This is a genomic window from Pseudomonas sp. MEJ086, assembly GCF_030209025.1.
Classification (GTDB): Bacteria; Pseudomonadota; Gammaproteobacteria; order Pseudomonadales; family Pseudomonadaceae; genus Aquipseudomonas; species Aquipseudomonas fulva_A.
Window position 1 is genome coordinate 1 of record NZ_JARVSV010000063.1, and the last position, 42,574, is coordinate 42,574.

Consider the following 42,574-nt stretch of genomic DNA (forward strand, 5'->3'; position numbering starts at 1 on the left):
CAGGTCCTGCAAATATCTGCAGATCCATGTCTGTAGGAGCCCGCTTGCGGGCGATGCGGTGGTGGCCTTGCCGCTGAATCCGCGTTGACCCGGTGATTCGCCCGCAAGCGGGCTCCTACGGCATTGGCCACTCGGTGCGACCTGAGTTCGCGGTTTGCGTAGAGCGTCAGCTCACGGCCTGTCTCGGCACTGCCGATTTAAAGTTTGCACTTTCCGTTTCCTTGCCAAGTCGTAAAAGGTGTAGGGCATGGCGCTGCGACGAGCGCTCTGCCAGACGCTGGCTTCGCCGCAGCGCCATGCCCTGCATCCGAACGGATGCCTGCACAGGCTTCTGATGCCAGGCGACCCACTTCGAGTGGCTCGCCGACAGATACGCAAGGAGATAGCCATGGGCTTGGGAACCATACTGCTGATCATTCTGATCCTGATGCTGATTGGTGCCATCCCGGCATGGCCGCACAGCCGCAGCTGGGGCTACGGTCCCACGGGTGGGCTTGGGCTGGTGCTGGTGATCGTGCTGGTGCTGCTGCTACTCGGCTACATATGAGCCAGCGCCTGCGTCACTGACGCAGGCATCGCCGTCGGCGGCGTCAGCCGCTGATGGCTCTGGCCACTCGCAGTTGCCCACTCCGTTTCATTCCCGTCTTTTCATTTCCGGAGGTCGCCTGCTTGGATCTGGTGATTGCACGGCCCGAAGGCCTGTATTGTCCTCCCGGAGATTTCTACATCGACCCCTGGCGCCCGGTAGAGCGCGCCGTCATCACCCACGGGCACGGCGACCATGCCCGCGGAGGCAGCGCCCATTATCTGGCGGCCGCCCCGGGTGAGGGGATTCTGCGTACCCGTCTGGGTCGCGATATCAATCTGCAGACCCTGGCCTATGGCGAGACTATCGACCACCATGGCGTTAGCCTCAGCTTTCATCCTGCCGGCCATGTGCTGGGTTCAGCCCAGGTACGTCTCGAGTACCGTGGTGAAGTCTGGGTAGCCTCTGGCGACTACAAGGTCGAACCGGATGGCACCTGCGACCCCTTCGAGCCGGTGCGCTGTCACACCTTCATCACCGAATCCACCTTCGGCCTGCCGATCTACCGCTGGCAGCCTCAGGCGCAGATATTCGCCGGTATCAATGAGTGGTGGCGGCAGAATCGAGAAGCTGGCCGAGCCAGCGTGCTGTTCTGCTATGCCTTCGGCAAGGCCCAGCGCATCCTGCACGGTATCGACGCGAGCATCGGGCCGATCCTTGGCCATGGTTCCATGGAGCCCTTGCATCAGGTCTATCGCGAGGCCGGCGTCCATCTGCCGCAAACGCGCTACGCCGGTGAGGTCCCCAAGGGTGATCCGCTGCTGCGCCAGGCACTGATCCTGGCGCCACCGTCGGCGGGCGGCAGCACCTGGATACGGCGCTTCGGTGACTACAGCGATGCGTTCGCCAGCGGCTGGATGCTGTTGCGTGGCACCCGTCGGCGGCGCGGTGTCGATCGTGGTTTCGTGCTCTCCGATCATGCCGACTGGCCTGGCCTGCTGTGGGCCATCGAGCAGACCGGTGCCGAGCGGGTCATGGTCACCCATGGTTCGGTGAACATCCTGGTTCGGCACTTGCGTGAGCAGGGCCTGGATGCCCAGGCGTTCGATACCGAATACGGCGAGGAAGACGACGCGGCTGCGGAGCCCTCCACATGATCGCCTTTGCGCAGCTTTATGCGCGCCTCGACGCCACCACCTCGAGCAACGCCAAACTGGCGGCGCTGCAGGACTACCTGCGCGACGCCGAACCTGCGGACGCCGCCTGGGCTGTGTACTTTCTTGCCGGTGGCAGGCCACGGCAACTGGTGCCATCACGGCAGTTGCGGGAACTGGCCATGCAGCGGGCCGGACTGTCGGCATGGCTATTCGAGGAAAGCTATTCGGCGGTCGGTGATCTGGCGGAAACCATCGCGTTGTTGCTGCCTGAAGCGACCTCGACCTCCCGGGACGGGCTGGCCGTCTGGGTGGAAGAAAAACTGCTGCCGCTGCGCGGACTGCCTGCGGACGAATTGGCGATGCGCCTCGACGCATTGTGGGCGCAGCTCGATGCGCCATCGCTGATGGTCAGTATCAAGCTCATCACCGGCGCCTTTCGTGTCGGTGTCTCCAAGCTTCTGGTCACCCGCGCACTGGCTGCCATTGCCGATGTCGATGCCAAGCGCGTCGCTCAGCGTCTGGTCGGCTATACCGACTTGTCGCACCGGCCCACGGCCGCCTCTTACCAACGGCTGATCGCTGCCGAATCGGATGACGAGCACGCTCAGCGTGGTGGCCAGCCGTATCCATTCTTTCTCGCTCATCCGTTGCAGCGGCCACTGCAGGAATTCGACGCCAGCCTGGGTTCGCCCGCTGACTGGCTGATCGAGTGGAAGTGGGACGGCATTCGCGCGCAACTGGTCAAGCGTGACGGCGAGTTATGGGTCTGGTCACGGGGGGAAGAGCTGATCAGCGAGCGCTTCCCCGAACTTCAGGAGCTTGCCGCATCACTGCCGGATGGCACTGTCGTCGATGGCGAACTGGTGGTCTGGCGCCACGCCCCTGAGGCCACCGCTCGGCAGGGCGAGTTGATGGCCCAGGCTGCCGGGCAATCCGCCGAGCGGCTCAACGATCAGGTCGAGGAACAGCTCGAACAATACGGCATTCAGCCTTTCGCGCTGTTGCAGCAACGCATCGGCCGCAAGACCCTGAGCCGCAAGCTGCTCGAAGAGGTGCCGGTCGCCGTGCTGGCCTACGACCTGCTGGAGTGGCAAGGCGATGACTGGCGCAGCCGGCCGCAACACGCGCGACGTGCGCAGCTGGAACGGGTGGTCGCCAATTGCGCGAGCCCGCGGCTGATGCCTTCGCCACTGCTGCACGGCGAGAGCTGGCAGGCCCTGGCCGAACAGCGCGAGGCGTCGCGGGCGCTGGGCGTGGAAGGCATGATGCTCAAGGCGCGTGAGTCCGCTTACGGCGTGGGGCGCAGCAAGGACGTTGGTGTCTGGTGGAAGTGGAAGATCGATCCCCTGAGCGTCGATGCCGTGCTGATCTACGCCCAGCGGGGTCATGGTCGGCGAGCCAGCCTGTACAGCGACTACACCTTCGCCGTGTGGGACGGCGCGCCGGGTGATCCCGAACGCCGGCTGGTGCCGTTCGCCAAGGCCTACTCCGGGTTGACCGACGAGGAGATGCGCAAGGTCGACGCCATCGTGCGCAAGACCACCGTGGAGAAGTTCGGCCCGGTGCGCAGTGTCACGCCAAGCCTGGTGTTCGAACTGGGTTTCGAAGGCATCGCTCGCTCCCCCCGTCACAAGAGCGGCATCGCCGTGCGTTTTCCGCGCATGTTGCGCTGGCGCCATGACAAGACGGTGGAGGAGGCCGATACCCTGGCGCTGCTGCAGGAATTGCTGCCATGAGTCTGGCCGTCACCTGGCTGCGTCGCAATGGCTGGAAAGCGTTCGATTTTCAGAAAGAGGTTTGGCAGGCGGTTGCCGAAGGGCATAGCGGCCTGCTGCATGCGTCGACCGGTGCCGGCAAGACCTACGCCGTCTGGCTGGCCGCGCTCAATCGCTTCGCGGGCAAGAGCGTGCCGAAGAAAGCGCTGAGCGGCAAACGCGCGCCACCGGCTGCGCCACTCACGGTGTTATGGATCACGCCCATGCGTGCCTTGGCCGCTGATACGCAGCGTGCCCTGCAGGCGCCGCTCGATGGCCTGGAAATACCCTGGACGCTGGGCATGCGCACCGGCGATACCGGCAGCGCCGAACGGCAGCGTCAGGCACGCCGCCTGCCGACCGCGCTGGTGACCACGCCCGAGAGCCTGACGCTGTTGCTCACCGGTGCTGACGCGAAGGCGCAGTTCGCCCATGTCGGCATGCTGGTGGTGGATGAGTGGCATGAGTTGCTCGGCAACAAGCGCGGTGTGCAGTTGCAATTGGCGCTGGCGCGGCTGCGCCAGTGGAACCCGCAACTTGTCGTCTGGGGGTTGTCGGCCACCCTCGGCAACCAGCCCCATGCCATGGAGGTGCTGCTGCCTGACGGTGGTGGTCGGCTGGTTCGCGGTGAGCAGGGCGCCAGACCGCAGATCGATACGCTGCTGCCTGCGGCGATGGAACGTTTTCCCTGGGCCGGCCATCTGGGGTTGCGGCTGTTGCCGCAGGTGGTCGAGGAGTTGGAAGGCAGCAGCGTGACCCTGGTGTTCACCAACACCCGCTCGCAGTCCGAACTCTGGTATCAGGCATTGCTCGACGCGCGCCCGGATTGGGCCGGATTGATCGCCCTGCACCACGGCTCGCTGGCCCGCGAAGTCCGTGACTGGGTCGAGGCAGGGCTCAAGCAGGGCAAGCTGAAAGCCGTTGTTTGTACCTCCAGCCTGGATCTGGGGGTCGACTTCCTGCCTGTGGAGCGGGTTCTGCAGATTGGCTCGGCCAAGGGTGTTGCCCGCCTGCTGCAACGCGCCGGGCGTTCCGGTCATGCGCCGGGGCGTACCTCGCGCATCACCCTAGTGCCCACTCACGGCCTCGAACTGATCGAAGCCATCGCCGTGCAGGACGCCGTTGCGGCCGGGCGCATCGAGGCCCGAGAATCGCCTCATCAGCCGCTGGATGTACTGGTTCAGCATCTGGTCAGTATGGCTCTGGGCGGCGGCTTCAGGCCTGAAGAGCTGCTGCCGGAGATACGCAGCACCTGGGCGTACCGCGATCTGGACGATGCCCAGTGGCGCTGGGCCCTGGCGTTCGTGCGACAGGGCGGGGAGTCGCTCAGCGCCTATCCCGATTATCAGCGCGTGGAACCGGACGAAGAGGGCATCTGGCGCGTGCCCAGCCAGCGTCTCGCGCGCCGCCACCGGATGAGCGTGGGCACCATCGTCAGCGACGCCAGCGTCAGCGTGAAATGGTGGAGCAAAGGCGGCGGCGGTGGCTCGCTCGGCAGCGTCGAGGAAGGCTTCATTGCCCGCCTGCACCCGGGCGATGTGTTTCTGTTCGGTGGGCGACCGCTCGAGCTGGTCCGGGTGGAGAACATGACGGCCTACGTGCGGCGCAGCAATTCCAGCAAGGCCAGCGTGCCGCGCTGGAATGGCGGGCGCATGCCGCTCTCCAGTGCGTTGGCCGAAGCCGTGGTGGCGCGTTTTGGCGAGGCAGCGCAGGGTCACTTCGATGGCCCGGAAATGCGCATGCTGCGACCGCTGCTGGAGGTGCAGGCGCACTGGTCCGCGTTACCAGCACCAGGGACGTTGCTGGCTGAAACCCTGCACTCGCGTGAAGGCTGGCACCTGTTCCTGTATCCCTTCGCAGGGCGCAACGTGCACCTGGGGCTGGCCAGTCTGCTGGCTTGGCGCCTGGGGCAGCGGCAGCCCTTGAGTTTCTCGATTGCCGTCAACGACTATGGCCTGGAGTTGCTGTGTGCCAGCGAGGTGGACTGGGCGGGGCTGCTCGACGGTGATCTGTTCGACGATCACGACCTGCTGCATGACGTGCTCGCCAGTCTCAACGCCAGCGAATTGGCCCAACGGCGTTTTCGCGAGATCGCCCGTATCGCCGGCCTGGTGTTCGGTGGCTACCCTGGCGCAGGCAAGAGCCTGCGCCAGGTGCAGGCCTCCAGCGGGCTGTTCTTCGACGTGTTTCGCCAGTACGACCCGGATAATCTGCTGCTGACCCAGGCTCATGACGAAGTGCTCAGCCAGGAGCTGGATGTCAGGCAGTTGCAGCACACCCTGGCTGATATGCGCGCGGCGCGTCTGCATCTGCATGAGCTGCGGCGTGCCACGCCGCTGGCCTTTCCGCTGATGGTCGAGCGCTTTCGCGAGCGCCTCAGTTCGGAGAAGCTCGCCGACCGCATCGCCCGCATGCTCGGCGAACTCGAGCGTGCTGCGGGGCCGGGCGGGCAGATGGCCGGCAAGCCGCTGATCGAGGTCGAACCCACCTTGCGCAGTGGCGAACGCAAGCGCAAGGACGGCCGCTCACGCCGCAAGGCCAAGGGTAGCGGGGCATGAGTGGAGCGCCGCACCTGGCCGTGCAGGTCGCCGGTGAAACCCTCTGGTTGCTGGCCGACAGGGCCATTTACTGGCCTTCCGAGCAGACCCTGCTGATCGCCGACGCGCATCTTGGCAAAGCCGCCACCTACCGCACCCTGGGGCAGCCGGTTCCGCACGGCACCACGGCTCGCAACCTGCAGCGGCTCGATGAGCTACTGGCGAGCTACCCGGTTCGCCGTCTGGTGTTTCTGGGGGACCTGCTGCATGCGCGCCCGGCGCGAATCGGCACTACCCTGGCGGCCCTGCAGGCGTGGCGCGAGCGGCATACCGAGCTGCAGATCGTTCTGATACGCGGCAACCATGACCGCAGCGCCGGTGATCCACCGGCCGAGCTGGCCATCGAGGTGGTCAGCGAACCCTGGCGCATGGGGCCGTTCGCGCTGTGCCACGAACCTCTGGATTGCCCTGGTCTGCATGTGCTGGCCGGGCACCTGCACCCGGTATTCGTGCTGCGCGGCCGGGGGCGTGACCGCGTGCGCATGCCGTGCTTCTGCATCGAGCACAGCACCACCCTGTTACCGGCTTTCGGTGAGTTCACCGGCGGGATGGCTGTCGATGCAGCGCCAGGGCGGGCTATTTACGGTGCGCTCGATGGCGCGTTATGGAGCTTGAATCAGGGGTGATCTGCGGCCTGATGTCACGGATAAAAAACTGACTAACCAGCAAATAACCGACCTATCTATCTGATAAGCATCACTTTATAGGCCAATAACCTAGCGTGAAGCTGGGTTTCTATCCTGTTGAAGTGGCTATCTGCATTCTGCCGCTCTAGTTATTTATTTCGCCGCCGATAGAATGCGTGCCGCTTTAAATTTCAGACTGGTCCAAGAATAAAACTCCAGCTGCTTAACCCCTTAAAAAAGGTCGGAGAACACTATGAACAGCTGGTTCGCGAACATCAGCGTTACCTTGAAACTTGCCTTGGGCTTTGGCCTCGTGCTTGCCCTTACCTGCGTACTTGCTCTTGCTGGATGGACCAGTCTGGGCAGCTTGATCCAGCGCAGCAACTGGACTTCGGATATTGCCCGTCTCAACGACACGCTGACCGAGCTGCGTGTAACCCGCCTGCAATACATGCTGGCCAACGGTGACGAAACGGTCGCCGAAACCGTGCAGAAATCCCTCGATGGCTTCAAGGCCCAGCATGGCCAGGTACTCTCGAGCTTCAAGAGCCCGGACAACGTCCGCCTGCTGCAAGCGCAGGGTGCCCAGATCGACGCCTACCAACTGTCGCTGAACAAGATGCGCAGTGGCTACCGGGCGAGCAATGACGCGCGCCAGGAAATGACCCGCAACGCGGTGACGGCCGGCCAGGCGATCGACGAAATCAACACCGCAGTCTTGAACCTGCCACCCTACGATGAAAGCCGCAACGCACAATTCCAGGCGATCACCAAGGCCAAGGAAGACTGGCAACTGGTGCGTTATCAGGTACGTGGTTACACCGGCACGCCCAACGCCGACGCAGAGCGCGCGGCCATCACCCAGATCGAGACCACCATCAAGGATCTCGATCAGTTTCGTCAGGCGTTCTCTGCCGAGCACCCTCAGCGTGTCAGCCTGGTCGACACCGCGCTGGGCAATTACCGTACGGCGGTCATGGCGTTCAAGGCCGCGACCGAGACCATCGCCGTGGCACGTAAGGAACTGACCGAGGAAGGCTACGAAATCGTCAGGATCAGCAAGGAGCTTACCGCGATCCAGCTGGAACGCCGCGACAGCGAGACTGCGTCTGCGCGCACTCTGCAATTGAGCACGACCGTGCTGGCGTTGTTGGTCGGTATTCTCGCCGCCTGGCTGATCACCCGGCAGATCACCCGTCCGCTGCAGGAAACCCTGGTTGCGGTCGAGCGTATCGCCGGTGGCGACCTGAGTCAGACCCTGCACGTGACCCGCCGTGACGAAATCGGCGTGTTGCAGCAGGGCATCCAGCGCATGGGCACCACCTTGCGTGACCTGATTGGTGGCATTCGTGACGGCGTCACCCAGATCGCCAGCGCTGCCGAGGAGTTGTCGGCAGTCACCGAGCAGACCAGCGCCGGGGTCAATAGCCAAAAGGTCGAGACCGACCAGGTCGCTACCGCGATGCACGAGATGTCCGCCACCGTTCAGGAAGTCGCACGCAATGCCGCCGACGCATCCCGTGCCGCTTCGGATGCCGACCGTGAAGCCACCCAGGGCGACCGCGTGGTGGCCGAAGCCATCGCCCAGATCGAGCGCCTGGCTGCCGAAGTGACCCGTTCCACCGAGGCGATGAGCCATCTGCAGAAGGAAAGCAACAAGATCGGCAGTGTGATGGACGTGATCAAGGCAGTGGCCGAGCAGACCAACCTGCTGGCGCTCAACGCCGCCATCGAAGCCGCTCGTGCTGGCGAAGCCGGCCGCGGTTTCGCGGTGGTCGCCGATGAGGTGCGTGGTCTGGCACAACGTACCCAGAAGTCCACCGAAGAGATCGAGGGCCTGGTTGCCGGGCTGCAGCAGGGCACCCAGCAGGTGGCCAGCATCATGCAGAGCAGCCGCGACCTGACCGACAGCACCGTGGAGCTGACGCGCAAGGCCGGTGGTTCGCTGGAAAGCATCACCCGCACGGTGTCCAATATCCAGTCGATGAACCAGCAGATCGCCGCCGCTGCCGAGCAGCAGAGTGCGGTGGCCGAGGAAATCAGCCGCAGTGTGATCAACGTACGCGATATCTCCGAGCAGACCGCCGCCGCCAGTGAGGAAACCGCTGCGTCCAGTGTCGAATTGGCTCGCCTGGGTAGTCAGCTGCAGCAGATGGTCAGCCACTTCCGGGTCTGAGCATTACGTTCAGCTGAAATAAGAAAGGCCGTTACCCTTCGGGGTAACGGCCTTTTTTGTGGCCTTCCATGACTGGCAGGCGGCGCTTTCAGTGAGTCGCGATCCAGATGAGCAGGCCTGCCTGGAACAGGGCGAAGGCTACCAGGCAGGCGATGGTGAAACGCAGGCCGCCGTCCTCGCGTTTGAGTTGCTCCAGGCGCTCATGCTGCTTGCGCAGCTGCACATCCTGCTCGTGCAGATTCTGATCCGCCTGCTGCAGCATCTGCGCGGCGTCCAGCTGTTCGATGAACCTGACCTTTTCACCATTCCAGTCGCTGTGCAGGGCGCTGAGGCGCGATGCGCTGTAATTCGCCTTGAGCTGACCGTCCTGGTAGTCGACGGCGAAACCCTGGGCCTTCAGGCAATGGTCACGGCGCGCACGGGCCTCTTCGCTCATCGCGTCGCGGCTCGGCAGCGGGCCGCTCTCGAGGGTGTAATGAGCACAGTGCTGTTTGGCCCAGGCGGCTGCCTGGGCCAGCAGAAAGCGGCCAAGGCCGCGATTCTGCGGCTCCAGGCTCAGGCCGCTGTCGGGGCCGAAACGGGCTTCCTTGGCGCGGTGGTCGAGCCACAGCTCCAGTACGTTCTGTTCCTTGCGCACCTTCTGCCCCGGCAATTGCAGGGTAAGGCGCAGCAGGCTCTGTTCCTTGCTGTGCCGCTCGACGCGGCCAAGCTGGACGAAACGCAGCGGCCGCGCTCCGGTGTGGCGGTCGATGGGCAGAGGCGCCAGGCGCAGCAGGCGAAAGTGCTCGGGACCGAGCTTGGCCCACGGATGCGACGGCTCGACCTGTTCGTCTTCAGGTGCGGCGACGGCTGGCGTTTCGCTGTCGGTCATGGGGGCATTCCTCGAAAAGCCGCCGCGAAGTTGAGCGTCGGCTTAATGAGTATCGGCAGCGACGCTGGTTTCTGCAGGCGGCAATGCCTGAATGAAACGGACGATACGGGTGGTCAGGGCGCGGGCCAGTGGCAGGTCGGGGTTGTCGTAGGACGCCAGTTGCGCGTCGAAATCCATCGGCACGATGCGCAGCACATGATTCATGCCGGTAATGATCTGCAATTGCGCGTCCGGGTTGGCGGCATGCAGCGCTTCGGCATCCTGCACGCGGACCTGAATGTCGTGATCCCCCTGGATGATCAGTGCCGGAACGCGCACCTTGGCAAAGGCGGCAGCCGGATCCTGGCGGAACAGCGAAATCAGGTAGGGCTGTACGCTGGTGCGGTACAGCACGGTCAGTTCGTCCGACACCTCGGGAACCTGGCGACCCTCGCGCAGGGCGACCAGCAAGGCATCGCTCTCGGCGCGCAGGCGCGGCGGCAGGCGGTCGCGCAGTTGCTCCTGAAGCAGCTGGTCGATGGGGCGCGCGCTGCCGGCGATGGACACCAGGGCATCGGCAGCGGATTCGGGGGCTGCCAGGCTGGCGATCAGCGCGCCTTCGCTGTGACCGACCAGAATCACCTGACTGAAGCGCTTGTCTTCATGCAGTTTGTGGCTCCAGGCAACCACGTCGGCGACGTAACGCTCCACGCTCAGGTCGCGTTCGTGCGGCGTCGCGGCAAAACTGGCGGCGATGCCGCGCTTGTCGTAACGGACGCTGGCGATGCCTTGTTGAGCCAGCGCCTGGGCCAGTTTGCGATGCGCATCGTTATGCCCGCCGCCAGGGTTGTTGCCATTACGGTCGGTCGGTCCCGAGCCGGCCACCAGTAGCACCACCGGTACGGCCTCGGTGCGTTGTGGCAGCACCAGCGAGCCATGCAGCACGCCCTGGCCGGTATCCAGGCTGACCTGTTCACGCAGGATGGGGGCAGCCTGAACCAGGCCGGTGAAGAGGGAGAGGGTCAAAAGCAGGGCTCGCAGCATGATGGGAACGTGTCTGTGTTGGGATCTGTTGGACGCTGGCAAATGGCCAAAGGTTCGCTCGCGGGTGATCTCCGCAGTTGCGACGGAGTATACTCAGCGGCTTTCCTCTTGGGCCTGCCTTTTCGCCGCAGGCTGCTGATCGAACTGATGTGGAGCCTCGCGCAATGTCCGGCAATACCTTCGGCAAGCTGTTCACCGTCACCACGGCAGGCGAGAGCCACGGCCCTGCGCTGGTCGCCATCGTCGACGGCTGCCCGCCCGGGCTGGACATTTCCCTGGATGACCTGCAGCGCGACCTCGACCGCCGCAAGCCGGGCACCAGCCGCCACACGACCCAGCGCCAGGAAGCCGACGAGGTGGAAATCCTCTCCGGTGTGTTCGAAGGCAAGACCACGGGGTGCTCCATCGGCCTGCTGATCCGCAACACCGACCAGAAGTCCAAGGACTACTCGGCCATCAAGGATCTGTTTCGCCCGGCCCATGCCGACTACACCTACCACCACAAGTACGGCGTTCGCGACTACCGCGGTGGCGGCCGCAGCTCGGCCCGGGAAACCGCGATGCGCGTGGCTGCCGGTGCCATCGCCAAGAAGTACCTGGCCAGCCAGGGCATCGTCATTCGCGGCTACATGAGCCAGCTGGGGCCCATCGAAATTCCGTTCAAGAGCTGGGACTCGGTCGAGGAAAACGCCTTCTTCAGCCCCGACCCGGACAGGGTGCCGGAGCTCGAGGCCTACATGGATCAGCTGCGCCGCGACCAGGATTCGGTCGGCGCGAAGATCACCGTGGTCGCGGAGGGCGTGATGCCGGGGCTGGGCGAGCCGATCTTCGACCGCCTGGATGCCGAACTGGCCCATGCGCTGATGAGCATCAACGCGGTCAAGGGCGTAGAGATCGGCGCCGGGTTCGCCTCGGTGGCGCAGCGCGGTACCGAGCACCGCGACGAGCTGACCCCCGAGGGCTTCCTGTCCAACAACGCCGGCGGCATCCTCGGTGGCATTTCCAGCGGCCAGCCGATCGTCGCTCATCTGGCCCTCAAGCCGACGTCCAGCATCACCACACCGGGGCGCTCCATCGACATCGACGGCAACCCGGCGGACGTGATCACCAAGGGCCGTCACGATCCGTGCGTCGGCATCCGCGCCACGCCGATCGCCGAAGCGATGATGGCCATCGTGCTGATGGATCACCTGCTGCGCCACCGCGGGCAGAATGCCGATGTGCGGGTGAATACGCCGGTGCTGCCGCAGCTGTGAGCGAGCGTTCTGGCATCCTGCCGGCGAGGGCGGCATGAACGAATTTCCCGAGGTGCTACGCAGCGTTACCGGCAAGCGCATCTCGGCGGTTCGTGATGCGCTGTTCGCGCTGGAGCCAGCCCATATCGGCGAGCAGGGCGCTGGGTACCTCGTTGCGCTTTACACCAGCAGCAAACAGCTCGATGTGCGCAAGCAGATACTCAGGCTGTTATATGACTTCGATTTTCCGGCGCTCGATGACTTTTTCGCCCTGGCCTATCGAAAGGAGCGCTACCTGGACATGAAGGTCTATGCCCTTCGTGGCCTGGCGCGCCGCTCCGAAGAGGGCCAGTTGCAGCGATTGCTCGAAGGCTTTCGCCAGACCTTGACTAAAAGACAGCAGTCCACGCCCTACAACTATCAGGAGTACGAACTACTCAGGGGACGCAACGCGTTGCCGTATCTGGTCGAGCGTTATGGCTACGCCTGCTTGCGCGATACCCTCGAGCAGGTCAACCGGCAGTACGAAGCGATGCCGGAGGCCTTCAAGGGGCATTTCACCGTGGATGACAACGGTACGGTGGTCACGCTGCGGGAACCGGGTGCAGGCAATGCACTGATTCGGCAATTCTTCGATAGCAAGGGTGTTCGGGATTGACTCCGGCAGTCCCATACTGGCGCTTGTCCGGCTTCTACCTGTTCTACTTCGCGCTGCTGGGCGCCACGGCGCCGTTCCTTGGGCTGTATTTCGCCCATCTGGGCTTCTCGCCAGCGCGTATCGGCGAGTTGGTGGCCATCCCCATGCTGATGCGTTGTATCGCGCCGAACCTGTGGGGCTGGCTGGGCGATTACAGTGGCAGGCGCTTGTTGATCGTGCGTCTTGGTGCGCTGTGTACGCTGCTCAGCCTGAGCCTGATCTTCGTCAGCCAGAGTTACGCCTGGCTGGCCATGGTGATGGCCTTGCATGCGTTCTTCTGGCATGCGGTGCTGCCGCAGTTCGAGGTCATCACCCTGGCCCATCTGCGCGAGCAGTCGGCCCGTTATGCGCAGATCCGTCTGTGGGGCTCGATCGGTTTCATCCTCAGCGTGGTGGGGTTGGGCAAGGCCTTCGACTGGTTCAGCCTGGACGTCTATCCCTGGGCGCTGCTGCTGATCATCACCGGCATCGCCCTGAGCAGCTTCTGGGTGCCAGACGCCCAGCCACTGGTGTCATCGCAATCGACGAGCCGCGGCGGCTTCCTGCAGCAACTCAGGCAGCCCGGTGTGCTGGCCTTCTATCTGTGCGTGGCGCTGATGCAGCTGTCCCACGGGCCGTACTACACCTTCCTCAGCATCCACCTGGAGCAGCTCGGCTACAGCCGCGGGCTGATCGGAATGCTCTGGGCGCTGGGGGTGGTCGCCGAGGTGCTGGTGTTCATGGCCATGGCGCGACTGCTCCGGCATTTCAGCCTGCGTCAGGTTCTGGTCGCCAGCTTCGCCATCGCCGCGCTGCGCTGGGTATTGATGGGCTTTTTCGCCGATCACCTGCTGGTGCTGCTGTTCGCGCAGGTGCTGCACGCCGCCACCTTCGGCAGCTTCCACGCGGCGTCCATCGCTTTCGTGCAGCGCAGTTTCGGCGCGCGCCAGCAAGGCCAGGGCCAGGCGCTGTACGCCTCGCTGGCTGGCATTGGCGGCGCCTTGGGCGCCCTGTATGCCGGTTACAGCTGGAATGGCCTGGGCCCGCAGTGGACATTCGCCCTGGCGGGGCTGGCCGCACTGGCCGCAGCCGTTATCATGGTCAGACGCACGACCGATCCGGCGCGTCCCTGATCACTGGTCAAATCAAGCTGCCCGCAGGGTGGCGAGCACTTACTGAAGGATTTTCTCCATGAGCCGCCTGAGCGTCCACCATCAGTCCAGCCCCCATATTCCCAACAAGATACTGGGCCATGCTGAGGATATCGCCAGCACGCTGGCAGCGGCCGGTATCGATTACAGCGTTGTCGATGTTGACGCCAAACTGCAGGCCGGGGCCGCGCCGGACGCTATCCTCGCCGCGCTTGCCGGATCGCTGGAGCAACTCAAACGTGATCACGATCTGGGCCACGTGGAGGTCATCAGTGTCGACCAGCGCCGCTGGCCGAAGGAGGGCGAAAAGCCCGCCGAGCCGCCGCAGGAAATCATCTCCGGCGGCGCGCAGCTTTACCTGTTCCTGGCCGGGCAGGGGCTGCTGAATCTGCATGTCGACGACTACGTGTATGCGCTGTTGGGTGAGCGCAATGCGCTGGTCTCGGTACCTGCCGGTACGCCTCACTGGTTCGATCTGGGCGAGTTTCCCCATTGCGCGTTGCTGCGCCTTTCGTCCGGCAGCGATGTTGCGGGCAAGCCCAGCGGTGATCCCATCGCCGCCTCTTTTCCGCGCCTGGAAGACTGAGCAGGCCTAGTCGAACAGCGAGGCCTGTGGCCGCGGCACCGCGCCTTCCAGTTCCAGCAGCAATTGCTTGCGTGGCAGGCCGCCAGCAAAGCCGGTCAGGCTGCCATCGCGGCCTATGACGCGATGGCAGGGGATGATGATGCAGATCGGGTTGGCGCCATTGGCGGCCCCGACGGCACGTACAGCCTTGGGTCTGTCGATGCGTTGGGCCAGTGCGCTGTAGCTGTCGATGCGACCGAAGGGGATGTCCTGCAAGGCGCGCCACACCGACTGCTGAAACGCTGTGCCCTGGGGGTTGAGCCGTAGGCCGAAGCGCTGGCGACGGCCGCTGAAGTATTCGTCGAGTTGGCGGCTGACGTCATCCAGTTGCGAGCCTGCCGCGCGCCAGTCATCGCCGATGCGCCAGGGCGTGCGCTCCACGTCCATGAGTAATTGCTGCAGGCCGGCGTCGTCACCAACCATGAACAGGCGCCCAATGGGGCTGTCCTGATAGCGGTAGAACATCTTCAGCCTCCTGAATAGTCTTGCCAGAGGTGGGCTGCCGCATAGGCCCTCCAGGGGCGCCAGGCCTCTGCATGGGCCTGCAGCTGTCGAGCGCTGATGCCTCCCGCTCCCCAGATTGGCGCCTTCAGCAGGCCCAGGTCACTGGCGGGAAAGGCGTCCGCGTCGCCGAATGCGCGCAGGGCGATGTATTCGGCGGTCCAGGGGCCGATGCCGGGCAGGGCGCACAGCCGCGCGATCAGCTCGCTCGCGCCCTGGCTGATATCCAGATGCAACGCGCCGCTGGCGACTTGAGCGGCGAAATGCTGCAGGGTCTGCACGCGTTTGCCGGGCATGCCGATGGCGTCGAGACTGGCTGCAGCGATGGCCGCGGGTGTCGGGAACAGGCGGTCGATGCCGGTGGGGGCGTCTGCCAGCGACTCGCCAAGTCGGCTGACCAGGCGCCCGGTGATGGTCACAGCCGCCTTGACCGTGACCTGCTGGCCGACGATGGCCCGCACGGCCTGTTCGAAGGCATCGAACGCAGTGGGCAGGCGCAGGCCCGGGTTGCGAGCGAGCATCGGTGCGAGGTGCCGGTCGGCCGCGAAGTGGGCGGCGATGATGGCCGGGTCGGCATCCAGATCGAACATGCGGCGTACCCGTTGGGCCAGCTGCGGCAGGCAGGCTTCGGCCGAGGTGCTGTAAGCCAGCTCGAGCGCGTTCTGGTCGGGCAGGGCGCTGACGCGGAACCAGCCGGTAACGTCGGCCAGGCGAAAACTGCGGCAGTAGTCGCGATCGCCCAGAAGCTCTTGTCCGGGGATCGCCCGTAGCTTGAAGTGCTCATGGAACTGCTGCCAGTTCCATGGCGTGAGGTACGGAAGGCTGATGGTTCGGCTCTGTGTCATGGCGCTGAAGATAACCCCGGGGGCGATATCTTGTCAGTGTGCAAATGACTTTCAAACAGCGCGCCCGGTGTGGCCAGACTTCAGTGGAGCCACTGCGCGACGCTGAGAATCCTTATCGACAAAATTTTCACATCCACACGAACACACTCGCGCGGCACCAGTTGCCGTTATTCGCGGCGAGCTGGGCGGAATAAGTCTTTTGTGGATGATCGAACATGACCCCTACAGCAGTTCAGGGCACCCCTCCCAGCGCCTCGCATTCCTTTCAGCCGTTACGCAGCCAGTTGCTCTTCACCCTGTTCAGCGCCCTGGCGCTGCTGGTGATGTACACCGGATTGCGCGCCGCGTTGCTGGTCTACAACCGTGAGTTGATCGGCGATACGCCGCCTGCGGTGTTCGCCGAGGCGTTTTACAACGGTTTGCGGTTCGACCTGCGCGTGGTGGTCTATGCCTGCGCGCCGCTGCTGATCGCCTTGCTGAGCACCCGCGCCATGCTTGCGCGTGTGTGGCAGCGCGTCTGGCTGACGATCTTCTCCAGCCTCACGCTGTTTCTCGGCCTGGCCGAACTGGACTTCTACAAGGAGTTTCACCAGCGCCTGAACAGCCTGGTGTTCCAGTACCTGCAGGAAGATCAGGCTACCGTGATGAGCATGCTGTGGAACGGTTTCCCGGTTGCCCGCTACCTGATCGCCTGGTTCGTCATCACCGGCCTGCTGTGGTGGATGTTCACGCTGTTCGACCGCGCCAGCCGCACCAGGACGCGCAGTGGCGCTGCCGGTGTACGGCCCAAGGTTGCCTGGTACTGGCGCGCTTCGGTGTTCTTCCTGTGCCTGCTGATCGCGGTGATCGCCGCCCGTGGCCACCTGCGCCAGGGCCCGCCGCTGCGTTGGGGCGATGCCTATACCACCGAATCGATGTTCGCCAACCAGTTGGGGTTGAACGGCACCCTGACTCTGTTCACCGCTGCTCAGGCTACCTTCGGCCCGCACCGCGACAACACCTGGCAGCCGACCATGGAAGACGACCAGGCCCGGCAGATCACCCGCGACATGTTGCTGACCCCGGACGACAAGCTGGTCGACGCCGATAGCGCCGCCATGCGCCGCGTCTACACGCCGCCAGCCGATGGCACGCTGCCGATCCGCAACGTGGTGGTCATCCTGATGGAGAGTTTCGCCGGCCATTCCGTCGGTGCGCTCGGCGCGCCAGGCAACATCACCCCTTATTTCGACAAGCTGAGCAAGGAGGGGCTGCTGTTCGACCGCTTCTTCTCCAATGGCACCCATACCCATCAGGGCATGTTCGCCACCATGGCCTGCTTCCCCAATCTGCCGGGCTTCGAGTACCTGATGCGTACGCCGGAAGGCGCCCACAAGTTCTCCGGTTTGCCGCAACTGCTGGGTGGCCGCGGTTTCGACAACCTGTATGTCTATAACGGCAATTTTCAATGGGACAACCAGTCCGGCTTCTTCAGCAACCAGGGCATGACCGACTTCATTGGCCGCGAGGATTTCGTCGACCCGGTGTTCATGGATCCGACCTGGGGCGTATCCGATCAGGACATGTTCGACCGCGGCGCCCAGGAGCTGAAGAGCAACTACGGCGACAAGCCGTTCTATGCATTGCTGCAGACCCTGTCCAACCACACGCCTTACGCCTTGCCCAAGGATCTGCCGGTGGAGCCGGTGCTGATCGATGGCAAGGAGAACCTGCACCGTACGGCGATGCGCTATTCGGATTGGGCCCTTGGGCAATTCTTCGAGAAGGCGCGCAAGGAGCCGTACTTCAAGGAAACCCTGTTCGTGGTCGTGGGTGACCATGGCTTCGGTGGCTTCGATCAGGTTACCGAGATGGACCTGCAGCGTTTCAACGTGCCCTTGCTGCTGATCGCGCCGGGCATTCAGGAGAAGTTCGGCAAGGTCAGCCATACCGTGGGCACCCAGGTCGACATCGTGCCGACCATCATGGGGCGCCTGGGTGGCGAAGTGCGTCACCAGTGCTGGGGGCGTGACCTGCTCAATCTGCCGGAAGGCGATGGAGGCATCGGCGTGATCAAGCCATCGGGCGGCGACCAGACGGTGGCCATCGTCACCTCCGACAAAGTGCTGGTCCAGCCCAAGGGCTTCGAGCCGCGCCTGTATCGCTACAGCCTGGGCGCCAAACCGACAGCCGAGCGCATCGAAGGGCCGGTCGACGAGCTGCTGCAGAAGCGCCTCGAGGGTTTCCTGCAGACCGCCACCAAGAGCCTTTTGGATAATACCGCTGGCGTAGTGGATGGCATGCCCGACAAGCCGTAGCCTGAGGTGCTGCACGGTGGGCGTTTGAGGCGAGTCGCGCTGGCGCAGGTGCTGGGGCGGCCATGCTCATCGGTTCTGCTGAGCCCCCACCATCGCATCGCCCGCAAGCGGGCTCCTACGGGGCGGGCGATTCACGCAAGCGTGTAGGAGCCAGCTTGCTGGCGAATGTCAGCCATGGCGACGATGTCGCTGAGCACTCACCATCGTATCGCCCGCAAGCGGGCTCCTACGGCGTAGTGGATTCGCGTAGTCGTGTAGGCGCCAGGTTGCTGGCGAATGTCAGCCATGGCGACGATGTCGCTGAGCACTCACCATCGCATCGCCCGCAAGCGGGCTCCTACGGGGCTGGGGATTGACGCGGTCATGTAGGAGCCAGCTTGCTGGCGAATGTCAGCCATGGCGACGATGTCGCTGAGCACTTACCATCGCATCGCCCGCAAGCGGGCTCCTACGGGGCTGGGGATTGACGCAATTGTGTAGGAGCCAGCTTGCTGGCGAATGTCAGCCATGTCATCGGTTTCGCTGAGCACCCGCCATCGTATCGCCCGCGAGCGGGCTCCTACGGGGCGGGGATTGACGCGGTCATGTAGGAGCCAGCTTGCTGGCGAATGTCAGGCATGGCGACGATGTCGCTGAGCACCCACCATCGTATCGCCCGCAAGCGGGCTCCTACGGGGCGGGGGCGAGATCAGTGTCTCGCCCTTGGGGTCGCTCAGCTGCAGCCTTCCACGTAGAAGACGGCCGGTGGCATGCCGATGCGCCAGCGGGTTACCAAACCGTTGGGGTCGGTCTCGAAAACCAGTCGGGCTTCACTGTCGATGAACGGCTTGACGATAAAGTCGCTGGCACCTTTCACGTACTTGTGCGGCTGCTCCTCGAAGTGCCCGGGGAAGGTGGCGCGAATCTGCTGGGCACTGCTGCCGACCTGCAGACCACGAGGCGCCTTGCGCTCGCGGGTATCGATGTCATAGCGCACGAACAGCCCGTTCTCGAGCATGAATGAGGTACCGAAGCCTTTTGCGGGCCGTGGGTCCTGGACCAATTGGCGGCAGGTGTCAGAGGTGCCTCCGCCCTCGCGCAGAGAACCCTTCCAGGCTGCACGTACCGCCGCCTCGTCACTGCCGAAGCGCGCACTGGCGAACCCGGCGAATGGGCTGAGATCCGCTTTTTCCTGCAGCTTGGGCGGGCTGCTCTGGGCGGCGGAGGCGGTCTTGGCGGGGATCTTGTCGGCGTCGCTGCAGGCAGTCAGCGCCAGGATGCTGGTCATCAAAACTGTGGAAATGAAAAGCGTGTGTTTCGCCATGAAATCCAACCTTCGTCTCGAATGGGAGCGACCGCATCGGTGTGCGGCCAGGATCTATCTGGGCATGAGACCGGCTGGAATGGGCGCTTGCGCGCTTTAGCTGGGAAATGGAATGGCCCGCTGCGTATGCGGGCCACTCGATACGGCCTCATGCTGCGTGATGTTTGGCCGCGCTATCGGGAAAAAGATCCCGCTGTTTATCAAGATACTGATCGACCAGCCATTTACCGTGTGCGATGGAGGCGTGCTGGGCCTTGTTCAGGTCGTCGAGGAAGGCTCCATTCAACGGCAGCGCCATGCGCCGGGTGGTGCGTCCGTCCGGCGCGGTGATCCGGCAGCCCCCAGCCCAGGGGGTTGGGATGCCTGGATGCTCCATGACTTCGGCGCTGATGTGATGATCGCGGTGGGTGCACTGTAGCGTACTCATGGGTGATACCTCGTGTCTGGCCCGCGCCGGCAGCACGACGATCCCTGTTCGAAACGCACCTGCAAAACGGGCGTGGGTGTCATTAATGGGTATAGCATGGGGCTGCGACAGAACGACGCGAGCCGCTGAGCGGTCTACTCTCAATGACAGGGCCTATTTCTACGGTCCGCGTCGACCAATCAGACCAGGCACATGGGAGCCGTTGGTTCGGCGATCCAACCTTTCACCTGATGGAGATCAACGTTATGAGCACAGCCTTGCACGATGATGTCAGTGGTGGCGTTCTAGGTCGGATGAAGCAAGGGGGGTTCGATTTTGCCAGTGTCCATCCCATCGAGTTCTACGCAATTTTTCCCGATGAAAACAATGCACTGAAGGCGACACGAAATTTTCGTGGCGAGTCGCTGCACGCTCTGGTGACCGAGCGTGACGAGGGCGGTTGGCACCTGCAGGTGAGCAAGGTGATGCATGTCACCTATGCGGGTATCGATGATTTCGAGCAGGACATGCAAGCGGTGGTGGCACCACTGGGTGGCAAGCTGGATGGCTGGGGCGTGACCCAGGAGCCCAGGCCCGCCAGCCTCAGGAGCTGAAACCAGCCTTATCGATCCATGCGGCAAACCCTGGCAGCGTTCCGCTGCCAGGGGCTCAGGCCCCTTTCTCCCACAGTCTTATCAGCTCCCGAGGAGCCTGCTCTTCGGGAATCTGCAGCACCAGCTCACCTTGCTCTTGCTGGCGTGGCACCTGCAGCTCTATGCGATAGAAGCGCTGGTCGCCCTTGCCGACCTCGGGTCTGGCCACCGACAGACAGTTCTCCAGAACGGAGCACACCTGCCCGCGCTGGGTAGGGTCGCATTGAGCAAAATCGATTTCTCGCGGGCGACTCAATGCGCTGATCGCAGCGAAGCCTCCCTGCCGGGAAATCCGCACGACAGCGTTGGTACCCAGTTCCGGCAGTTCTTTCATGATGCGGCCTCTACGCCAACGTCTTGCCACGCCTTGCTGACGGCAAGTGCTTCCCGAGAACCCTGACCATAACGCTGTTCGGCGTTGTTCACGCACAGGCTGGCAAAGTCGACGAACGAGGCGTCGTTGCTCAAGCGTCCGTCGCAGAGCGTGTCGTACCAGATGAGCCCAGCCTTTTCCCAGGCAAAGCCACCAAGGGCGATGGCTGCCAAGTGGAAGGCACGGTTGGGTATCCCGGAATTGATATGGACGCCGCCATTGTCTTCCCGCGTGTCGACGAAGTCGCGCATGTGCCCAGGCTGCGGATCCTTGCCGAGCAGCGGATCGTCATAGGCGCTACCCGGAGCCGACATGGAGCGCAGGCCGTTGCCGTTGACCGCGTCGGTCAGCAGGCCGGCACCGATGATCCAGTCCGACTGTTCAGCGGTCTGCTGCAGGGTGTACTGCTTGGTGAGAATGCCGAATACGTCGGATAGCGATTCGTTCAGCGCGCCGGACTGGTTGACGTAGGCGAGGGCGGCTTCGGTATCGATGACGCCGTGGGTCAGCTCGTGTGCGACCACGTCCAGGGCGATGGTGAAGCGGTTGAAAATCTCGCCGTCGCCATCACCGAAGACCATTTGTTCGCCGTTCCAGAAGGCGTTTTCGTAAGCCTGTCCATAATGCACGGTACCCACCAGCGCAAACCCCTGGCCGTCGATGGAGTGGCGACCCAGAACCTCCCAGAAGAAGGCATAGGTCGCGCCCAGTGCCTCGTACGCTTCGTCTACCGCCACGTCGCCGGTTGCGGCCTGCCCTTCGCTACGACTCAGCTCACCGGGCAGGCGCATGTCCTGCCCGGCATCGTGGATGCTGCGCTGCGGCTGTCCCGCCTGTACGGCACTGCGGCCAGCCTGCTGCGTAGCAAGCCGAGGCGCGCCATTATTGTGCCGCAATGAATTGACATGATTGAGCGTGCTGCGTGCGCAATCGCGTTGACGCTCGGTTCCGTGACCGATGATACGGTCGAGGATGTAGGGAGGTACGAGGCAGCTGTTCATCGGGCGTTCCTTGTTCAGGGACGTTAGTTGTCAGCCGCGTAAAAACACGGCACCTGAAGCTGGGATCGCGTTGCGTCGCGGATGTTTCTATCGCAATGCTTTTTCTGGACGGAAGGACGTGAGAGAAAAGTGCAATGCTTTGCCGTCTCGCCTGTCTACGCTTTCATGAGGCGCGGCTGTAAAAACAAGATGCACGGGCGCCGGTCGTAGCCGCGCAGTGCAACGCGATGGAGCACGTCCGACAGCCAGTGAGCATCAGCGTGCGTCAAAGTGGTGCGACAGGGCTTGGTTGTAAATTTATATCATTGATTTTAAAGGAATAAATACGCTGGCTCGACGTTTGCAGCGTATGGGTTGACACGGGTGGCAAGGAGTACGGCATGGCCCGCACCTTTTATGATGAGATGCACCTGGCGGATGGCGCATGTCGTCCGCATTACCAAGCTTTTGCCCGCTGGTTGGCGGACACCCCTCAGGAGTTGCTGGCTCAAAGGCGCCGCGAGGCGGATCTGCTCTTCCATCGCGCCGGTATCACCTTCACGCTTTATGGTGACGATCAGGGCACCGAGCGGTTGATTCCCTTCGACATCATTCCGCGCAGTATCCCGGCCAGCGAATGGCGCATCGTCGAGCGTGGCTGCATCCAGCGGGTGCAAGCGCTGAACATGTTCCTCGCCGACCTGTACCATGACCAGCGCATCATCAAGGCCGGGCTGATTCCTGCCGAACAGGTGCTGGCCAACGAGGGGTATCAGATGGCGATGCAGGGGTTGAACCTGCACCGTGATCTGTATGCGCACATTGCTGGCGTCGATCTGGTACGTGATGGCGACGGCACCTACTACGTGCTCGAGGACAACCTGCGCACCCCTAGTGGTGTCAGCTACATGCTCGAAGACCGCAAGATGATGATGCGCCTGTTCCCCGAGCTGTTCGCCAATCAGCGCATCGCGCCCATCGACCATTACCCGAGCCTGCTGCTCGACACCCTGAAGACCTCCAGCCCGCTGGATAACCCCACGGTGGTGGTACTCACGCCGGGACGCTTCAACAGTGCCTACTTCGAGCACGCCTTTCTGGCCCGGGAAATGGGCGTGGAGCTGGTGGAGGGCGCCGACCTGTTCGTACGCGACGACAAGCTGTTCATGCGTACGACCTCAGGCGCCAGGCAGGTCGACGTGGTGTACCGCCGCCTCGACGACGCCTATCTGGATCCGCTGGCCTTCAACCCCGACTCGATGCTCGGTGTACCCGGCCTGCTGTCCACCTACCGGTCCGGCAACGTGGTGCTGGCCAACGCCATCGGTACCGGCGTGGCCGATGACAAATCGATCTACCCCTACGTGGGCGAGATGATCCGCTTCTACCTCGACGAGGAACCCATCCTCAAGAACGTACCGACCTGGCAATGCCGCAAGCCCAGCGAGCTGTCCCATGTACTGGCCAACCTCAAGGACCTGGTGGTCAAGGAAACCCAGGGCTCCGGTGGTTACGGCATGCTCGTCGGTCCGGCTGCCAGCAAGGCGGAGATCGAAGCGTTTCGCCTGCGCCTGATCGCCCGGCCGGAGGCATACATCGCGCAGCCGACCCTGTGTCTGTCGACCTGCCCGACCTTCGTCGAGAACGGCATCGCGCCGCGGCACATCGATTTGCGCCCCTTCGTCCTGTCCGGCAAGGAGACCCGCCTGGTGCCCGGTGGGCTGACCCGTGTGGCCCTGCGTGAGGGGTCGCTGGTGGTGAATTCGTCGCAGGGCGGCGGTACCAAGGACACCTGGATAGTGGAGGACTGAGCATGCTATCGAGAACTGCCTCCGATCTGTACTGGATGTCCCGCTATCTGGAGCGTGCGGAAAACCTCGCGCGGATGCTCGACGGCAGCTATTCGCTGTCGCTGATGCCGCAGGACGGCCGCCGCGACGGCCTCGACGAACTGGCGATGCCGCTGTTGATCACCGGCACCCTGGAGGAGTATCAGGAGCGCCACGGTGCCCTGCATGCCGAGCGCATGCTGCATTTCTTCGCACTGGATGCGCAGAACCCGGCGAGCATCTACAGCTGCCTCGGCGCTGCGCGCAGCAACGCCCATGCGGTACGCGGGCGCATCACCGCGGACATGTGGGAGAACATCAACGCAACCTGGCTGGAGATTCGCGGTATCGCCGATCAGGGCCTCGGCCGCTACGGCATCAATCGCTTCTGCGAGTGGGTCAAGGAGCGTTCGCACCTGTTCCGCGGGGCCACCTTTGGCACCATCGTGCGTGGTGAAGCCTATCGCTTCATCCGTCTTGGCACCTTCATCGAGCGGGCCGACAACACCCTGCGTCTGCTCGACTCACGCTACGAGCTGCTGGGCGAGGACATCGACGAGATCGATGGCCGGCCGGCACACAGTTACTACCAGTGGAGTGCCTTGCTGCGCGCGCTGTCGTCGTTCGAGGCGTTCGCCGAGGTCTATCGAGGCTCGCCAAGCGCCCGCAAGGTTTCCGAACTGCTGTTGCTGCGTCCCGAAGTGCCGCGTTCGCTGCGTGCCTGCATGGACGAGTTGTACCTGATGCTCGCCAACCTGCCTGGAGAGAACGGCCGACCGGCACAGCGCCTGGCCGCCGAGCTCGACGCACGGTTGCGCTACACCAGCATCGACGAGGTGCTGGAAGAGGGCCTGCATGCCTGGCTGACCGATTTCATCGGCCAGGTGCACGAGCTCGGTCGCGTCATTCACACGTCCTATCTGGAGGTCGCATGAGACTGTCCATTCGTCATAACACCACCTATCACTACGAAGACCAGGTACGTGCCAGCATCCAGTACCTGCGCCTCACGCCCCATGACAGCGAACGCCAGCAGGTACTCAGCTGGCAGCTGGATCTGCCGCGCCCGGTGCGTGCGCAGCGAGACCCGTATGGCAACATCCTCCACGTGCTGACGCTGGACGAGCCTCATGAGTCGATCGTCATCGGCGCCCGCGGTCAGGTGGAGATCGACGAGTCCAGCGACGCTGAACACGAAAGCCAATCGGCACTGCCGTTTCTGCGCTTCACACGGCTCACCGAGGCGGACGAAGCGCTACGCGATTTTGCCGCCGTGCAGTGCGCGCGTCGGCGTGATCGCAATGCCCTGATCGATCTGATGCATGGCCTCAACGGCCATATCAGCTACCGGCCGGGTGTCACCGAGGTGGAAACCAGCGCGGCGCAGGCCTTTGCCGGCCGTCAGGGCGTTTGCCAGGACCACGCCCACGCCTTCATCGCCTGTGCCCGCAGCCTGGCAATCCCGGCGCGCTATGTGTCCGGTTATCTGTTCACCGACAGCCGCGATCACCTGGCCAGCCACGCCTGGGCCGAAGCCTGGCTGGATGGTGCCTGGTACAGCTTCGACGTGACCAACTGCCTGGCACGACCAGAACGCCACCTCAAACTGGCGGTCGGGCTGGATTACCTCGATGCCTGCCCGGTACGCGGCATGCGCCGTGGCGGCGGTGGCGAGCGGATGATGGCGCGCGTCGACGTGGAGCCGCTGATCCTCGCTCAGGAGCAGTGATGCCGTGAGGGCAGGGGCCTGATCGCCTGCCTGTCCCTTCGATGCTCCACTCCCGCGGCATCCATGCTTGCCAGTACTTGTACGACTTGCGATGAGTTGCTCATCGCTTCTAGGATGCACCCTTTGCCGAAGGGGAATGGCCATGTTGGCCGAGTTGTTCGCTGTACTGGCCCCGGTGGTCATCGTCTCCGGCATTGGTTATGCCTGGGCCCGCAGTGGCCAGAGCTACCCGATGGAGTTCATCGCCCGGCTGGTGCTGACCATCGGCACGCCAAGCCTGGTGCTGGCTACATTGAGCCGTGCCGACCTCCATCCAGCGGCGTTCACCAGCATGGCCCTGGGCTGCGTGCTGGTGACTGGCTGCATGGGGCTGTTCGGCTGGTTGTGTAGCCGGCTGTTCCGGCAGGAGTGGAAGGTGCTGGTGCCTGCCTTCCTGTTTCCCAATACCGGCAACATGGGGCTGCCGATCAGCCTCTATGCCTTTGGCGAGCATGGTCTGGCCCTGGCCGTGGCCTTCTTTCTGACCCTGTCGATCTTCCAGTTCAGCGTGGGTATCGCGCTGTCGGGCAATGCGGCATCGCTCCGCGATCTGCTGCGCAACCCGATCATGATCAGCCTGCTGCTGGCGCTGCCGATGATTTTCTTCGATCTGCAATTGCCACGCTGGCTGGACAACACCGTCAGCCTTCTGGGCGGCATGTCGATTCCGTTGATGCTGCTGACCCTGGGCGTTTCGCTGGCGAGCATTCGCCTGCATCACCTCGGTTCGGGGCTCGTGCTGGGTGCGTTGCGCATTCTGCTGGGGGCAGGGGTCGGCTGGGGAATTGGTGCAGCGCTGGGGCTCGAGCCGCTGACTCATGCCGTACTGGTGGTGCAATCGGCGATGCCGGTCGCGGTATTCAATTATCTGTTCGCGGTGCGTGCCAATCGTTCGCCCGAACAGGTCGCCAGTCTGGTGATGTGCTCGACCGTGCTGGCATTGGGCTTGCTGCCGCTGATTCTGGCCTGGTGGATACCGCAGGTTAACTGACCGCGTATCAGCCGATCATCCTGCTCATGTTGGGCAGGATCAACAACACTGCAGTCGCAAAGAGGATAAGTCCCGCCTGACGGAATTTGGGCGTCTTGAACATGGCCGTTACCTTTTTGATTGTTGTCGTGTGGGCCGGTGAATGCCGCGTCCCCAGTGTCACCCCGGCAAGACCCGGCGGTGCATGTATTCACTGTAGAGCGGATGTCCTGTTTTTTTATATCAGTTGGTTCCTAACATAGTGCCGGAGAATGCCGCACAGTTATGGAACCCCTCGTGTCTTTCGCACACCCCTGCGCCAGAGGCCGCGCGGGCGAATGCTTCTCTGAAAATCCCTGTTTACCGTTCGTCCGGATGCCCGATATCAAAGGACGAACCTACGAAAAACCGGCCCTAAGGCCGGCTTTCCACACGGTGGCAGCTTAGTTGTCCAGCTGCTCGCGAATGACCTTGCCCGATTTGCCGTCGATGCGGAATTCGTACAGGCGATTGTCCTGCTTGGTGCCTTCGCCTTCCCAGTAACCGGCGTCGTCGGCTTCGATCTTGTGAACCTGGGTAAAGCCAGCCTGTTTGGCGCTGCTCAGGGCTTGCTCGATGCTGATCCAGTCAGCGCCAGGGCGATCGGCCATGGCGAAGCCGGCACTCAGGGCAGCGGCGGCGGTGAGGGCAGTCAGGGTCTTCTTGAGCATCGTAAAACTCCTTTTTTCTTCGGGGGAGGTTACGTCCGTTTTCGGACGTTGATGCTTGGAGTGCGCCGCTGCGCCTGTGGTTCAGAAAACCGTTGCGCTCAGTGATTCGTCTGCATGGCCGTCGAAGTGACCGGCAACGTGTCGTGGGCGTTGCTGGGCATTGGCGAGTCGCTACGAGCACCGGGAGTGCCGTGCATGCTCATGCCGAGCAGCGCAGTGGCAATCACCAGGTAGAGACCGATGGCGGCGAGGGCTCCGTTGCGAGCATATCTGACGGTTTGCCTGTGCATGGTGCAGCACTCCGTGAATGGGGATGAGCAGAATCATCTTCTGCATGAACAGCGAGCAGAAGCAAATGATCTTCATGGTCACTATCGAAACGACTGATCGTGCCTTTGGCGCTTGGCCTCTTGCCTTGGTCGGCGCGCGCAGGCACGCTTTAGCGGCGTCATCATTCTTTTCAGGTACCGCTCATGTCGTTGCAGATCTGCATTCTGGAAACCGACATCCTGCGCCCCGAGCTGGTCGATCAGTATCAGGGCTACGGCAAGATGTTCGAACGTCTTTTCGCTGGTCAGGCGATCGCTGCCACCTTCAGCGTATTCAACGTGATGAACGGCGACTATCCGCCGGCCGGTTCGCGTTTCGACGCCTATCTGGTGACCGGTAGCAAGGCTGATTCATTCGCCACCGATCCTTGGATCGAGAGCCTCAAGGCTTACCTGCTGGAGCGCTATCGGGCCGGTGACAAGCTCCTTGGCATCTGTTTCGGTCATCAGTTGCTGGCGCTGCTGCTCGGTGGCAAGGCGGAGCGCGCCAGTGGCGGTTGGGGCGTGGGGATTCATCGCTATCAACTGGCCGAGCAGCCGGAGTGGATGACGCCCTCGCTGGATGAAGTGACCTTGCTGATCAGTCATCAGGACCAGGTCACCCGGCTGCCGGAAAACGCCACCTTGCTGGCGTCCAGCCCATTCTGCGCCCATGCCGCCTACCGCATCGGCGATCAGGTGCTGTGCTTCCAGGGGCATCCGGAGTTCGTGCCCGAGTACTCGCGTGCCTTGCTCGATATTCGTCAGCAACACATAGGCGAGTCGGTGTATCGCGTGGCCGTGGACAGCCTGCACGAAGATCACCACGGGCGCACGGTGGGTGAGTGGATGCTGCGTTTCATCGCCAGCGGGCGTAGTGCCGAGCCAGCGAGAGCCTGAAGCCCTCGCTGGCGCGCCGAGCGTCAAATCGCAGAAACGAAAACGGCCCTTCAAGGGCCGTTTTCGTTTCTGCAGGGCGCCTTGCGTGGAGGCGCCCGTTCGGAAATGTTACTGGGCTTCGGCTGGCGCCTCGACCTCGGCTGGCTCTTCGGCCTGTTGCTGCTCTGGTTTGACCTCGACATAGGTCAGTTGCAGGCGCTCGCTGCTCCAGGCACGGGTCTTGTTGGTCAGCTCCAGGTTGTTGTTCAGGGTCTGGCCGTAGGAGGGGATGATCTGCTTCAGCTTGGCCTGCCACTCCGGCGTCTTGATCTTGTCCTTGAAGGTCTTTTCCATCAGGTGAAGCATGATCGGCGCAGCAGTGGAGGCACCTGGCGATGCACCGAGCAGCGCAGCGATGGAACCGTCTTCGGAGCTGACCACTTCGGTACCGAATTGCAGGACACCGCCCAGCTCAGGATCTTTCTTGATGATCTGTACGCGCTGACCGGCCTGTACCAGCTCCCAGTCCTTGTCCTGAGCTTCCGGGAAGTACTCGCGCAGCGAGTGCATGCGGTCTTCCTGGCTGAGCATCAATTGACCGATCAGGTAGGTGCTGAGCGAGAAGTTGTCGATGCCCGCATTGACCATCGGCGAGATGTTGTGGGTGGTGATGGTGCCGAACATGTCCAGCAGCGAACCGTTTTTCAGGTACTTGGTGGAGAAGGTCGCGAATGGCCCGAACAGGATGACTTTCTCGCCATCGATGACACGGGTATCCAGGTGCGGGACCGACATGGGCGGCGAACCGACGGAGGCCAGGCCGTAGACCTTGGCCTGGTGACGAGCTGCCACTTCTGGATTGCGGGTCACCAGGAAGGAACCACCAACCGGGAAACCGGCATAGCCGTCAGCTTCCGGAATGCCGGACTTCTGCAGCAGCTTGAGGGCGCCACCACCGGCACCGATGAACACGAACTTGGCGTTGACGGTGCTCAGCTTCTCGTCGTTGGCCAGGTCGGCCACGGTGACGTTCCAGGTGCCGTCGTCGGCGCGGGTGATATCGCGAACTTCATGCTGCACGTGGACGTTGAACACGTCGTTCTTCTGCGACAGCGAATCGAGCAACTGATTGGTGATCTCGCCGAAGTTCACGTCGGTGCCGGTCTGCACGCGGGTAGCGGCAATTTTCTCGCCCGGCTGACGGCCTTCCATCACCAGCGGAATCCACTGCTCGATCTGCGCAGGGTCGTTGGAGAACTCCATGTTGCGGAACAGCGAGCTGTGCTGCAGTGCGTCATAGCGCTTCTTCAGGAACTCGGTGTTCTTGTCGCCCCATACGAAGCTCATGTGCGCGACGTTGTTGATGAACGACTTCGGATTGTTCAGAACGCCCTGGTCGACCTGGTAGGCCCAGAACTGCTTGGAGATCTCGAACGACTCGTTGATCGCTACGGCCTTGCTGATGTCGATGCTGCCATCGGCCTTTTCCGGCGTGTAATTCAGCTCGGCGAGGGCCGAGTGGCCAGTACCGGCGTTGTTCCACGGATTGGAGCTTTCGCTGGCGACCTGAGGCAGGCGCTCGTAAAGGTCGATCTTCCAGGTCGGCTCCAGCTCGTTGAGGTAGGTGCCGAGGCTTGCGCTCATGATGCCCCCGCCGATCAGCAGGACGTCCACGGATTTTTCCGGTTCGGGCTGCTTGGCGCAGCCGAGCGCGCTCAAGCACAGTAGGGACAGCAGGAGTTTTTTCATTAGACAGACCATTTCATTAATGTGATTGCATGACGGCACGACCGACTCTGTACAGCCTTGGGTAGCGAAGCTGCATCGCCTGTTGCGTGCTGCCAGGTTCCGTTCTGCGAAACCGGTCAGTCCCGGTGATTTTTTGAAACGCCGGGCGATTTACCTTTGAAGTGCGCGCTTTCGTCGCAGGCGGCCGGCTGTAAGCAAAAGCGATGCCGGAAAAGGTACAGGTCAATGAACTAGTGATCTGTATCAATATGTTTGTCACATTTCTGTGAGTCAGGTGGCGATTTTCCGCCCCTGATCCGCCAGAAATGCGCTCGGTTTGGCGGAATCTCGCCTAATTGGTGGAGTTGCTTGTTGCTGGGCCACCGGTGTTGCCGGAGCTGGGGGAGCTCGGCGCTGCAGGTGAGCGTGTCGAGCCGCCCTGAATCGGTGGGGAATTCTGTCCCTCGCTTGCCGGCACGCCTGGGGTCTGGTTCGGCGGCTGCCGCTCGCTGGACGTATTGCCGGTCGGTTCGGCCGAGCGGTTCTGTCTGGCTGGCGAGTTGAGCGTACTGCGCGGTGCCTGCTGGTCAGGTACCTGATTGGGCTGTTGCTGCTGATTCTGATTGGTGGCCGGCTGATTGATGCTGTCTGCACTGGTGGGAGGTGTGCCGGTACGATCACGAACCATGTCATCGCCGATCTGCTGGCGCTGTTCCTGCAGTGACGGGGCGCCATCGTCGGCCTGCGCGCCGGTGACGAACAGGGCAGCGAGCAGAACTGCCGATCCAGTGAGCGTTTTCATCGTCGTCTCCTCGACTTCATACTGTGAGCAGGTGACCGGCTGGCTTGGCGCAATGTTCACTGAATCTGCCCAAAGGCACGCCGCCACGAGGCTGGCGATGGCAGGCTCGACACCAGCGGCGAAAGCCGCGGGGAGCGTCTACCCTGATAGCTGCCACGCAGTTGCGTGCTCTGTCGCTCCTCGCTGCGGCACCGCTCGATGACCGGCGATCGCGTAGAGGCGCGCTGCGGCGCCTCAAGCGCCATTCGAATCGAACCAAGACCTGTCTCTCGCCTCAGAGGACAGGCTTCCATAAAAAGTAGAGGTCACTCACATGATTTATGCCAAACCCGGTACCGCAGGCGCTGTCGTCACCCTCAAGCCGCGCTACGGCAACTACATCGGCGGTGAATTCGTCGCCCCGGTCGGTGGCCAGTACTTCACCAACACCAGCCCGGTGGATGCCTCGGTGATCGGTGAATTCCCCCGTTCCGACGCCAAGGACATCGACAAGGCCCTCGACGCCGCCCATGCCGCCGCCGATGCCTGGGGCAAGACCTCGGTGCAGGATCGTGCACTGATTCTGCTGAAGATCGCCGACCGCATCGAAGCCAACCTCGAACTGCTCGCCGTCGCCGAAACCTGGGACAACGGCAAGGCCGTGCGCGAAACCCTCAACGCCGACGTGCCACTGGCCGCTGACCACTTCCGCTACTTCGCCGGCTGCATCCGCGCCCAGGAAGGCACCGCGGCGGAAATCAACGAACACACCGCCTCCTATCACTTTCACGAACCGCTGGGCGTTGTCGGACAAATCATCCCCTGGAATTTCCCGCTGCTGATGGCCGCCTGGAAACTGGCCCCGGCCCTGGCGGCCGGCAACTGCGTGGTGCTCAAGCCCGCCGAGCAGACGCCGCTGTCGATCAGCGTGTTCGCCGAACTGGTGGGCGATCTGCTGCCGCCGGGCGTACTCAACATCGTCCAGGGCTACGGCCGTGAAGCCGGCGAAGCGCTGGCCACCAGCACGCGCATCGCCAAGATCGCCTTTACCGGCTCCACTCCGGTCGGCTCGCACATCATGAAATGCGCGGCCGCCAACATCATCCCGAGTACCGTGGAGCTGGGCGGCAAGTCGCCGAACGTGTTCTTCGAAGACATCATGCAGGCCGAGCCGGCGTTCATCGAGAAGGCCGCCGAAGGCCTGGTGCTGGCGTTCTTCAACCAGGGCGAGGTGTGTACTTGCCCGTCTCGCGCGCTGGTGCAGGAGTCGATCTTCGAGCCGTTCATGGTCGAGGTGATGAAGAAGATCAAGGTCATCAAGCGCGGTAACCCGCTGGATACCGAAACCATGGTCGGCGCCCAGGCCTCCCAGCAGCAGTACGACAAGATCCTCAGCTACCTGGAGATCGCCCAGCAGGAAGGTGCCGAGCTGCTTGCCGGCGGTGCCACCGAGAAGCTCGAGGGCGACCTGGCGGGTGGTTATTACATCCAGCCGACCCTGCTCAAGGGCACCAACAAGATGCGCGTGTTCCAGGAAGAAATCTTCGGCCCGGTGGTCGGTGTGACCACCTTCAAGGACGAAGCCGAAGCTCTGGCCATCGCCAACGACACCGAGTTCGGCCTGGGCGCCGGTGTTTGGACGCGCGACATCAACCGTGCCTACCGCATGGGCCGTGGCATCAAGGCCGGCCGCGTATGGACCAACTGCTACCACCTGTACCCGGCGCACGCTGCCTTTGGCGGCTACAAAAAGTCCGGGGTCGGGCGTGAAACCCACAAGATGATGCTCGACCACTACCAGCAGACCAAGAACCTGCTGATCAGCTACGACATCAATCCGCTGGGCTTCTTCTGACCTAACATCCATTGGCTGGTGCAGTGTCCGCGGCGCTGGCCGCTGGACGTACGTGAAAACGCGGCTTCGGCCGCGTTTTTCGTTTCAGCTGCCAGCGCCGCGCTGCAAGCCGCTTTGCAAGGGAATGTCCCAGGGAGGAATCGGCCCGAAGCGGTTCTTCAGAAACTCCAGCAGCAGGCGGCTGCGAGAGTCGGTATCGCGTTCCAGCCGCAAGGCATAGATACCGCTGGGTTCCGGGGGCGGCAGGCCGTTCTCGCAAAACAGCGCGACCAGTTCGCCGCGGGCCAGGTATTCACTGACCAGCCAGGTGGGTAGGTGCGCCACGCCGAGGCCGGCGAGCAGGCTGAACACCAGGGTTTCGGCATTGTTGGCGGTCATGCGCAGGCGGCGGGGCCGGAACATCGCCAGCTTGCCCTGGTGCTCGAAACGCCAGGCGTAGGCGGGCGCCAGGCCGTCCCAGTCCAGGCCGTCATGCTCCAGCAGTTCGGCAGGTGTACGCGGCACGCCATGGTGTTCCAGGTAGGCCGGGCTGGCACACACCACGCGGACCATCGGTGCCAGTGGCGTGGCGACCAGGCGGGTGTCGGCCAGCGGCCCGATGCGCAACACCAGATCCACTTCGCCCAGGTGAGCGCCGTGCAGGTCGATGAAGCTGTCGATCAGCCGCAGTTGCACGTCCAGCCCCGGGTAGGCGGTCAGGAAATCGGCGATGGCTGGGGCCAGGTGACGGCGGCCGAACGGGGCAGGGGCGTCGATACGGATCAGGCCTTCGGGAGCGCTGCTCAGCGATACCGCTTCGGCGCGCGCCAGGTGCAGCTCGGCGAGAATCCTCCTGGCCCGCTCGGCAAAGGCCAGGCCCGCAGGCGTTGCGCGCACCGCATGGGTGCTGCGGCTGAACAGGCTGCAATCGAGCGAGCGCTCCAGCGCATCGATACGTCGTGACACCGCCGAGGGCGTGAGGGGATGCAGCCTGGCTGCAGCGGAGAAGCTGCCGCTCTCCAGCACGTCGAGAAACAGGCTGAGTTGGTCGGTCAGGGCATCTGGATTCATCGAGTTTTCCGCTTTGCGTAATTCGCATAGCCATTATGCCGGGCTATGCGTTACCCCGCCAATCACCAACGGGTACGATGCGCTCACCTCGCTCAAGGACTGCCCCATGGATCTGCTCGCATTCGCTCTCAATATCGTACTTGGCCTGCTGCTGGGCACTATTGGCGGGCTGTTCGGTATCGGTGGTGGGCTGATTGCGATTCCTGTGCTCGGGGTATTGTTCGGGCTGGATCAGCAACTGGCGCAAGGCACCGCGTTGGTGATGGTGGTGCCCAATGTGCTGCTGGCGTTGTGGCGTTATCACCAGCGCAACCGGATCGATCTGCGCCACGCATTGGCGCTGGCCCTGAGCAGCTTCGTGTGCGCATTGTTCGGCGCAGGCTGGGCGGTCAATCTCGACCCTGAATCCATGCGCATCGCGTTCGTCGCGTTTCTGGTGGCCCTGGCCTTGTACAACCTGTTGCGTATGTTCCTGCGGCCGCCAGCGGCCTCCGGCGAGTTGCGCCATCCGTGGCCATGGCTGGCGGTGCTGGGCAGTGGTTCCGGTCTGCTTGGCGGGTTGTTCGGCGTGGGCGGGGCGGTTATCGCCACACCGATTCTCACCAGCGTGTTCGGTACGTCCCAGGTGGTGGCACAGGGTTTGTCACTGGCCCTGGCGGCACCCAGCACCGGCGTGACGCTGGCGACCTACGCCGTGCATGGTCATGTCGACTGGCTTCTAGCTATTCCCCTGGCGATCGGCGGGCTGCTCAGTATCAGCTGGGGCGTGCGTCTGGCTCATGCCTTGCCAGAGCGTCAGTTGCGCATGCTGTTCACTGCATTCCTGCTGATCTGTGCGCTGATGCTCGGCATCAAGGTCTGACCAGATCCACCCGGAGCCGGTCAGTCGAGGAGCGGCGATCCATCTGCAGGGACGGCAATCGGCGCACGCTTGCGCTACAATGCGCGCCGAATTTGACCCGCTCGAGAATTGCCCCATGTCCGTTTGTCAGACCCCGATCATCGTCGCCCTGGATTTTCCGACCCGAGAGGCTGCGCTAGCGCTTGCCGATCAGCTCGATCCCAAGCTGTGCCGGGTCAAGGTGGGCAAGGAACTGTTCACCAGCTGCGCGTCGGATATCGTCGCAACGCTACGCGAGCGCGGCTTCGATGTGTTCCTCGATCTGAAATTCCATGACATCCCCAACACCACGGCCATGGCGGTCAAGGCCGCAGCCGAAATGGGCGTGTGGATGGTCAACGTGCATTGCTCCGGTGGCCTGCGCATGATGAGCGCCTGCCGCGAGACGCTGGACGCGTTCAACGGCCCTGTACCGCTGTTGATTGGCGTAACCGTGCTGACCAGCATGGAGCGTGAGGATCTGGCCGGTATCGGCCTGGATATCGAACCCCAGGAGCAGGTGTTGCGCTTGGCTGCGCTGGCCCAGAAGGCCGGTATGGATGGTCTGGTCTGTTCGGCTCTCGAGGCACCTGCACTCAAGGCCGCGCAACCTGGGCTGCAGTTGGTCACGCCGGGTATCCGTCCGGCCGGTAGCGCACAGGACGATCAGCGACGCATTCTGACGCCACGTCAGGCGTTGGACGCTGGTTCGGATTATCTGGTGATCGGTCGCCCGATCAGCCAGGCCGCCGATCCGGCTGCCGCGCTGGCCAAGCTGGTCGCCGAACTGGGCTGACCGGCCCATCCATTCCCGTATGGCGGCAGTCGAGCCGCCGCACCCATTGCGCCGCAGGTAAACCGTCATGCATTCCGTGGAACATTCGCCGCTGGGCAAGAGCAGCGAGTACATCGCCACCTATTCGCCCGAACTGCTGTTTCCCATCCCGCGGGCCGCCAAGTGGGCCGAGCTCGGTCTGAGCGCGCAAACCCTGCCATATCGCGGGGTGGATTACTGGAACTGCTTCGAGCTGTCCTGGCTGCTGCCGTCCGGCAAGCCGGTGGTGGCGATCGGTGAGTTCAGCATTGCCGCCGACTCGCCGAACATCATCGAATCGAAGTCCTTCAAGCTCTACCTCAACTCGCTGAATCAGTCGGTATTCGCCAGTGAGGCCGAATTGGTGGGCGTACTCGAGAGGGATTTGTCCGCCACGGCTGGCAAGCCCGTGGGTGTTCGGGTGCGCAGCCTCGGCGAAGTGGCGCGGGAAGGTCTCGCGGTGCTGCCGGGAACCTGCATCGACGAGCTGGACATCAGCATCAGCGATTACCAGGCGCCCCGTCCCGAACTGTTGGTCTGCGATGCGTCACGTATCGTCGAAGAGAGCCTGCACAGCCACCTGCTCAAGTCCAACTGCCCGGTAACCGGTCAGCCTGATTGGGGCAGCGTGGTGGTCGAGTACCGCGGCGCCGCGCTTGAGCCAGCGAGCCTGCTGGCGTATCTGGTCAGCTTTCGGCAGCATGCGGATTTTCACGAACAGTGCGTGGAGCGTATCTTTCTGGATCTGCAGCGGTTGCTGCAGCCGGAACATCTGACCGTCTATGCCCGCTACGTGCGCCGTGGCGGCCTGGATATCAATCCCTATCGGACGACCCTGGGGCGACTGCCGGACAATCGGCGCCTGGTCAGGCAGTAGGCAATTAATAAAAAACCAGCCGGAGAGGCTGGTTCTTTATTTGCGGCGTTGGCATCAGATACCCATGTTGGCGAGGCTCTGCATGATGTTGCGCAGGCTTCCAGCCAGGGTCGGATGGCTCACTTCGAAGCGCTCCACGGCCAGATTGACGCTGTCGACCAGCGATGCATCGGGCGTGGTTACCGGCTGGGCAGCCAGCTGCAGTTCGATGTCGCGAGCCAGCAGGGCGAGCGACTCGCGATCTTCCTCGTTTACCGGCGGATTCTGCGCCAGTTGCTTGTGCAGCTCTTCCAGTTGCTGCTGCAGATGGTTCGCAGGCATGGAGATTCTCCCTTTCTTGATAGGCAAGACAATTGACCGTGCGCCATGGCGAAAGGTCATTACTTCGTCTTCAGAATCATCCTGCCTGCACCATTGCGACTGATCCTGCGCGGCCCTAGGGTTTCTCGCCCTTGCTGCGGCGGATCTGCAGGTCGTCCAGGCAGGCGGGCAGGTCGGTCAGCTGGTCGATCACCGAATGAGCGCCCAGGCGGTACAACGCCAGGGTCGCATCTGCGCGCAGGCGATCACGCTGCACGGCTTCGAGCGTTTCCCAGTCGCCGAGGGCATGGCCACCCAGGGATCCGCAGGCGGCCAGGCCGACCGTCCACAGGCCCGCATTGAGGCCCGCCTGCAGCAGGCGAGGTTCACCGCTGACCAGTACGCAACCATCCAGGCGATCGATCTGCAGGCTGCTCAACGCCTGCCAGCAGGCATCAGGGGCAGGCCAGCTGCGCTGCGAGCAGGCTGGAGAGGCGACCAGCCATTCGGGTAGCTGGCTCGTCAGTTTCATCGCGAGGGTTTCGGGAAGTTCGTCCAGCCAGGCGCAGGGCACGCGTTGCTCACGCAGGCTGCGCAGGGTTGCCAGAGCGCCAGGGGTCGGTTCGGCACAGCTCTCCAGCTCCCGCGGGCTGGCGGTTTCGAGCGCACGCGCCGGGCCGCCGGCTTCACGGATCAGCGTCAGGTGGCGAGTGCCGGCCGACGACGCGCTGCGCGCGCCGAAATCGACCAGGCAACCGGACAGGCCGAACAGCACGGCGGTGAAGGAGGGTGTCACTGCGGAGAGCGCTGGCTGGGGCATGCGATGTCGTTCCCTGGCTATTATCGCGCTTACCATGACAAGCCAATGTGACGATGGCGTGACGGCGGTGAGCGGTCCGACGCCCGGTGAACGTCAGTGATGTGAAGTGGCTCAGGGTCGGGTAGGGTGGCCGGGCATCGGTGCTCTGCCTATTGCCCGTCCGCGGCTTTATACTACGCCGCTGCTGCCGGAGAGACCGTGCTCATTAGCCTAGGAGAACAGTAATGCGTTTGATTGGATCGGATTGGATCGGGAGCTTCGGGCGAATGCTGGCCTGTGCCGGCCTGATGGTGCTGCCGCTGGCGAGCCAGGCGGCGACGGAAGACCCCTGGGAGTCGTTCAATCGCCCCGTTTTCCGCTTCAACGATACCGTCGATACCTACGCCCTCAAGCCTCTGGCTCAGGGCTATCAGGCCGTGACACCGCAGTTCCTCGAGACCGGTGTGCACAATGTGTTCCGCAACGTGGGCGATGTCGGCAACCTGGCCAACAACCTGCTGCAGGGCAAGGCTCACGACGCCGGCGTGGATACCAGCCGTCTGCTGTTGAACACCACCATCGGCGCGCTCGGCTTCTTCGACGTGGCCAGCCGCATGGGGTTGCAGCGCAGCGATGAAGACTTCGGCCAGACCCTCGGCGTCTGGGGCGTGGGCAGCGGCCCGTATCTGGTGCTGCCGCTGCTCGGGCCGAGCTCGCTGCGCGACGCGCCGAGCAAGATCCCGGACAGCTTCCTGACCCCGTACCCCTACATGGATCACGTGCCGAGCCGCAACGTCACCCGTGGCATCAACGTGGTCGACACCCGTGCCAGCCTGCTGGATGCCGAGCGCATGATCAGTGGCGACAAGTACATCTTCATCCGTAACGCCTACCTGCAGAACCGTGAGTTCCGTGTGCGTGACGGTGAGGTGGAAGACGATTTCTGATTGAGGCCGAGCCAGGGCAGCAAGGCTCGAGGGCAGAAGGTGCAACGACGCGATGGAGGCGGGCTCCATCGCGTTACAGCGTGTTTCAGTTCATCGATATCACGGCCAGACCGAGAATCTGTCGGCCACCTTCCTGGTCGGTCACCCGCACCACTTCCGCTTCGGTTTCCAGCCCTTTCAGTTCGTCGTGCCCGGAAGGGATCAACACGCGCACCTTGTCTCCAACCTGCACGTGGCACTGCGCCTCGAGCTGCATGCCGGTGCTCGACAGATCGCGGCACAGCGCCGGGATTGCCTGACCGCCATGGTGGAGCGTCACCTGGGTTTCCAGGCGCATGCGAATGTAATCGCGCTTTTCCTCGTAATCACGATCACTTTGGCTCATCAAGCTATCCTCATTGTGGTAGGGCTCTGCTGCGGTTCTTATAACCCTCACTGATTTCAGGTGTAAAGTCGCTCGGTGGCGAACGGCGCCTGTTGAATCGTGTTGAGGATGGGAGTACCGTCTGCGCCTTGACGCGAACCGTGTACCCGCGCAGGTTGTTGGCTGCGTTTACGCTAACCATCCCCGGCGCAGTTTGCCTGGACACCCCATGCACAAAACCAGTGCCACGTTGCTGCTGATCGATGACGACGAAGTCGTCCGCGCCAGTATTGCAGCCTACTTGGAAGACAGCGGCTTCAACATCCTGCTCGCCGGCAACGGCTCGCAAGGTCTCGAAGTGTTCGAGCGCGAACGACCGGATCTGGTCATTTGCGACCTGCGCATGCCCCAGGTCGATGGTCTCGAGCTCATCCGTCGGATCAATGCTCTGGAAATCTCCGCGCCGATCATCGTGGTCTCCGGTGCCGGAGTGATGACCGACGTGGTCGAAGCCTTGCGCCTCGGTGCCGCCGATTACCTGATCAAGCCTCTCGAAGATCTCGCCGTGCTCGAGCACTCGGTACGCCGTGCGCTGGACCGCGTGCATCTGCGCCAGGAGAACGAGCGCTACCGGGAAAAGCTGGAAACCGCCAACCGCGAGCTGCAGGCCAGCCTGCACCTGTTGCAGGAAGACCAGAACGCCGGGCGCCAGGTGCAGATGAACATGCTGCCCGTCACGCCCTGGGAAAACGAAGGGCTGTCGTTCGCTCATCAGATCATTCCCTCGCTCTACCTCTCGGGCGATTTCGTCGATTACTTCCGTGTCGACGAGCGGCGTGTGGCGTTCTATCTGGCGGACGTCTCCGGTCACGGCGCGTCTTCGGCATTCGTCACCGTGCTGCTCAAGTTCATGACCACGCGCCTGCTCTACGAGTCGCGGCGCAACGGCATGCTGCCGGAGTTCAAGCCGTCGGACGTGCTCGGCCACATCAACCGTGGCCTGATCAACTGCAAACTGGGCAAGCACGTGACCATGCTGGGCGGGGTGATCGACGAAGAGCACAATCGCCTGACCTACAGCATCGGCGGCCATCTGCCGCTGCCCGTGATGTACAGCGGCGGCGAAGCCCATTATCTGGAAGGCCGCGGTTTGCCCGTCGGCCTGTTCAAGGAAGCCGATTACACCGATCTGGTGATCGACCTTCCGGAATCGTTCAGCCTGACTCTGTTGTCGGACGGCATTCTCGATTTGCTCGACGGCGACACCCTGCAGGAAAAAGAAGCCTTGCTGCCGAAACTGGTGAGCGAAGCAGGTGGAACCCTGGACGGGTTGCGCAGCGTGTTTGGACTGGCCAATCTGGCGGAGATGCCGGATGATATCGCCTTGCTGGTGTTAAGCAGGAACCTTGCATGAATCCTGGGATAAGCCCCGGTAGAATCCAGTTCGCCGAGCAGGACGGAACCTTCGTCCTGAAGTTCATCGGTGAGGTGCGCCTGACCTTGTGTTCGGCGCTGGATTCCACGATCGAAAAGATTTTCACCGCGCTGAATTTTTCCGCCATCGTCATCGACCTGACGGAAACGCGCAGTATCGACAGCACCACCCTGGGGCTGTTGGCCAAACTATCGATTCTGTCGCGGCAGAAGGTCGGTCTGTTGCCGACGGTGGTGACCACCCACGCCGACATCACCCGTCTGTTGCAGTCAATGGGCTTCGATCAGGTGTTCAACATCATCAATCAGCCCTACGAGTGCCCGGACTGTCTGGCCGACCTGCCGTCGCAGGATCAGTCGGAGGACGTAGTGCGCGCTCGCGTGCTGGAGGCGCACCGGATTCTGATGGGCTTGAACGAATCGAACCGCGCGGCTTTCCATGACCTGGTAAGCGCCCTCGAACAGCATCCCTGATCGCTGACTGCTGCAGATAGCTGGGCGCCGATGGAAGTCGGCGCCCCGTTTTCATTTCAGGCTCAGAGGTTGGCTGTCAGCAGCTTTTCCAGTTTTTCCTGATCACGGGCGAACTGGCGGATGCCTTCCGCGAGTTTCTCGGTGGCCATGGCGTCTTCGTTCATTTCCCAGCGGAACTGGCTCTCGCCGATATGCGCTTCGCTCTGCCCGGAAATTTCCGCGCTGAGCTTGCGCTGCAGCGGACCATTGTCGTCGGCCAGTTGCTGCAGCAGCTCCGGGCTGATGGTCAGGCGGTCGCAGCCAGCCAGCTGTTCGATCTGGCTGATGTTGCGGAAGCTGGCACCCATGACCACGGTCTTGTGGCCATTGGTCTTGTAGTAGTCGTAGATGCGCGCGACGGACTGCACGCCCGGATCTTCGGCGCCGACGTAATCGCGGCCTTCGGCCTTCTTGTACCAGTCGTAGATACGGCCCACGAAAGGCGAGATCAGGAAGGCGCCGGCATCGGCACAGGCGCGCGCCTGCGCGAAGGAGAAGAGCAGAGTGAGGTTGGTCTGCACGCCAGCCTTTTCCAGCTGCTCGGCAGCGCGGATGCCTTCCCAGGTGGAGGCGATCTTGATCAGGATGCGCTCGCGGGTCACGCCGGCTTCTTCATACAGCTCGACCAGGCGTCGGGCACGGGCCAGGGTCGCCTGGGTGTCGAAGGACAGGCGGGCGTCCACCTCGGTGGAGATGCGCCCCGGAATCACCTGGAGAATTTCCCGCCCAACGGTCACGCCGAAGCGGTCGCTGGCCAGATCGACATCGCCCTTGCTGGCACTGACCGCCTGCTTGAGCAGCTCGGCATAACGCGGCAGGGCGGCAGCCTTGAGCAGCAGGGAAGGGTTGGTGGTGGCGTCCACCGGCTTGAGGCGGGCGATGGCGTCGATGTCACCGGTGTCGGCAACCACGGTAGTGAACTGCTTGAGTTGATCCAGCTTGGAGGTCATGGCGGGGCCTTGTCGATTCGGGGTGCCATGACCTTACCTGAGCATCATGTAGTGCTCAACTGGTGGCACAACAGGTCGCTTTCGGCGACCCGCTAGCGGCCCTGCAGAAGCTCGGCAGCCTGGTCGAAAATGGCCAGCGGCTGATCGCTCTTGTGGATGTCCGCAGAAAGCAACTGGCGGAAGCGGCGAGCCCCCGCAAAACCCTGCGCCAGGCCGAGCATATGGCGGGTGACGTGGTGCATCAGGCCGCCGGCAGCCATGTGCCGTTCGATATAGGGGCGCATGACCTGCATGGCTTCCTGCCGGCTGATCGGTGGCCGTTCGCTGCCGAACAGCTGCCCGTCGACCTCGGCCAGCAGGTAAGGGTTGTGGTACGCCTCGCGGCCGAGCATCACGCCATCGAAGGTCTCGAGGTGCTCCTGGCAGGCCTGCAAGGTCTTGATCCCGCCGTTGAGCACCAGTTCCAGGTCGGGAAAGTCCCGTTTCAGCTGCGCAGCGATGTCGTAGCGCAGCGGCGGCACCTCGCGGTTCTCCTTGGGCGACAGACCGGAAAGGATGGCGATCCGTGCGTGCACCGTGAAACTGCGGCAACCGGCGTCACGCACCTGGCCGATGAAGTCGCAGAGCTGCTCGTAGCTGTCACGCCCGTCGATGCCGATACGGTGCTTGACCGTCACGGGAATGCTCACCGCATCGCGCATCGCCTTGACGCAGTCGGCCACCAGCGTCGGATGGGCCATCAGGCAGGCGCCGATCATGTTGTTCTGCACACGGTCACTGGGGCAGCCGACATTGAGGTTCACTTCGTCGTAGCCCGCCTGCTCGGCGAGCCGCGCACAGGCCGCAAGATCGGCCGGATTGCTGCCGCCCAGCTGCAGCGCGAGCGGATGCTCGGTCTCGTCATACTGCAGAAACCGGCGAGTATCGCCATGCAGCAACGCGCCAGTGGTGACCATTTCGGTATACAGCAGCGCGTGCTGCGACAACTGGCGCAGAAAGTACCGGCAATGGTGATCCGTCCAGTCCATCATCGGCGCCACGGA

The 42,574-nt window shown here is 63.0% G+C and carries 42 protein-coding genes and 1 pseudogene; 25 read left to right on the forward strand and 18 right to left on the reverse strand.

The features are described from left to right. Positions 1-388: 388 nt before the first annotated feature. The 7 genes and pseudogenes from QRN22_RS26105 to QRN22_RS26745 all read left to right on the forward strand — a co-directional run bounded on the left by QRN22_RS26105 (position 389) and on the right by QRN22_RS26745 (position 8,836). Positions 389-547, forward strand: coding sequence for a DUF3309 family protein (locus QRN22_RS26105; RefSeq protein WP_004373322.1), 159 nt, complete (start codon positions 389-391; stop codon positions 545-547). A 122-nt stretch (positions 548-669) separates the two neighbouring features. Next, on the forward strand, positions 670-1,683 hold the full coding sequence (locus tag QRN22_RS26110) for a ligase-associated DNA damage response exonuclease (protein ID WP_042554100.1): 1,014 nt from the start codon (positions 670-672) through the stop codon (positions 1,681-1,683). Continuing rightward, the gene (locus tag QRN22_RS26115; RefSeq protein ID WP_042554101.1) at positions 1,680-3,419 is read left to right on the forward strand and encodes an ATP-dependent DNA ligase; all 1,740 of its coding nucleotides are present in this window, start codon (positions 1,680-1,682) and stop codon (positions 3,417-3,419) included. Before QRN22_RS26110 ends, QRN22_RS26115 begins: the two co-directional genes overlap by 4 nt. Further along, complete coding sequence (locus tag QRN22_RS26120) at positions 3,416-5,995, forward strand: ligase-associated DNA damage response DEXH box helicase (protein ID WP_042554102.1); 2,580 nt, start codon at positions 3,416-3,418, stop codon at positions 5,993-5,995. The genes QRN22_RS26115 and QRN22_RS26120 overlap by 4 nt, the downstream gene beginning before the upstream one ends. Then, positions 5,992-6,660 carry a ligase-associated DNA damage response endonuclease PdeM gene (gene pdeM / locus QRN22_RS26125; RefSeq protein ID WP_042554103.1) on the forward strand — a complete coding sequence of 223 codons (669 nt, stop codon included), beginning with the start codon at positions 5,992-5,994 and terminating at the stop codon, positions 6,658-6,660. The genes QRN22_RS26120 and pdeM overlap by 4 nt, the downstream gene beginning before the upstream one ends. A gap of 253 nt (positions 6,661-6,913) precedes the next feature. Further along, positions 6,914-7,981, forward strand: a pseudogene (locus QRN22_RS26740) (methyl-accepting chemotaxis protein); the annotation flags it as partial. Then, entirely contained in the window at positions 7,973-8,836 is an 864-nt protein-coding gene (locus QRN22_RS26745; protein ID WP_373565148.1) for a methyl-accepting chemotaxis protein, read from the forward strand. The pseudogene QRN22_RS26740 and the gene QRN22_RS26745, both read left to right, overlap by 9 nt. 88 nt (positions 8,837-8,924) lie before the next feature. Here the strand turns inward: QRN22_RS26745 and QRN22_RS26135 are convergent, their stop codons facing one another. Further along, positions 8,925-9,707: a hypothetical protein gene (locus QRN22_RS26135; RefSeq protein ID WP_042554105.1), complete on the reverse strand. Its 783-nt coding sequence runs from the start codon at positions 9,705-9,707 to the stop codon at positions 8,925-8,927. Positions 9,708-9,749: 42 nt separating this feature from the next. Next, positions 9,750-10,730: an alpha/beta hydrolase family protein gene (locus QRN22_RS26140; protein ID WP_082045789.1), complete on the reverse strand. Its 981-nt coding sequence runs from the start codon at positions 10,728-10,730 to the stop codon at positions 9,750-9,752. Between the two features lie 164 nt (positions 10,731-10,894). On the opposite strand from QRN22_RS26140, the gene aroC reads away from it, so the two are divergent. Genes aroC through QRN22_RS26160 form a run of 4 tightly spaced genes read left to right on the forward strand, consistent with a single transcriptional unit; the run spans position 10,895 to position 14,378 of the window. Further along, on the forward strand, positions 10,895-11,986 hold the full coding sequence (gene aroC, locus QRN22_RS26145; RefSeq protein WP_042554106.1) for a chorismate synthase: 1,092 nt from the start codon (positions 10,895-10,897) through the stop codon (positions 11,984-11,986). A 34-nt stretch (positions 11,987-12,020) separates the two neighbouring features. Then, positions 12,021-12,623: a hypothetical protein gene (locus QRN22_RS26150; protein ID WP_052493800.1), complete on the forward strand. Its 603-nt coding sequence runs from the start codon at positions 12,021-12,023 to the stop codon at positions 12,621-12,623. After that, entirely contained in the window at positions 12,620-13,774 is a 1,155-nt protein-coding gene (locus QRN22_RS26155) for an MFS transporter (protein WP_042554107.1), read from the forward strand. The genes QRN22_RS26150 and QRN22_RS26155 overlap by 4 nt, the downstream gene beginning before the upstream one ends. A gap of 58 nt (positions 13,775-13,832) precedes the next feature. Continuing rightward, on the forward strand, positions 13,833-14,378 hold the full coding sequence (locus QRN22_RS26160; RefSeq protein WP_042554108.1) for a hypothetical protein: 546 nt from the start codon (positions 13,833-13,835) through the stop codon (positions 14,376-14,378). Between the two features lie 6 nt (positions 14,379-14,384). Here the strand turns inward: QRN22_RS26160 and QRN22_RS26165 are convergent, their stop codons facing one another. Next, on the reverse strand, positions 14,385-14,882 hold the full coding sequence (locus QRN22_RS26165) for a methylated-DNA--[protein]-cysteine S-methyltransferase (protein WP_042554109.1): 498 nt from the start codon (positions 14,880-14,882) through the stop codon (positions 14,385-14,387). A 2-nt stretch (positions 14,883-14,884) separates the two neighbouring features. Next, positions 14,885-15,763 (reverse strand): DNA-3-methyladenine glycosylase family protein, encoded by an 879-nt coding sequence (locus QRN22_RS26170; RefSeq protein WP_042554110.1) that lies wholly within the window; start codon positions 15,761-15,763, stop codon positions 14,885-14,887. Between the two features lie 215 nt (positions 15,764-15,978). On the opposite strand from QRN22_RS26170, the gene QRN22_RS26175 reads away from it, so the two are divergent. Next, positions 15,979-18,060, forward strand: a complete 2,082-nt coding sequence (locus QRN22_RS26175; protein WP_042554111.1) for an LTA synthase family protein — start codon at positions 15,979-15,981, stop codon at positions 18,058-18,060. Positions 18,061-18,772: 712 nt separating this feature from the next. Here the strand turns inward: QRN22_RS26175 and QRN22_RS26180 are convergent. Both QRN22_RS26180 and QRN22_RS26185 read right to left on the reverse strand, forming a co-directional pair. Then, entirely contained in the window at positions 18,773-19,327 is a 555-nt protein-coding gene (locus tag QRN22_RS26180; protein ID WP_052493801.1) for a hypothetical protein, read from the reverse strand. A gap of 184 nt (positions 19,328-19,511) precedes the next feature. Next, entirely contained in the window at positions 19,512-19,790 is a 279-nt protein-coding gene (locus QRN22_RS26185; RefSeq protein ID WP_082045790.1) for a hypothetical protein, read from the reverse strand. Between the two features lie 245 nt (positions 19,791-20,035). Here QRN22_RS26185 and QRN22_RS26190 point away from each other — a divergent pair, with 245 nt between their 5' ends. Further along, positions 20,036-20,383 (forward strand): ribonuclease E inhibitor RraB, encoded by a 348-nt coding sequence (locus QRN22_RS26190; RefSeq protein ID WP_042554113.1) that lies wholly within the window; start codon positions 20,036-20,038, stop codon positions 20,381-20,383. A 55-nt stretch (positions 20,384-20,438) separates the two neighbouring features. On the opposite strand, the gene QRN22_RS26195 is transcribed toward QRN22_RS26190, so the two are convergent. Together QRN22_RS26195 and QRN22_RS26200 are read right to left on the reverse strand one after the other, a co-directional pair. Next, a complete protein-coding gene (locus tag QRN22_RS26195) occupies positions 20,439-20,756 on the reverse strand; it encodes a protealysin inhibitor emfourin (RefSeq protein ID WP_042554114.1) in 318 nt (105 codons plus the stop codon). Next, positions 20,753-21,796 carry a M4 family metallopeptidase gene (locus QRN22_RS26200; RefSeq protein ID WP_042554115.1) on the reverse strand — a complete coding sequence of 348 codons (1,044 nt, stop codon included), beginning with the start codon at positions 21,794-21,796 and terminating at the stop codon, positions 20,753-20,755. Before QRN22_RS26200 ends, QRN22_RS26195 begins: the two co-directional genes overlap by 4 nt. A 380-nt stretch (positions 21,797-22,176) precedes the next feature. On the opposite strand from QRN22_RS26200, the gene QRN22_RS26205 reads away from it, so the two are divergent. From QRN22_RS26205 to QRN22_RS26220, 4 genes are all read left to right on the forward strand, one after another. Further along, on the forward strand, positions 22,177-23,586 hold the full coding sequence (locus QRN22_RS26205; protein ID WP_042554116.1) for a circularly permuted type 2 ATP-grasp protein: 1,410 nt from the start codon (positions 22,177-22,179) through the stop codon (positions 23,584-23,586). Between the two features lie 2 nt (positions 23,587-23,588). Beyond that, positions 23,589-24,539: an alpha-E domain-containing protein gene (locus QRN22_RS26210; RefSeq protein WP_042554117.1), complete on the forward strand. Its 951-nt coding sequence runs from the start codon at positions 23,589-23,591 to the stop codon at positions 24,537-24,539. Continuing rightward, the gene (locus tag QRN22_RS26215; protein ID WP_042554118.1) at positions 24,536-25,333 is read left to right on the forward strand and encodes a transglutaminase family protein; all 798 of its coding nucleotides are present in this window, start codon (positions 24,536-24,538) and stop codon (positions 25,331-25,333) included. Before QRN22_RS26210 ends, QRN22_RS26215 begins: the two co-directional genes overlap by 4 nt. Before the next feature lie 142 nt (positions 25,334-25,475). Then, positions 25,476-26,363 carry an AEC family transporter gene (locus tag QRN22_RS26220; protein WP_042554197.1) on the forward strand — a complete coding sequence of 296 codons (888 nt, stop codon included), beginning with the start codon at positions 25,476-25,478 and terminating at the stop codon, positions 26,361-26,363. A gap of 422 nt (positions 26,364-26,785) precedes the next feature. On the opposite strand, the gene QRN22_RS26225 is transcribed toward QRN22_RS26220, so the two are convergent. Both QRN22_RS26225 and QRN22_RS26230 read right to left on the reverse strand, forming a co-directional pair. Then, a complete protein-coding gene (locus tag QRN22_RS26225) occupies positions 26,786-27,052 on the reverse strand; it encodes a PepSY domain-containing protein (protein WP_042554119.1) in 267 nt (88 codons plus the stop codon). Positions 27,053-27,150: 98 nt separating this feature from the next. Beyond that, the gene (locus QRN22_RS26230; RefSeq protein ID WP_042554120.1) at positions 27,151-27,342 is read right to left on the reverse strand and encodes a hypothetical protein; all 192 of its coding nucleotides are present in this window, start codon (positions 27,340-27,342) and stop codon (positions 27,151-27,153) included. 183 nt (positions 27,343-27,525) lie between these two features. Between QRN22_RS26230 and QRN22_RS26235 the strand changes: the two genes are divergently transcribed. After that, positions 27,526-28,260, forward strand: a complete 735-nt coding sequence (locus tag QRN22_RS26235) for an amidotransferase (protein WP_042554121.1) — start codon at positions 27,526-27,528, stop codon at positions 28,258-28,260. A 108-nt stretch (positions 28,261-28,368) separates the two neighbouring features. Here QRN22_RS26235 and QRN22_RS26240 read toward each other — a convergent pair whose 3' ends face one another. Both QRN22_RS26240 and QRN22_RS26245 read right to left on the reverse strand, forming a co-directional pair. Next, entirely contained in the window at positions 28,369-29,988 is a 1,620-nt protein-coding gene (locus QRN22_RS26240; RefSeq protein ID WP_042554122.1) for a malate:quinone oxidoreductase, read from the reverse strand. 331 nt (positions 29,989-30,319) lie between these two features. Further along, positions 30,320-30,769 carry a hypothetical protein gene (locus QRN22_RS26245; RefSeq protein WP_042554123.1) on the reverse strand — a complete coding sequence of 150 codons (450 nt, stop codon included), beginning with the start codon at positions 30,767-30,769 and terminating at the stop codon, positions 30,320-30,322. Positions 30,770-31,082: 313 nt separating this feature from the next. Here QRN22_RS26245 and exaC point away from each other — a divergent pair, with 313 nt between their 5' ends. Beyond that, positions 31,083-32,603 (forward strand): acetaldehyde dehydrogenase ExaC, encoded by a 1,521-nt coding sequence (gene exaC, locus QRN22_RS26250; protein ID WP_042554124.1) that lies wholly within the window; start codon positions 31,083-31,085, stop codon positions 32,601-32,603. An 84-nt stretch (positions 32,604-32,687) separates the two neighbouring features. Here exaC and QRN22_RS26255 read toward each other — a convergent pair whose 3' ends face one another. Beyond that, on the reverse strand, positions 32,688-33,653 hold the full coding sequence (locus QRN22_RS26255) for a LysR family transcriptional regulator (protein ID WP_042554125.1): 966 nt from the start codon (positions 33,651-33,653) through the stop codon (positions 32,688-32,690). A gap of 106 nt (positions 33,654-33,759) precedes the next feature. Here QRN22_RS26255 and QRN22_RS26260 point away from each other — a divergent pair, with 106 nt between their 5' ends. From QRN22_RS26260 to queF, 3 genes are all read left to right on the forward strand, one after another. Continuing rightward, positions 33,760-34,515 carry a sulfite exporter TauE/SafE family protein gene (locus QRN22_RS26260; protein ID WP_042554126.1) on the forward strand — a complete coding sequence of 252 codons (756 nt, stop codon included), beginning with the start codon at positions 33,760-33,762 and terminating at the stop codon, positions 34,513-34,515. Between the two features lie 115 nt (positions 34,516-34,630). Continuing rightward, positions 34,631-35,329 (forward strand): orotidine-5'-phosphate decarboxylase, encoded by a 699-nt coding sequence (pyrF, locus tag QRN22_RS26265; RefSeq protein ID WP_042554127.1) that lies wholly within the window; start codon positions 34,631-34,633, stop codon positions 35,327-35,329. A gap of 67 nt (positions 35,330-35,396) precedes the next feature. Further along, positions 35,397-36,224, forward strand: coding sequence for an NADPH-dependent 7-cyano-7-deazaguanine reductase QueF (gene queF / locus QRN22_RS26270; RefSeq protein WP_042554128.1), 828 nt, complete (start codon positions 35,397-35,399; stop codon positions 36,222-36,224). Between the two features lie 54 nt (positions 36,225-36,278). Here queF and QRN22_RS26275 read toward each other — a convergent pair whose 3' ends face one another. Together QRN22_RS26275 and pcrP are read right to left on the reverse strand one after the other, a co-directional pair. Next, on the reverse strand, positions 36,279-36,545 hold the full coding sequence (locus QRN22_RS26275) for a DUF4404 family protein (RefSeq protein ID WP_042554129.1): 267 nt from the start codon (positions 36,543-36,545) through the stop codon (positions 36,279-36,281). Between the two features lie 115 nt (positions 36,546-36,660). Next, positions 36,661-37,344 (reverse strand): HAD superfamily inactivated hydrolase PcrP, encoded by a 684-nt coding sequence (gene pcrP / locus QRN22_RS26280; protein WP_042554130.1) that lies wholly within the window; start codon positions 37,342-37,344, stop codon positions 36,661-36,663. A 224-nt stretch (positions 37,345-37,568) separates the two neighbouring features. Between pcrP and QRN22_RS26285 the strand changes: the two genes are divergently transcribed. Next, positions 37,569-38,270, forward strand: a complete 702-nt coding sequence (locus tag QRN22_RS26285) for an MlaA family lipoprotein (RefSeq protein WP_042554131.1) — start codon at positions 37,569-37,571, stop codon at positions 38,268-38,270. 85 nt (positions 38,271-38,355) lie between these two features. Here QRN22_RS26285 and QRN22_RS26290 read toward each other — a convergent pair whose 3' ends face one another. Further along, positions 38,356-38,655, reverse strand: a complete 300-nt coding sequence (locus tag QRN22_RS26290) for a PilZ domain-containing protein (RefSeq protein WP_042554132.1) — start codon at positions 38,653-38,655, stop codon at positions 38,356-38,358. Positions 38,656-38,863: 208 nt separating this feature from the next. Between QRN22_RS26290 and rssB the strand changes: the two genes are divergently transcribed. Beyond that, a complete protein-coding gene (gene rssB / locus QRN22_RS26295; RefSeq protein ID WP_042554133.1) occupies positions 38,864-40,048 on the forward strand; it encodes a two-component system response regulator RssB in 1,185 nt (394 codons plus the stop codon). Positions 40,049-40,056: 8 nt separating this feature from the next. Next, positions 40,057-40,542 carry an anti-sigma factor antagonist RssC gene (gene rssC, locus QRN22_RS26300; protein WP_042554198.1) on the forward strand — a complete coding sequence of 162 codons (486 nt, stop codon included), beginning with the start codon at positions 40,057-40,059 and terminating at the stop codon, positions 40,540-40,542. A 62-nt stretch (positions 40,543-40,604) separates the two neighbouring features. Here rssC and tal read toward each other — a convergent pair whose 3' ends face one another. Both tal and dusA read right to left on the reverse strand, forming a co-directional pair. Continuing rightward, on the reverse strand, positions 40,605-41,531 hold the full coding sequence (gene tal / locus QRN22_RS26305) for a transaldolase (protein ID WP_042554134.1): 927 nt from the start codon (positions 41,529-41,531) through the stop codon (positions 40,605-40,607). 92 nt (positions 41,532-41,623) lie between these two features. After that, on the reverse strand, positions 41,624-42,574 hold a 951-nt coding region (gene dusA / locus QRN22_RS26310; RefSeq protein WP_285404596.1), incomplete at its 5' end, for a tRNA dihydrouridine(20/20a) synthase DusA.

Excerpts from the sequence above, each read along its gene's own strand:
- QRN22_RS26105 (WP_004373322.1), top strand. The coding sequence starts at position 389 with ATGGGCTTGGGAACCATACTGCTGATCATTCTGATCCTGATGCTGATT.
- QRN22_RS26115 (WP_042554101.1), top strand. The coding sequence starts at position 1,680 with ATGATCGCCTTTGCGCAGCTTTATGCGCGCCTCGACGCCACCACCTCG.
- QRN22_RS26120 (WP_042554102.1), top strand. The coding sequence starts at position 3,416 with ATGAGTCTGGCCGTCACCTGGCTGCGTCGCAATGGCTGGAAAGCGTTC.
- pdeM (WP_042554103.1), top strand. The coding sequence starts at position 5,992 with ATGAGTGGAGCGCCGCACCTGGCCGTGCAGGTCGCCGGTGAAACCCTC.
- QRN22_RS26745 (WP_373565148.1), top strand. The coding sequence starts at position 7,973 with ATGGGCACCACCTTGCGTGACCTGATTGGTGGCATTCGTGACGGCGTC.
- QRN22_RS26135 (WP_042554105.1), bottom strand. The coding sequence starts at position 9,707 with ATGACCGACAGCGAAACGCCAGCCGTCGCCGCACCTGAAGACGAACAG.
- QRN22_RS26140 (WP_082045789.1), bottom strand. The coding sequence starts at position 10,730 with ATGCTGCGAGCCCTGCTTTTGACCCTCTCCCTCTTCACCGGCCTGGTT.
- aroC (WP_042554106.1), top strand. The coding sequence starts at position 10,895 with ATGTCCGGCAATACCTTCGGCAAGCTGTTCACCGTCACCACGGCAGGC.
- QRN22_RS26150 (WP_052493800.1), top strand. The coding sequence starts at position 12,021 with ATGAACGAATTTCCCGAGGTGCTACGCAGCGTTACCGGCAAGCGCATC.
- QRN22_RS26160 (WP_042554108.1), top strand. The coding sequence starts at position 13,833 with ATGAGCCGCCTGAGCGTCCACCATCAGTCCAGCCCCCATATTCCCAAC.
- QRN22_RS26165 (WP_042554109.1), bottom strand. The coding sequence starts at position 14,882 with ATGTTCTACCGCTATCAGGACAGCCCCATTGGGCGCCTGTTCATGGTT.
- QRN22_RS26170 (WP_042554110.1), bottom strand. The coding sequence starts at position 15,763 with ATGACACAGAGCCGAACCATCAGCCTTCCGTACCTCACGCCATGGAAC.
- QRN22_RS26175 (WP_042554111.1), top strand. The coding sequence starts at position 15,979 with ATGACCCCTACAGCAGTTCAGGGCACCCCTCCCAGCGCCTCGCATTCC.
- QRN22_RS26180 (WP_052493801.1), bottom strand. The coding sequence starts at position 19,327 with ATGACCAGCATCCTGGCGCTGACTGCCTGCAGCGACGCCGACAAGATC.
- QRN22_RS26185 (WP_082045790.1), bottom strand. The coding sequence starts at position 19,790 with ATGAGTACGCTACAGTGCACCCACCGCGATCATCACATCAGCGCCGAA.
- QRN22_RS26190 (WP_042554113.1), top strand. The coding sequence starts at position 20,036 with ATGAGCACAGCCTTGCACGATGATGTCAGTGGTGGCGTTCTAGGTCGG.
- QRN22_RS26195 (WP_042554114.1), bottom strand. The coding sequence starts at position 20,756 with ATGAAAGAACTGCCGGAACTGGGTACCAACGCTGTCGTGCGGATTTCC.
- QRN22_RS26200 (WP_042554115.1), bottom strand. The coding sequence starts at position 21,796 with ATGAACAGCTGCCTCGTACCTCCCTACATCCTCGACCGTATCATCGGT.
- QRN22_RS26205 (WP_042554116.1), top strand. The coding sequence starts at position 22,177 with ATGGCCCGCACCTTTTATGATGAGATGCACCTGGCGGATGGCGCATGT.
- QRN22_RS26210 (WP_042554117.1), top strand. The coding sequence starts at position 23,589 with ATGCTATCGAGAACTGCCTCCGATCTGTACTGGATGTCCCGCTATCTG.
- QRN22_RS26215 (WP_042554118.1), top strand. The coding sequence starts at position 24,536 with ATGAGACTGTCCATTCGTCATAACACCACCTATCACTACGAAGACCAG.
- QRN22_RS26220 (WP_042554197.1), top strand. The coding sequence starts at position 25,476 with ATGTTGGCCGAGTTGTTCGCTGTACTGGCCCCGGTGGTCATCGTCTCC.
- QRN22_RS26225 (WP_042554119.1), bottom strand. The coding sequence starts at position 27,052 with ATGCTCAAGAAGACCCTGACTGCCCTCACCGCCGCCGCTGCCCTGAGT.
- QRN22_RS26230 (WP_042554120.1), bottom strand. The coding sequence starts at position 27,342 with ATGCACAGGCAAACCGTCAGATATGCTCGCAACGGAGCCCTCGCCGCC.
- QRN22_RS26235 (WP_042554121.1), top strand. The coding sequence starts at position 27,526 with ATGTCGTTGCAGATCTGCATTCTGGAAACCGACATCCTGCGCCCCGAG.
- QRN22_RS26240 (WP_042554122.1), bottom strand. The coding sequence starts at position 29,988 with ATGAAAAAACTCCTGCTGTCCCTACTGTGCTTGAGCGCGCTCGGCTGC.
- QRN22_RS26245 (WP_042554123.1), bottom strand. The coding sequence starts at position 30,769 with ATGAAAACGCTCACTGGATCGGCAGTTCTGCTCGCTGCCCTGTTCGTC.
- exaC (WP_042554124.1), top strand. The coding sequence starts at position 31,083 with ATGATTTATGCCAAACCCGGTACCGCAGGCGCTGTCGTCACCCTCAAG.
- QRN22_RS26255 (WP_042554125.1), bottom strand. The coding sequence starts at position 33,653 with ATGAATCCAGATGCCCTGACCGACCAACTCAGCCTGTTTCTCGACGTG.
- QRN22_RS26260 (WP_042554126.1), top strand. The coding sequence starts at position 33,760 with ATGGATCTGCTCGCATTCGCTCTCAATATCGTACTTGGCCTGCTGCTG.
- pyrF (WP_042554127.1), top strand. The coding sequence starts at position 34,631 with ATGTCCGTTTGTCAGACCCCGATCATCGTCGCCCTGGATTTTCCGACC.
- queF (WP_042554128.1), top strand. The coding sequence starts at position 35,397 with ATGCATTCCGTGGAACATTCGCCGCTGGGCAAGAGCAGCGAGTACATC.
- QRN22_RS26275 (WP_042554129.1), bottom strand. The coding sequence starts at position 36,545 with ATGCCTGCGAACCATCTGCAGCAGCAACTGGAAGAGCTGCACAAGCAA.
- pcrP (WP_042554130.1), bottom strand. The coding sequence starts at position 37,344 with ATGCCCCAGCCAGCGCTCTCCGCAGTGACACCCTCCTTCACCGCCGTG.
- QRN22_RS26285 (WP_042554131.1), top strand. The coding sequence starts at position 37,569 with ATGCGTTTGATTGGATCGGATTGGATCGGGAGCTTCGGGCGAATGCTG.
- QRN22_RS26290 (WP_042554132.1), bottom strand. The coding sequence starts at position 38,655 with ATGAGCCAAAGTGATCGTGATTACGAGGAAAAGCGCGATTACATTCGC.
- rssB (WP_042554133.1), top strand. The coding sequence starts at position 38,864 with ATGCACAAAACCAGTGCCACGTTGCTGCTGATCGATGACGACGAAGTC.
- tal (WP_042554134.1), bottom strand. The coding sequence starts at position 41,531 with ATGACCTCCAAGCTGGATCAACTCAAGCAGTTCACTACCGTGGTTGCC.